General features: G+C 50.6%; 49 protein-coding genes and 2 tRNA genes (2 of these 51 cut by a window edge). 22 read left to right on the top strand and 29 right to left on the bottom strand.

Annotation, left to right across the window (positions count from 1 at the left end; genetic code table 11):
* Nucleotides 1–1866 carry the 3' portion of a M4 family metallopeptidase gene (locus H6624_03960; GenBank protein MCB9083469.1) on the top strand. 177 nt of this gene lie to the left of the window's left edge, so only the last 1866 of its 2043 coding nucleotides appear in the window; its start codon lies beyond the left edge, outside the window; it ends in the stop codon at nt 1864–1866.
* A 62-nt stretch (nt 1867–1928) separates the two neighbouring features.
* On the opposite strand, the gene H6624_03955 is transcribed toward H6624_03960, so the two are convergent.
* From H6624_03955 to H6624_03940, 4 genes are all read right to left on the bottom strand, one after another.
* Nucleotides 1929–2276 (bottom strand): hypothetical protein, encoded by a 348-nt coding sequence (locus tag H6624_03955; GenBank protein ID MCB9083468.1) that lies wholly within the window; start codon nt 2274–2276, stop codon nt 1929–1931.
* 126 nt (nt 2277–2402) lie between these two features.
* Entirely contained in the window at nt 2403–3218 is an 816-nt protein-coding gene (locus tag H6624_03950) for a hypothetical protein (protein MCB9083467.1), read from the bottom strand.
* A gap of 18 nt (nt 3219–3236) precedes the next feature.
* Nucleotides 3237–5630 (bottom strand): hypothetical protein, encoded by a 2394-nt coding sequence (locus H6624_03945; GenBank protein MCB9083466.1) that lies wholly within the window; start codon nt 5628–5630, stop codon nt 3237–3239.
* Between the two features lie 466 nt (nt 5631–6096).
* Nucleotides 6097–6768, bottom strand: coding sequence for a sensor histidine kinase (locus H6624_03940; protein MCB9083465.1), 672 nt, complete (start codon nt 6766–6768; stop codon nt 6097–6099).
* A 178-nt stretch (nt 6769–6946) separates the two neighbouring features.
* On the opposite strand from H6624_03940, the gene H6624_03935 reads away from it, so the two are divergent.
* The 5 genes from H6624_03935 to H6624_03915 all read left to right on the top strand — a co-directional run bounded on the left by H6624_03935 (nt 6947) and on the right by H6624_03915 (nt 12225).
* Nucleotides 6947–7531, top strand: a complete 585-nt coding sequence (locus tag H6624_03935; protein ID MCB9083464.1) for a hypothetical protein — start codon at nt 6947–6949, stop codon at nt 7529–7531.
* Nucleotides 7532–8267: 736 nt separating this feature from the next.
* On the top strand, nt 8268–8891 hold the full coding sequence (locus H6624_03930) for a hypothetical protein (GenBank protein MCB9083463.1): 624 nt from the start codon (nt 8268–8270) through the stop codon (nt 8889–8891).
* Complete coding sequence (locus H6624_03925; protein MCB9083462.1) at nt 8892–9563, top strand: hypothetical protein; 672 nt, start codon at nt 8892–8894, stop codon at nt 9561–9563.
* 575 nt (nt 9564–10138) lie between these two features.
* Entirely contained in the window at nt 10139–11089 is a 951-nt protein-coding gene (locus H6624_03920) for a hypothetical protein (protein MCB9083461.1), read from the top strand.
* Nucleotides 11090–11475: 386 nt separating this feature from the next.
* On the top strand, nt 11476–12225 hold the full coding sequence (locus tag H6624_03915) for a Crp/Fnr family transcriptional regulator (protein ID MCB9083460.1): 750 nt from the start codon (nt 11476–11478) through the stop codon (nt 12223–12225).
* A gap of 29 nt (nt 12226–12254) precedes the next feature.
* Here H6624_03915 and H6624_03910 read toward each other — a convergent pair whose 3' ends face one another.
* From H6624_03910 to H6624_03875, 8 genes are read right to left on the bottom strand one after another with little or no spacing between them, the layout of a single operon-like run.
* A complete protein-coding gene (locus H6624_03910; protein ID MCB9083459.1) occupies nt 12255–14024 on the bottom strand; it encodes a NarK family nitrate/nitrite MFS transporter in 1770 nt (589 codons plus the stop codon).
* 38 nt (nt 14025–14062) lie between these two features.
* On the bottom strand, nt 14063–14746 hold the full coding sequence (locus H6624_03905) for a hemerythrin domain-containing protein (protein ID MCB9083458.1): 684 nt from the start codon (nt 14744–14746) through the stop codon (nt 14063–14065).
* A 22-nt stretch (nt 14747–14768) separates the two neighbouring features.
* Entirely contained in the window at nt 14769–16376 is a 1608-nt protein-coding gene (locus tag H6624_03900; protein MCB9083457.1) for an MFS transporter, read from the bottom strand.
* Between the two features lie 56 nt (nt 16377–16432).
* Nucleotides 16433–17161 carry a respiratory nitrate reductase subunit gamma gene (gene narI, locus H6624_03895; protein ID MCB9083456.1) on the bottom strand — a complete coding sequence of 243 codons (729 nt, stop codon included), beginning with the start codon at nt 17159–17161 and terminating at the stop codon, nt 16433–16435.
* A 15-nt stretch (nt 17162–17176) separates the two neighbouring features.
* The gene (locus tag H6624_03890) at nt 17177–17845 is read right to left on the bottom strand and encodes a hypothetical protein (protein MCB9083455.1); all 669 of its coding nucleotides are present in this window, start codon (nt 17843–17845) and stop codon (nt 17177–17179) included.
* The gene (narH, locus tag H6624_03885; GenBank protein ID MCB9083454.1) at nt 17846–19402 is read right to left on the bottom strand and encodes a nitrate reductase subunit beta; all 1557 of its coding nucleotides are present in this window, start codon (nt 19400–19402) and stop codon (nt 17846–17848) included. It abuts the gene before it with no gap.
* 38 nt (nt 19403–19440) lie between these two features.
* Nucleotides 19441–23058, bottom strand: a complete 3618-nt coding sequence (locus H6624_03880) for a nitrate reductase subunit alpha (GenBank protein ID MCB9083453.1) — start codon at nt 23056–23058, stop codon at nt 19441–19443.
* A 41-nt stretch (nt 23059–23099) separates the two neighbouring features.
* Complete coding sequence (locus H6624_03875) at nt 23100–23966, bottom strand: c-type cytochrome (protein MCB9083452.1); 867 nt, start codon at nt 23964–23966, stop codon at nt 23100–23102.
* 400 nt (nt 23967–24366) lie between these two features.
* Between H6624_03875 and H6624_03870 the strand changes: the two genes are divergently transcribed.
* A complete protein-coding gene (locus tag H6624_03870) occupies nt 24367–27018 on the top strand; it encodes a nitrate- and nitrite sensing domain-containing protein (GenBank protein ID MCB9083451.1) in 2652 nt (883 codons plus the stop codon).
* Between the two features lie 44 nt (nt 27019–27062).
* Here H6624_03870 and H6624_03865 read toward each other — a convergent pair whose 3' ends face one another.
* Nucleotides 27063–27923 carry a hemolysin III family protein gene (locus H6624_03865; GenBank protein MCB9083450.1) on the bottom strand — a complete coding sequence of 287 codons (861 nt, stop codon included), beginning with the start codon at nt 27921–27923 and terminating at the stop codon, nt 27063–27065.
* A 72-nt stretch (nt 27924–27995) separates the two neighbouring features.
* Here H6624_03865 and H6624_03860 point away from each other — a divergent pair, with 72 nt between their 5' ends.
* On the top strand, nt 27996–29174 hold the full coding sequence (locus tag H6624_03860; GenBank protein MCB9083449.1) for a radical SAM protein: 1179 nt from the start codon (nt 27996–27998) through the stop codon (nt 29172–29174).
* Here H6624_03860 and H6624_03855 read toward each other — a convergent pair.
* Nucleotides 29171–29530 (bottom strand): Hpt domain-containing protein, encoded by a 360-nt coding sequence (locus H6624_03855; protein MCB9083448.1) that lies wholly within the window; start codon nt 29528–29530, stop codon nt 29171–29173. The genes H6624_03860 and H6624_03855 overlap by 4 nt on opposite strands.
* An 8-nt stretch (nt 29531–29538) precedes the next feature.
* Nucleotides 29539–31449: a response regulator gene (locus H6624_03850; GenBank protein MCB9083447.1), complete on the bottom strand. Its 1911-nt coding sequence runs from the start codon at nt 31447–31449 to the stop codon at nt 29539–29541.
* Nucleotides 31450–31639: 190 nt separating this feature from the next.
* On the opposite strand from H6624_03850, the gene H6624_03845 reads away from it, so the two are divergent.
* Entirely contained in the window at nt 31640–32065 is a 426-nt protein-coding gene (locus H6624_03845; protein MCB9083446.1) for a response regulator, read from the top strand.
* On the opposite strand, the gene H6624_03840 is transcribed toward H6624_03845, so the two are convergent.
* The 6 genes from H6624_03840 to H6624_03815 form a co-directional block, all read right to left on the bottom strand.
* Nucleotides 32052–32798, bottom strand: a complete 747-nt coding sequence (locus H6624_03840; GenBank protein ID MCB9083445.1) for a response regulator transcription factor — start codon at nt 32796–32798, stop codon at nt 32052–32054. The two genes, H6624_03845 and H6624_03840, sit on opposite strands and share 14 nt — an antisense overlap.
* Before the next feature lie 222 nt (nt 32799–33020).
* Nucleotides 33021–33380 carry a hypothetical protein gene (locus H6624_03835; GenBank protein ID MCB9083444.1) on the bottom strand — a complete coding sequence of 120 codons (360 nt, stop codon included), beginning with the start codon at nt 33378–33380 and terminating at the stop codon, nt 33021–33023.
* A gap of 87 nt (nt 33381–33467) precedes the next feature.
* Complete coding sequence (locus H6624_03830; protein ID MCB9083443.1) at nt 33468–34010, bottom strand: pentapeptide repeat-containing protein; 543 nt, start codon at nt 34008–34010, stop codon at nt 33468–33470.
* Nucleotides 34011–34449: 439 nt separating this feature from the next.
* Nucleotides 34450–34707 carry a hypothetical protein gene (locus H6624_03825; GenBank protein MCB9083442.1) on the bottom strand — a complete coding sequence of 86 codons (258 nt, stop codon included), beginning with the start codon at nt 34705–34707 and terminating at the stop codon, nt 34450–34452.
* 216 nt (nt 34708–34923) lie between these two features.
* Nucleotides 34924–35373 carry a hypothetical protein gene (locus tag H6624_03820; protein MCB9083441.1) on the bottom strand — a complete coding sequence of 150 codons (450 nt, stop codon included), beginning with the start codon at nt 35371–35373 and terminating at the stop codon, nt 34924–34926.
* Nucleotides 35374–35790: 417 nt separating this feature from the next.
* Nucleotides 35791–35877, bottom strand: a tRNA-Leu gene (locus H6624_03815).
* A 237-nt stretch (nt 35878–36114) separates the two neighbouring features.
* On the opposite strand from H6624_03815, the gene H6624_03810 reads away from it, so the two are divergent.
* Nucleotides 36115–38040, top strand: a complete 1926-nt coding sequence (locus tag H6624_03810; protein MCB9083440.1) for a serine/threonine-protein phosphatase — start codon at nt 36115–36117, stop codon at nt 38038–38040.
* An 8-nt stretch (nt 38041–38048) separates the two neighbouring features.
* Here H6624_03810 and H6624_03805 read toward each other — a convergent pair whose 3' ends face one another.
* Together H6624_03805 and H6624_03800 are read right to left on the bottom strand one after the other, a co-directional pair.
* Nucleotides 38049–39488, bottom strand: coding sequence for a hypothetical protein (locus H6624_03805; GenBank protein ID MCB9083439.1), 1440 nt, complete (start codon nt 39486–39488; stop codon nt 38049–38051).
* 3 nt (nt 39489–39491) lie between these two features.
* Entirely contained in the window at nt 39492–39863 is a 372-nt protein-coding gene (locus H6624_03800) for a fibronectin type III domain-containing protein (GenBank protein ID MCB9083438.1), read from the bottom strand.
* Between the two features lie 283 nt (nt 39864–40146).
* On the opposite strand from H6624_03800, the gene H6624_03795 reads away from it, so the two are divergent.
* The 3 genes from H6624_03795 to H6624_03785 all read left to right on the top strand — a co-directional run bounded on the left by H6624_03795 (nt 40147) and on the right by H6624_03785 (nt 44111).
* Complete coding sequence (locus H6624_03795; protein ID MCB9083437.1) at nt 40147–41532, top strand: DUF4185 domain-containing protein; 1386 nt, start codon at nt 40147–40149, stop codon at nt 41530–41532.
* 240 nt (nt 41533–41772) lie between these two features.
* Entirely contained in the window at nt 41773–42282 is a 510-nt protein-coding gene (locus H6624_03790) for a DUF2007 domain-containing protein (GenBank protein MCB9083436.1), read from the top strand.
* 125 nt (nt 42283–42407) lie between these two features.
* Complete coding sequence (locus tag H6624_03785; GenBank protein MCB9083435.1) at nt 42408–44111, top strand: hypothetical protein; 1704 nt, start codon at nt 42408–42410, stop codon at nt 44109–44111.
* Nucleotides 44112–44123: 12 nt separating this feature from the next.
* Here H6624_03785 and H6624_03780 read toward each other — a convergent pair whose 3' ends face one another.
* On the bottom strand, nt 44124–44726 hold the full coding sequence (locus H6624_03780; protein ID MCB9083434.1) for a DUF938 domain-containing protein: 603 nt from the start codon (nt 44724–44726) through the stop codon (nt 44124–44126).
* Between the two features lie 136 nt (nt 44727–44862).
* Here H6624_03780 and H6624_03775 point away from each other — a divergent pair, with 136 nt between their 5' ends.
* Together H6624_03775 and H6624_03770 are read left to right on the top strand one after the other, a co-directional pair.
* The gene (locus H6624_03775; GenBank protein MCB9083433.1) at nt 44863–45234 is read left to right on the top strand and encodes a DUF2089 domain-containing protein; all 372 of its coding nucleotides are present in this window, start codon (nt 44863–44865) and stop codon (nt 45232–45234) included.
* 25 nt (nt 45235–45259) lie between these two features.
* On the top strand, nt 45260–45697 hold the full coding sequence (locus H6624_03770; protein ID MCB9083432.1) for a hypothetical protein: 438 nt from the start codon (nt 45260–45262) through the stop codon (nt 45695–45697).
* A gap of 3 nt (nt 45698–45700) precedes the next feature.
* Here H6624_03770 and H6624_03765 read toward each other — a convergent pair whose 3' ends face one another.
* Nucleotides 45701–46219: a hypothetical protein gene (locus H6624_03765; GenBank protein ID MCB9083431.1), complete on the bottom strand. Its 519-nt coding sequence runs from the start codon at nt 46217–46219 to the stop codon at nt 45701–45703.
* A gap of 195 nt (nt 46220–46414) precedes the next feature.
* Between H6624_03765 and H6624_03760 the strand changes: the two genes are divergently transcribed.
* The 4 genes from H6624_03760 (at nt 46415) to H6624_03745 (ending at nt 52040) form a co-directional block, all read left to right on the top strand.
* Nucleotides 46415–47737 carry an HlyC/CorC family transporter gene (locus H6624_03760; protein ID MCB9083430.1) on the top strand — a complete coding sequence of 441 codons (1323 nt, stop codon included), beginning with the start codon at nt 46415–46417 and terminating at the stop codon, nt 47735–47737.
* Between the two features lie 212 nt (nt 47738–47949).
* Nucleotides 47950–49629 (top strand): DUF1592 domain-containing protein, encoded by a 1680-nt coding sequence (locus H6624_03755; protein ID MCB9083429.1) that lies wholly within the window; start codon nt 47950–47952, stop codon nt 49627–49629.
* Entirely contained in the window at nt 49626–50936 is a 1311-nt protein-coding gene (locus H6624_03750) for a DUF1552 domain-containing protein (GenBank protein MCB9083428.1), read from the top strand. The genes H6624_03755 and H6624_03750 overlap by 4 nt, the downstream gene beginning before the upstream one ends.
* Nucleotides 50937–51035: 99 nt before the next feature.
* Nucleotides 51036–52040: an immunoglobulin domain-containing protein gene (locus H6624_03745; protein MCB9083427.1), complete on the top strand. Its 1005-nt coding sequence runs from the start codon at nt 51036–51038 to the stop codon at nt 52038–52040.
* Nucleotides 52041–52217: 177 nt separating this feature from the next.
* On the opposite strand, the gene H6624_03740 is transcribed toward H6624_03745, so the two are convergent.
* Nucleotides 52218–52306: transfer RNA gene (locus tag H6624_03740), tRNA-Leu, on the bottom strand.
* Nucleotides 52307–52488: 182 nt separating this feature from the next.
* Here H6624_03740 and H6624_03735 point away from each other — a divergent pair.
* The 3 genes from H6624_03735 (at nt 52489) to H6624_03725 (ending at nt 55387) form a co-directional block, all read left to right on the top strand.
* The gene (locus H6624_03735; protein MCB9083426.1) at nt 52489–53178 is read left to right on the top strand and encodes a hypothetical protein; all 690 of its coding nucleotides are present in this window, start codon (nt 52489–52491) and stop codon (nt 53176–53178) included.
* A gap of 25 nt (nt 53179–53203) precedes the next feature.
* On the top strand, nt 53204–54244 hold the full coding sequence (locus H6624_03730) for a guanosine monophosphate reductase (GenBank protein ID MCB9083425.1): 1041 nt from the start codon (nt 53204–53206) through the stop codon (nt 54242–54244).
* A 336-nt stretch (nt 54245–54580) separates the two neighbouring features.
* The gene (locus H6624_03725) at nt 54581–55387 is read left to right on the top strand and encodes a glutamate racemase (protein ID MCB9083424.1); all 807 of its coding nucleotides are present in this window, start codon (nt 54581–54583) and stop codon (nt 55385–55387) included.
* Here the strand turns inward: H6624_03725 and H6624_03720 are convergent.
* The 3 genes in view from H6624_03720 to H6624_03710 are tightly spaced (at most 9 nt apart) and all read right to left on the bottom strand, a layout consistent with a single transcriptional unit that may run on beyond the window.
* Nucleotides 55384–56010 (bottom strand): DUF502 domain-containing protein, encoded by a 627-nt coding sequence (locus H6624_03720; protein MCB9083423.1) that lies wholly within the window; start codon nt 56008–56010, stop codon nt 55384–55386. The two genes, H6624_03725 and H6624_03720, sit on opposite strands and share 4 nt — an antisense overlap.
* Nucleotides 56007–57221: a diaminopimelate decarboxylase gene (gene lysA / locus H6624_03715; protein ID MCB9083422.1), complete on the bottom strand. Its 1215-nt coding sequence runs from the start codon at nt 57219–57221 to the stop codon at nt 56007–56009. The genes H6624_03720 and lysA overlap by 4 nt, the downstream gene beginning before the upstream one ends.
* A 9-nt stretch (nt 57222–57230) precedes the next feature.
* A protein-coding gene (locus H6624_03710; protein MCB9083421.1) for an aspartate kinase crosses the window boundary here: on the bottom strand, nt 57231–57671 show its end. 780 nt of this gene lie beyond the right edge of the window; only the last 441 of its 1221 coding nucleotides appear in the window; its start codon lies beyond the right edge, outside the window; its stop codon occupies nt 57231–57233.

The following is a 57671-nucleotide window of genomic DNA, read 5'->3' as shown; positions in this document are numbered from 1 at the left end:
CAAATCCACCAGTCAGACCCAGATGCCCAGATCCGCCAAACAGTCATTAAGGATTCTTCATTAGGTAAGGTCGTGGATTACATTCACCGCTATGCTGACCTATTGGGCACCCAAGCATCCAGCCATCTGGCCTTCCTCGTTGACCAGGCTTTTCCAGGAAGCGGAGCTGAAGAACCCCATTACATTCGCCTCAATCAGATTATCATGCGAAAGGACAAAAGCTTCTTCCCCATTGTTGGTGCCGAAATTCTAGTACGGATCAGTCCGACGGGCCAGCTCGAGTCCCTCAGCTCAAGCCTTGTTCCCACCCCTCAGCATTCTAAGGAGGAATTCCTCAACTTTGGCACTATTATAGCCAACTCCTCAGAGGATTTGCGCCGCCAAATTTTTGAAGCCCTGGTGGAGAATCCAACTGATGGGTTCAAATCCTGGGTCATCGAAGTCACAAGGCGTGCACCTCAGGACTCCAAACCTGTACCTCCAGAATTTTTAGCTGACCCGGTGTCGTTTGTTGTCGCCAGCAGAAGCAATATGAACCACTTTTTTAGTCAGCTAGGTTATCGCGCCTTGTTTCGCATGATTCGCGACCTGAAACAACATGGCCAAATCCAGTACTTGGTACAGAGAGACCTCCCATCCCATAACCGGCAAAACCCGAACCAAACCTATGCCTTCTATTGGCGTTTTGCTCACCCCTTTGGATCGACAGCCACCATTGACGTTGAAGACTCACCAAGTGGTTTTCGCATTGCCCGAGTCTTAAAGTCTCTCCCAGCGGATGCCGCAGAAGTGAATATCAATATGTATAAGGCCGGAGACAAATTCCCTGAGAGTGGCCTTTTTTCCCCTGCCGAAAGCCATAAATTCTCAATGAGGTCGAGTCAGCGCCGAAATGGCGATGACGATTTGGATGTCGCTGCCAATAACATTGCTGAGGCCGTTAACTACTTTTTTGATGTCTTCAAATGGCGTAGCTACGACAACCGTGGAGCTGAAATCAAAGTAACTGCAAAGGTGGGCCACAAAGATCTGGCACAAAATGCAGCCTGGGCCAAATCCCCATTTAATCAGTTTATTTTTGGCAAAGGCGGTGACGTACTCGCAAATTTCGTCTCAGCCAAAGACGTCATTGGTCACGAGTATTGCCACGCTATTATTTCTTCAACATCACGGCTCGCTCAGGACAATCAACCCGGCGCACTGGATGAGCATGCCTGTGACGTACTGGGCATGGGCTTTGAGGCCCACGGCACTCTCAAAGGCATGATCGACTACCAGGTCGGCGAAAGCGTCCTGACTGCTAAGGGTCGCTCAGGTGGCGTTACCGCTCTGCGCGATCTATTGAATCCCGATCGATCCTTGCGGGACAAGAGTGGCCGGACACCACCCAAATCCTTTGAAGAAGCGCAAAAACCCTACGGACGCTATTGCTACTCGTCTGACACCAATGATCACTGTGGACGCCACTATCAAATGGGTGTGCTTAACTATGCGGTAGCCCTTGCCCTGAGTGACACGGAGAACTCCCATCCTGATTTGGGTATCAATAGCTGGGATCGTATGAGCCATGTCTTCTTTAATGTCTACACCAAGCGACTCCGCTCGAATTCTGACTTTCAAGATTACCGTAAACAACTACTGGGCGAGTGTTTTGAGAGAGCCAAATCTCAAAGCTACCCCCGTCCCCACGAGTCCGATTGTCAGGCTTTCGAGAAGAGATTCTCCCAGGTCGGAATCAAGGACCCGCAAGACGTCGAGGCTTCTCCCGAACTGGATGACGCTCTGAAAAGCAGTTGTAAACTTTTGAAAGAACTGGCGGATAAGGGCACTGGTAGCGTTCCCGACTTCTGCAGTAAGTACTTATAGTCAATTCTCTGAGACGGATGAAGCGCTTCGTCGCCTTTGGCACGGATTGATGAGAAACCGGTTTATTTATTGGTCTTCAGACTTGCCATGTGTTTCCCCAAGCAAGAAAAACCGATCTTGCACTCGCGCCCCTTTTTATCCCTGACTTCGCCTTTGCGCGGATTCTGGGAGAAACTCTGACGGCACTCCTCGGGGCTGGAAAACAAATAGATGCCCTTCCAATAAGTTCCTAGGTAAATGACTTGCTCTTCGTTAAGGGCCGTCCTCAGTTCTTCGCAGCTACACTGCTCAGGACGGTACTGGTTGACTCCTGCCCAGGTCCAGGTTTGCTCAGCGGGCCCACAGGCAAAACTTGGGCTCGAGAAGCACAGAAAGAAGAGGAGAGTATTCGCAGACCACATTATTCGCATCAGTTGTCTTCTCAGGTTAGCCCTCGTAGTTTCCCAATCGCCAACAACAAACACAAGCCTTGAAGTGTTTTCTGGACACCTAAGTGGTCTCTATTCAAATTTACGGGGATCTCACCTGACGCAGACTCACTCGCCGACGTAGTCAGCAGCCCGGCGTACAATTTCTTGATTAGTGCCCGTTGACGAAGCCACCAATTGATTGCGGGTTTCTGGAAAATAGAGAATGAGCTGCATCGCCAGCTCGACTTTATCTCCCGCCAAAGAAACCTTGAGATCACGTGAAAACTCAGGGCGGATGTTGTCTGCCAATACCACCGTCTTGGCCGCCTCGACCGCGTCCATCCGACTCGGGTTTTCCTCAAAGCGAACTGCCTCATTAATAAAACTCACTGCTGTCAAGCGTAGAGCCTCGTCAGCCGCTGTGTAGGCCGCCCTATCCTTGCTTTTTAGAAATTCAGCCAAAGATTGAATTTGATTGGCATCACTTAGTTGAGCTTTTAGCGCCGCGTCCTCTTCTGGTGTACGCAGATGTTTGCGTTTGACGGCAAAAAAGTCCTTCAAGGTTCCTGCTAAGGGAGACTCGCTGTTTAGGAGAATCTCTGCCAGGTCTTCTGGAGACCAAACATGTCCGCGAAGAGACCCCGCGCCAATGGCCTCTTGCGAACTCTTTGACAAAATGGAAGAGCCGGCGGCAGCCGAGGCCTCTCCAGGATCCTTGCCTGCCACCTGATGCCCTCCCCGAACAAGTTGGTCAGCCGAATCACTCGTACCGACTGACTCAGTCTCCTGCCTCTTATTTTCCCTCCCAGGAGAGGCAACTTGGTTAGTTTCCGAAAGGCGGGGGCCATCTTCCTCGGTTCCGGGCCGATTGAGAAGCATCACTCCCGCCACACCCATTACAGTAAACATCAAAACAGCAAATATTATGTTTCTCTTCTGCATACGTCCTTATTTCCCGAATCATTTGTTTTCCGGGAACAGATCATCCACGAGGGCATGCCTGAGGATGATGCGTCCCATGTGCTCATTGCCTTCACTTTGGTAGTAGGCTGATCCCGTCAGGAAGCCTTCTGCCACAATCAGATTCTGCAACAAGTCCTTGGTTTCTGGATACAAGTTGTAAACTCGATCAAATATCTCAAATGAGCGCCTTTCCACAATTCGATCGGCCTGACCATTGTAGAGGACGAGGTTGTCTCCCGTCTTCAATTTGACCGCCTCAACCAATCGACCATCGGATGTCAGCATTGGATGGCCTTCAGTCACCTGTAGTTTGCCTCCACCAGCCGTGTGGAATTCAAGAATGGTTTGCTTGGCCGGAGCCACATCCACCACAAAGTTGCCAATCTTCTCAGCGATCAATTGAATGTCTTCAAAGAAACTTTCAGGGCTTACCGTCATCACTTCCTGAACGTCAGCCTCCCAAGCACTCTTGATGCCGATGTACTCATTTCCGGCAAAAAGCACTCTTTGGTCCTGGGTAAAGCAGCCTGCTGTACAGAGCCCCACCATTCGCACACCCTCCGGAATGCGACAGCTGGCCGAAGTTGAAGTCGGCGCAACCCAAGACCTGGTGACTTTGCCATTTTTGGTGTAACCAAATGTGGGGTAGTGGTTTTTGTTAGTGTATATCTTTTCCCCACCCAGCTTGTAAAAGAAGCTGATAGCAGGATGATCCTTGCACTTTCTTACCCATGCCCGGCGGCCATTAACCTGACTTGCCGAGACCTTATCTCCGCCGCAACGGCCCGAGGTGGTGAAAGGCTCACAGCGATTATCGTCCTTATGATTGATAATCGTAGTTCGCAGCGGCTCATCTTTGCCGTTCCTACAAACAAAGGACTCTTTGTAGTTGAACGTCCGCTTGATAAAGCCAATGAAATTCTTTGGACAATTCAGATACCTGGAGTCCTGGCGGTGTCTTTCCCAGGTCTCGCCTTCACTGTGACCACTGGGGCACAGGCGCACACAGCTGCGCTGCTTGTCCACCCACTCACCAATCGAAACAGTGATTTTGATTGTTCCATCGGGCATACACATATAGACCCGAGTGGTGGTGCGGGTTTGAACAACGTTACCTCTGTACCCGGCCCCGCACTCTATGGTGCGAGTCTCTGTATCGGATGACTGCCATGTTTCGCCTTCAATTCGCCCACCTTCGCACTGTCGCTTACAGGTGTTGCCCACCTCGGTCCAGCTGCCTTCAATGATCTTAGTAATGACGTTGCCATCATTACACTGGTAGTTGTTGGTGATTATCTTTCGGTATTGGATTTCACCGACGTACCCGGGGCGGCAGGCCTCTTTCTTCATTTCCTCACGGCTGGAGTTCCAGTTTTCACCATGCTTGCGGCCGTTGTCGCAGTCCCTCTTACAGCTATACTCCACCAAACTCCAGTTGCCGTTTTCGATTGTACGACTGACTTGCCCATCCGAGCAGAGCAAAGTGGTCGTCACCTTGCGCTCACTGGTGATCGAGCCGGAAAATCCGGTTTCACAAGCCTCCACCTGCTTTTCTGTACTCATGTTTACTTTTGTCTCACCGTGAATCAATCCCTCTTCCACGCAGCTCTTGCGGCAAAGATTATTTTTCACTTCCCAGTTGCCGATCGTGTAACCGGTGCGCGAAACCGTGCCATTGAGACAGACATACTGATGCTCAATGCCGCGGCCGTATTCGATTTTGCCAGTTTCATTTTCCTGGCACTGGCCCTCTTTTTTCTCGGTTTCGGTTTCAGTCCAGGTCTCATTGTGTTTGCGGTTGCCGCAATTTTGTCCCTGAGGAGGCTTCACCCGACACTGGCTATCATCGATGCGGAAGATGGTCCGGATCGGCGGCCCGTTGGACGCCCAAGAACCTTCAAGGCAAGTCTCACCTGCCCGAATCAAGTAAGTAATTTCAATCATGTTTTCAGAGTCTTCAGGACAGGGAACCTTTTGCGATTCGTAGTTAAAGTTCTCTCGCGTCTGACCCTCTTCATAGTCACCACATTTATTAGGAGGCCTTTGGCACTGCCCAACCTCAATCAAACGACCCGCATGCTGGCTGGTTTCAAACACTTGGCCCTCATCGCAAATGTAAACCTTGACTAGTTCATAAAGGTCTTCGGTCTGCGAACCATCTGCACATTGGGATGGGAGGCGTAGAAAGCCATCGACCACTGTCCAGGGAATTCCTTCAGGAACCCCTTTGCAGGTGTTTTGCTCAGGAGGCACATTCCCTCCGCCGTCTATGTCTTTAGCGGCATTGAGTGAAGATTGATTAGCAAACTTCACTTCAGAGCAGTTTTGGAAATTAACCACAAGAAACCCAAGGGCAAGAAATGCCCATAAGAACTTACCTGTTCTCTTCATATCCCGTTTTCCCCAATTCTTAATGAATTGTTTTTCATCCCTCTTGCGATCGCCCACACCAAAGTCGCACTGGTGGATAGATCACAACACACCTAACTACTCGCGCCCGAAGAATAACGGACACGTCTTAACTGACCCGAATTATTTTGGATGGCCAAAGAGAAAACGGACAACGCAGGCTTATTGGGGAAAAAGTGTCGCACACACACATCACCCAACACACACACCCAAGGCGTAATCAGAATGGCAAATATTCGCCCTAAAAAAAAGAGGCTTTCCCCGCAGAAAACCTCTATTCCATTTCAATTTGATTTGACTGTATCGCCTTCTCAAGCTGAGACAAAAGTGTCTCAAACTGAGCGTCTCATCGTCTCAAAATAGTGAAAACAACTTCGACAATTTATCCAATTCCCCCTCATTTCGATCTGACTCCCCCTGGTGTCTCATCCCTCTTTGAAACACTTTTTTACCCCAAGGATGCATACTCTTGGCTTTCAATGGGCAAGCGAACCTGGACGGTGGTTCCCTCCCCCCAAATGGAGTCGACGATCAGGGCGCCGCCGACACTCTTCGCCGCCTGCCAGGCCTGCCAAAGTCCAAGTCCGGTACCGCCATCTTTCCCATAGCTAAAACCACAATCAGTTACCCGAGATAGAACAGCCGGAGGAATGCCCCGGCCTGTATCTGCGATTTCAATATATAGGTCACCATGATCCCGCCACACCTTCACGCGAACCCATCCGTTCCCTTCAATTGCTTCCACCGAGTTATTAATTAGGTTGGAGATCATTCGCTGAAAGAGGGAGGGAGGCAAGGAGACCTTTACGGTCTCCGCCATGAGGTTAAGGAACTGGAAATCCACACCGGAACGCTGAGCGTACTCGGTGCGTTTTTCCAGAAAAAGGTTTTGCAGTGCCGTAGGGAGCGTGACTGAGGCATCACTGGCACCGAGTGGGTTCATATCTCCAGAGAGCGACTGGAGCCTTTGTAGGGCCGCCGCTAAAATTTCAGCTTCTTGAGCGCCTTGCTGCTGCAGTCGATCGGTGACCACGGCCAAAGCGCTGAGAGGCGAGCGCAAATCATGGATCCACTGCCTCAAAAAAAGTGACTGGCTATCTAAAAGTTCCCCTGCATTCATCGTCTACCTCCCAATTGAAGTACCCAAAACTTGAGCCCCCTTCCCTGGGTGCCCTTTGCTACGCTTGGAGCTGCTCGTCACTGAGATGAGTGTTTTTTATTTGATATATCCGGATTAACCAACCTAATCCTTTTTGCCGCTTGTCAAATTCGTTTCTTGTATATATATTAGATACATTATGAAGAGGCCCATCATCTATAATTACCGCCACTACCGCCCCCTGCTCGACGACCTACTTAAGGGAAATGACTTATCTTATCGGGCTTTCGCTGAACGCAGTGAACACTTGGTGAGCTTTCCCACTCTGGCTAAAGTGCTCATTAAAGATCCTAAGGGGCAGTATAAGCAGAACCAAAATCTGAGTCCCGAAAAGCTGGCCATGGTTTTAAAGTTCTTTGGCTACAACCGGGATGAGATTCGTTACGGACTTCTCTTGCGCTTTGAAAACGACACCCAGGCCCTCCCCCAGCAGGGCGGTTCTCTTTGTAAAGTGATACTCACTCAGACTCTTCAACAGTCCCGCAGCCAAAGTGGTGGCCCAAGTGCTTGGACCAAGAGTTCAAAAAAAGACTTCGCCTCGCCCGGTCAGCTCTCCCCAACCGCCCTGGCCCTGGCCCGACTCTATGATCAAATCCCCGATAACTTCCGTAAACGCCTTCTTGCTGCCACTCTCCGCGAAGCCTCGGTGGCATTGGAGCGGCAAAAGAGTTTACCGGGGTTGGCGCGGATACGGAGCTTGGTTAACGAGCTCAAGAAGTCTTAAATTTTTTGGCCCCATGTTGCTTGATCTCCGCTGTTCATTCACGGCTGTGTCGGCCTCCTGCGATCAACACGCTTAAAACCTCAAACATCCTTCCGGCAGCAGCGCTCTCGCTCAGAGCGCAGCACCAAGCCGAACTCGGTTTTAAGCATATTGATCCTCCGGAGCCCTCCCCAACCCCTAGTGTATTCGCTTCGATCAAGCCATCACTGGATGAACCCTCCAATTTAGACTGCTTTCGCTATCTAAGGACGCGGCAGAGGATTCGGATTCACAGTGAATGGCTCAACAATCGGACCTATCCCCAGATAAAGGCGAGCCAAGGTTCTGTGGCTCATCCATCAACAAGCCGATATCGCTGTCCATTGATCCTCCGGAGCCCGCCCCAATCCCTGGCGTATTCGCTTCGTTCAAGCCGTCGCTGGATGAACCCTCCAATTTTGCTGCTCTCGCAGACAATTTGGGTGGTTGCAAAGACTGATGGAGATCAAATATGGCCTGGAGGGGGCGGATAAATTGAACTAATTGACGATGTAAATTTTGCCAAAGCCTGCCCACTTTCGTCCCTACCAAATGCCCTAACTACCCAATATCACTCGGTCCCTTTTTGCCCGCCTCCACCCTCATCAACAAAAATTCCGGACCAAATAAATGCCATTGGTTTTATTCCCCCACCTTTGGTAAAACCGAGCCCTCTTAAGCGTATTAACCTTTTAGCAGGCATAGTTAGGACCCACTTATGTTGGATTCCAAACTCGAAAACCTAAAAGCAGATGGTTCCGCCTGCAATCGGGACTCTGAGGATACGCCTAGCAAAGAAAACATTGTCCTTCCCGGATTTTCTCCTCGCCGTGAGACTTTTAGCTTCGCCACCGACCCGGGTCGCTTTTTTATTTATCTCTTCTGCCTTTATTCTGGCTTTGAGTCTATTAAGGAAATGGAATCTTACATTGAGTTACACAATGACTCTTTGTTAAATGAGCTCAGTATCGTCTTGAGAGAGCTAGAGGAAAAAGGATTGCTTGAAATCCAGGATGATCAAGTGGTCCGCTCCGCTACCCCAGTTGAACTTGATTTACAGTTCGGCGAAGATATGGGAATCTTCGCGGATATGGCAGGCATCACAATTCAGAGAGCCTTTGATGAATGGGCTAAGATGCCTCGCCCTCAGAATACTACAGCTGGCTTTCGATACTTTGTACTTCCCAATAATAAACATCTGATCAAGAAATTCAACGCGATTTACAATCGGTTTTGCATGGAACTGCAGGAGCTCGCCAGCCAGAATGTCGACACCGTTGATAATCCAGAACCATATTATGTCAGCCTTTCTCGCTCGACTATTAAACCGGAGGATTTTTAAATGGAAATGATGGCTAAGATCTCTATCATTGCATTTGTCAGTCTTTCAGTAGGTATCAGCGCAATGGCGGGTGGAAATAATGTTGGTGGCGGCGGAACCGTTGGCGCTGGAAGGGTGCCAGAAATTCGCTGGAATCCAGGCATGGACGCGATCTTAACCTCACCCGATGCTGGTATTCAGAATGCTGGGGACAGCGCTTCGCGGACAAAAATGTACTCAGCAAGTATCAATTGGAGCAAGTTTGCTGGGTATGTTCTAGACGAGAAGGCCTTGGCTAATGGTGAGATTGCCTTTATGGGTGAAGTGAAGGTGAAGCCACAGAGTGGTGCTCGGGTCATCATGTGGCCGAATCCGGTTCTGGATCAGGCTTGGGATGAGATCTACTCTGGAAAAGTGGAAGTGCCCGCTCACTTTGGACCTAGTTTTAAGCACAGCAACTGGTGGAACAATGTGGTGGATACCACAGGTCAACTGAAGACAGCTAAAGATGGTGATGTGGTGATTGCCTTCCGCGAACAGGTTCTGGAAGCCATCCGCCGCAACGAGAAGCCCTCCGTATTCGTCATGCCCAAGGACGGAATCTCCACGGTAGACATTATAATGTTCTACAAGTCGGGCTCGGACCAGCTGATCAAATTCAACCAGCTCCACGGCATCGGCCAACAAAAGTAACCAACGACCAAAGCCATCAAATTGAATATTGGACCTCAAAAGGCCACTCCAAATCGAGTGGCCTTTTTTTCAATTGAATCTCAGGAGTTCAAGAGTTCAAGAGTTCAAGAGATCAAGAGATCAAGGATTCAGGATACCAGGATACCAGGATACCAAGATACCAAGGGGCAGGATATCAGGATGCGAAGAACTGGTAACACGTAGTGTACCTTTATATTCCTCCCTTCTTTTCTTGACTCAAAGCCTATCTTCCTAGCTTTACAAACTTGATCGCAAATCCTGGCCCATCTTTGCCAGTGGGATCGGTCCTGACGAGCATCCCCGTGAATCCGAATCCTCTGCCGTCGCGCACGGGCGTATCCGAGACGCAGCATCGAAGATGATGCGACCCGAAGACGCGCCTGCGACCGAAAGGCGCGTGAGGATTTACGGAGGATGGTCGGGAAAGGGGCGATCTCAATGGCAAAGCTTTTTGACGATCAGTCCTTTAGGTCTCAACACCGGCCCCATTCTTGCTCTTATCTTCGTCTGATTGGTCGTTTAGTACTCATATTGTGATTCACAACGGAGGAATCATGAAATCTGCACGTTTTCTCGCCCAAATTGGGCCTCGGTCTGCCTTTTTTTCAATTCTCTTGAGCCTTTGTTTCGCCCTTCCCGCCTCAGCCGGCAAACAGGCTTTTGATCTCTACAGCAATGAAAAAGGCGAGTTGTGCCTGCTGGAATACGAGGGGATGACGGCGAAGTCTGCTCCAACCTACTGTGCCCAGGCTCTGGAGGACTTCCCCAGTGAGATTCAAATCATCCCCGCTCTTAAGGAGTGGCAGCGCGTTCAGGCCACCCCAAATGGCAGTTTGGACCACCAAGGCCCTCTGGGGTTGACTCCTCTTTATGGTGCCGCCCTGTCGCCGGAAACCATCAGTGGGATCGTGACAAACTACGAAGAGCTCTCCATTCGCAAATTTTCCGTCCCTGTTGCTCAGATGCAGGATTGCGAAAAGCAAGAGGGTAACGTCTGCTCAATCCCCTTTGTCGCCAATGTTCGCTGGATTGGTTATCGCGGTGTCAACGGCACCATCCATGTCGAAGGTGAAATTCGCTTCCCGAAGGAATCTGTTGAAATCGACAACGCCTTAGATACCTCCGGCGTTCAGCAGCTGCACTCCACTCACAAGGCAACTTTTAAACGCTTTTCTGACTCCTCGACTTCTAGCCGCAGCCCCTATTTGCGCTGGATGGAGTCCACCGCAAGAAGTGTTCACTTTACTAAAATGACCCTTGGAACTGGAATTGATGCCGACGTGGAAACGCAAAAGCTTTTGGATGAAGTCATTGGTCCTGTGCTTGTCCAACAGATCTTCTATTTGCCCATGACCGAAATGATCATCCAGATGTTCTCTGATGGCGAATTCCTAGCCGACATTTTGATCAGTGCCTTTGAAAAGATCACCGAAGCCTTGTTCTCTGACCCAGCCGGAAACAAGGTAAAGGATCAAGCTGCTCCTCCAGTACAGGGTAAACCCTAAACAATCTAAGAGCGAAGATTCGAGAGTTCCGGAATTCAAGAGTTCCGGGACTCAAGATCCCAAGATAGCAAGACATCCCGTATCCGTGCTCTCCTGTCCTCTTGTCTCTTGTCTCCCTGATATCCTGACATCCTGATATCCCGATATCCTGATATCCCGGTATCCTGACGCCTTGATCTCCCAACCCCCTGCCCGTCCTGATCTTTTGCTTGTTTTTTGAGCAAAAATACCCCGAAGCCTGGACTTTTAACCTAATGAGTCATCCTCCTTGAAGCCGTCGGGCACCCAGCAGTTGACTTATTTTCCCAACGTAGGAAGATAGCGGAATCTGGCGCATTGTATCACCATCCGGGGTGACTCGAGACCAAAAAAGGGAATCAAAGGGCATGAACTGCGGGACCTGCAAAGAAATCTCCTGTGACAACATCTTCAAAGATGTTCCCACCGAAGAATTGATGCGCATTTCCCGTTCCAAGGTTTCCAACCGCTACCAAAAGGGCCAAAACGTCAATGTTCAGGGTAATCCTGTTTTTGGTGCCTATTGTATCTGCTCGGGAAAGCTGAAACTCTCAACCACTTGCCCTGAAACGGGAAAAGAAACCATTTTTCGTATCTGTGGCCCCGGAGACATCATTGGCTTTCGTGCCCTGTTCGCCGGAGAACTCCTGCAAGCGACTATTACCGCTCTCGAACCCTCCGAAGTCTGCTTTTTTAGCCGTGAAGAGATCCAACGCATCTTGACCCGTCACCCGGAAGTTCTTCTTCAGGTGGCGCGCAAGTTTGGCAAAATGCTCGGCAATGCGGAAAAAACGATCGCCTCGCTCACTCAACAATCAGTAAAACAGCGCTATGCTCTTCTTTTGGTTTCTTTGCATAATTCCCACGGTGATTCAGTGGAGAACAAAATCAATCTCAAACTCACCCGTGAAGAGGTGGCCTCGCTCATCGGCACCACTTCTGAAACCGTCACTCGCCTGACGACTGAGTTTAAGAAAGATCGCCTGATCGACATTCGTAACAAGTTCTATTTTATCTTAAACAAATCCAAGCTGGCCAGCCTGTCAGAAGGTGGCATGACCGTTGAATCGACCCCACCTGGTTTTTTCAGTGCCCGAACTCTGGAGTTCTTCCAGTAACTTTTCGCCCGGGCACCCGCTTACCAATACTACGCAGACGCCTTACTGCTCTCACCGTTAAACAAATAATGATCAACAGAGAACTTGCCTGAACCTCTCCAGAACAAGAGCAACAGTGCAAAAAGCACAAACAAGGAGAATTCAAAACCCTGGTTGGCGGCAAACAGTCCCTCTTGAGCATGAACAAACAATATCGCACCAAAGAGAACCACAGCATTAATGGCTGATGCCACCCGGGTGGCAAATCCGAGAGCCAGGGCCACACCACCTACCGTGTGGGCAAAGACCACAAACCATGCGGTTGCTTCTTCCATCATACCAATTCCAGCCGTTAGCGCTTCCATGGCCTTCATGTTGATAATGAAGTAGATTCCCTTAATCGCTAAGGCGACACCCAAGTAAACCCGCAAAAGATCCATGGGGCCAACCCGGGAGAAGTCCGGGATGGGAATCCAGCTCTCCTTGCCGGCGGCCAAAGACTTTCTTTCTTCCACTGCCTTGTCGAATTCAATTTTGGCGGCTTCTTCCTCAGCTGCTGAGAAGCGGACAAAGAAGGCGGCAAAGGCAAATAGGATTACCATAATACCCAATATGAAAAGTCCCTGGGGCCAGCTGATGTTTTCTGCACGAAACAAAAACCCCGCCGTCACCGCGCCCATGTTTCCACCAGCGCCGACGATTCCTGAGACAGACCCGATGGCCTTTTTATTAATGAATGGCACCACTGAATAGGTGGCTCCTTCAGACATTTGCACAAACAAACTAAAGACGATCATCGTCCCAATCGCCATGGGCAGAATGGTCATGCGCGAGAAAAGCAAAAGGGCAATACCTTCCACCAACAATGCGATGAACAGCCACTTCACCCGACCATGCAGGCCGCCGGCCTGACCAAATTTATCACCAATCACCCCACCCAAGGTGCGGGCAAAAATATTCATCAGTCCAAACAGGCCCGCGACCAGACCAGCCGTCTTAAGCCCCAATCCGAAATAGTCTTTAAAGTAAAGAGCGGCAATATTGTTGATGGTCAGCTCAATACCGAAACAAGCGGCATAAATCAAAAACAGAGCCCACACCCGGTAGTCTTTTGCGGCTAGCCAAAATAGTCCCTTTTGCTTATGCACCACCTCGGGGATTTCACCTGATGCAATCAGTTCTTTGCGATTACCGTTGGGATAATCTGTGGTCAAAAAGAAGTAGGCAATACCGGTTAAGAAACACACACCACCTGCCACGACCATCGACAGGCGCCAGCTCCAATAGTTGGCATAGCCTAGGCCAACGAATCCAGCAAAAATGAGTGGCATAATCATTTGGGTCACACCGCCGCCGAGGTTTCCCCAGCCGGCCGATGTTGCGTTGGCTGTTCCCACGCAGTTCGGAGCAAACATGACCGAGGTGTGGTACTGAGTGATCACGAATGAAGCGCCGATCGCGCCGATCGCTAGGCGAAAAAGGAGAAAACTCTCATAGTCGTGAGCAAAGCCAATGCCCATCACGGGAAGAGAGCCGAGGATCAAAAGCCATGTATAAGAGAGGCGAGGCCCGATCTTGTCACAAAGCCAGCCAATAATCAGGCGGGCAATAATGGTGATGGCCACTGAAGCGATAATGGTGTTACCAATTTGCTGTTTGGTGAGGCCCAATTCTTCCCGCACCACTGCCATCAGGGGCGCAATACCAAACCAGGCAAAGAAGCAGAGGAAAAAGGCAAACCAGGTGACGTGAAAGGCCCGCATAGGACGGGTCGAAAAACTAAATAGATTAATCGATGTGGCTTTATTCTTGATATCCACGACTTAACTCGCTTTGTTAGAGATCAGACAACAACTACTTAACAGAATCCGCTTTTCTCTTTCATTTCCATTGCTTCGAACTCGTCCCTCCTTATCAATTTATGGGCTAAAGGGAAGACTACGTTTTCTTCACGGAAGATGTGCAAGCGCAGCTCTTCCACCAATTCAAAACCTTGGCTCAAGGCCAGATCCAAAATCATCAGGCTAGAACTCTTGTCTGGCAACCGATGGAAAATAGACAACAGATTGAACACCACAGCACTCTTCTGAATGGCCGTGCGATGATCCCCTTCCAAAACATCAACGGCTGTTTGGGGGACCTCTCCTTTTGAATGCTCGCCGCTCTCCAAAAGACGATTGTGTAACAATGCAAAGAGGATCTTTTCTTCTTTGAGATTATGGCTAATGAACTCCTGATCGAAAAACTCGAAGAAATCCCGGACTAACTTGTCCTTTTCCCGAGTCATGGTGCCTTCTTTGATGTCTTTAAGGGCTGATTCCAGTCCGTCGATCACCTTCTTAAAGGGCTCATGCTCATCATAGAGGCGTTGCAAAAAGGGATGCATCTCATCATAGGCGATGGCCTCTTTGGCTGGCGGTTCAAAGGCCTCGGGAGGACTCATGGGCGAGATCCCATCGTCTTCCACTTCCTTTTCCCCCTGCCTTGCCATGGGGTCATTAGTCTTCAAATGCAATTTTTCTTCATGCGTCATATTGCTCATCAGTTTCACCTCAGGTCTTAAATTAGGGGTTCTTTATATACGCATTTGGTCGAAGATAGAACCACCAATTCAAGATCAAACAGAGAAAGTAAAAGACCGCAAACCCGTAAAGCGCCAGCTCCGGGGTTGTTGCCTTAATTTGCTCTCCAAAGACTTTAGGAATAATAAAGGCTCCATAGGCCGCCACGGCTGATGTCCACCCTAGCACCGGCCCCGCCTGCTCCTCATTGAAGACCATGGCGATGGTGCGGAAGGTAGAGCCATTCCCCACTCCCGTCGCTGTAAACAGCAACACAAACAACCCAAAGAAGGGCCAGAAGTACTCTTCCGGTGTGGCCGACTGGTAGGCCTTGGTCAGGTAATAGGCAACACCAATTGCCATTCCAATCATCGCCACCGACACCCAATGAGTGACTCGCGCGCCACCTAAACGGTCCGATATCCAGCCCCCGACAGGTCGAATCAAGGCTCCAATAAAGGGGCCCATCCAGGCATACATAAGGGCACTGGGACCATTTGGGTTAACCGTCGTGTGAGTCATCACTCCATCAGCACCCATGATGTGCTGAAAACCAAACACCACCTTGATACACAGAGGAAATGCCGCCGAGTAACCAATAAAAGAACCGAAAGTCATGGTGTAAATCACCGTCATCGCCCAAGTGTGCTTGCTCTCAAAGATCTTATACTGACGCTTGAGATTCTCCTGGAGTTTCCCAGTCGTTAGGTAGCGCATCATGAACACAGTCGCCGCAATCACCAAAGGCAACACAATCCACTTGTTCATCAATGCGATTCCAACGGGAGGAGGCATCATTAGGTAAATGCCCAAAGCTGCGGCCACCAACCCGATACCCAAGAGCCCTGAGATCTTAACAAAGGACCCAAATGGTGAACCCAACGATGGGGTCACACTGTTGGTGACAATATTGTTCATACCGAACCAACCAGCGAAGGCCAGGGGAACCAGTAGTACCAGCCAAATATAGCCCGCATTGTGAATATAGGTTTCCGATCCCGCTGGGATTTTTCCAATCAAGGTGCCAGAGGTGTTCACCAAGGTCATGGAATCACCACCAAAAATCCCCATGGTCATCACCAGAGGAACGAGGATCTGCATGGTGGTTACACCAAAGTTGCCAAGGCCAGCGTTCAATCCCAAAGAGGTTCCTTGCACCTTTTTGGGGAAGAAAAAGCTAATATTCGACATGGACGAGGCAAAGTTTCCGCCGCCAAATCCACAGAGCAATGCCAGGATCTGAAATACCCACAAAGGCGTGTTTTTATCCTGAAGAGCGATCCCCGTCCCAAGGGCCGGAATCATGAGCAGGGCCGTGGTGAAGAAAATGGTATTTCTTCCGCCGGCAATGCGGATAAAAAAGGTACTGGGAATTCTTAAGGTTGCTCCCGAAAGACCGGCAATTGCCGTGAGCGAGAACAGCTGCTCCTGGGTGAACGGAAAGCCAAGGTTAAGCATTTGTACAGTAATAATTCCCCAATAAAGCCATACGGCAAACCCGCACAGCAGGCTGGGAATGGAGATCCACAGATTGCGGTTGGCAATCTTCTTTCCTTCTTTCTCCCAAAAGGCTTCATCTTCCACTTTCCAATTGGTCAAATTCACAGACATAATCTCAACCTCAGTTCAGTAAAATCATTCAACAATCAACAAAATCGACGCTAATTCTAGTTGTTCCGCGGACGAAATTTGCTCCAAGCCGTCCTTGGGTCGCGAATCTCCTTACGGTTCCAGTACCAAATCACCTGCTGATAGGGGCGCCCGATGTAGTGCAGTGGCGCCACCAAAAAGTGAACCAAGCGGGTAAAGGGCACCATAAACAGAATGAAGAAGGCCAGGAACACATGGGTCTTGATTACTGTGGGCATGGCCACAACGGCTGTCGCATCTGGACTGAGTTTTACTAGAGACCACAAATATGGACTCAGAGTCGAGGCAAACCAGGCCGATCCCCAACGGTGCCCAACGGCAATGTAGATCCCGAGGCCTACCTGCACCAACAACAGCACTTCCAAAAAGAAGTCCATACGGTTGGAGACGGCCCGAAGGCGACTATTAGTGACCCGCCGAGTGTAAAGTACGATCAAACCGAAGAAAACCGCGATGCCAAAGGTGATCCCTGTGGCCTCCAGCAAAAAGAGCCTTGCTGAAGATGCGTTCCAGGCCAAAATGGTATCGGGAATCAAAAACGCGGCCAGATGGAGCAAAAACACCGCCAAAATCCCCCAGTGAAAAGAGATGGAGCCCCAAAAGAGCTTCTTTCCCTCAAGAAACTGAGAGGATAGGGACGAATATTTAAAGGAGGTCACCTTGTAGCGGTAGATACAACCGACTACGAACACTCCAAATGCAAGATAAGGAAAGGCTGTAAATAAAAAACTGTTTAATGGGCTCATGACATATTCCTTTAATTAAGCTTTGGCGGTTTCCTCAATGGTCATTTCACTGGTTACATTGCGCAAGAAGTCACTGCTCGTCGCTGGAGGCTCGACTTCCTGCAATTCAAAATCCCGTTGTAATAATACATCCAGAGCCTGGAGAGTGAGCACATAGGCCGTCTCGCCATTCTCAGAAACATCGATCAGGGTTTTGTAGTGTTTTTGATAAGACTTCTTCTTTTTCTCAATCCGCTCTGGATTGAACTCACTGATCATGCGCACCAGAGCCGGGTAGATAACGACCGACGCCATTTCATTGCGCAGGTCCTCATCTTCCAGCATGGGCAACAGCCGCAAAACATTCGGCAAGTGATCACTCAGCTCGTTCCTGCAGGGGTTCCCATACTTGGCGTGCTCTTTGTTCAAGTGGGAGAGCATCTCTCCCCTTTTGTAATCATCACCAAAGAGGACATAGCCCAAATCCAAGGTGGTGATCGCCTGAACATCGAAGGTGCGGGTGTAAAGTTCTTGCATGGCATGAACATCCTCCACAGGGAGGTAACCTAGGAACCTTTCCACCAGCACTGACGCCTCAGGATACCTGTGGTTGAGGTACTCCCCCACGGCTCTCACCTTTTGGGGGAAGTCCTCTGCCGGAAAATCGAAGAGGTCTGCAATCACGCGGTAAGGCTGTAAATCCACTTACAACCCCCTGCTGGCTGACTCTTCTTTGAAGCCGAAACCGGTGCTTCCTTTTTTGTCGCCAGTGAACTCCAGCATTTCGATGGCGTGTTCACGGTGGGCGGCAGGAATCACAAAGCGGTCGTCAAACTTGGCCAGAGACGTCAGGTAGTAGATGTCATCTGCCGATTGAGGATCAAGATCCACCTCGCGGAGCATCTCCATCGCCTTGGCCTCGGGCACATCGCCCACGGTCTTCCAACGGCGGTACACACGAACAGCCATCAGCTTCTTCAAGCGGTCCTTAACCATACCCTCGTCGCCGGCACTAAAGAGACTTGCCAAATACTTGAGCGGCATCCGAGCTTCGTCGATGGTACCAAAGAGCTCTTTGGTCGTGGTGTTATAAAGCCATGCATCGTCCCACACTTTGGAGACAGGATTCATTTTTGAAGTCTGCTCCGCATTGTTCACCTGCTTCAGCGAGGCCATCACGGGAAGAAGAGGTGGTACGTAAAAGAGCATCGGCAGAGTACGGAACTCAGGATGCAGAGGCAGAGCCAATCCCCACGTCTTGACGAACTTGTAGGTGGGCGATGACTGGGCCGCCCAAATGGTGGAGTCGGCAATACCGTTTTTCTTGGCTTCAGCAATCACCGTCGGATCAAAAGGATCCAGGATGACGTTCATCTGCTGATTGACCAAATCTTTGTCGTCGGCACTGGCTGCTTTGTGGATTTGGTCTGCATCGTAGAGAACCACACCCAAGTAGCGAATACGTCCAACACAGGAGTGCATACAAGCGGGAGCGTAGCCAGACTCGATACGTGGATAGCAGAGAATACACTTCTCAGACTTTCCAGAAGACCAGTTGTAGTAGGACTTCTTGTAAGGACAAGCCGTCACGCACATCCGCCAGGCGCGACAGACGCTCTGGTTGATCAGCACCACACCATCTTCACCGCGCTTGTAAATCGCACCTGAGGGGCAAGAAGCCACGCAGGCAGGGTTCAAACAGTGGTTACAAATTCGCGGTAGGTAGTAAAAAGACAAGCGCTCCAGCTGGAACATAGCTTCCTGCTCGGCCGGACTCAGGTCTTTCATGTTGGGGTCCTGACGACCGTGATCGGGAGTTCCGCTCAAGTCATCATCCCAGTTGGGACCCATCTTAATGTCAATGGGCTCACCCGTAATCATAGAAACCGGACGGGCTGTGGGCTGAATATCCATGGCCGGGGACTCAATGAGGTCCAAATACTTGTAAGTAAAGGGCTCATAGTAGTCATCAATGACCGGCATATGGGGGTTGTGGAAGATGTTCACCAGGGACTTGCGGTGGCCAGCTCCTTTGAGCTCAATGCCTCCCCCGCTTTGTTTTTCCCAGCCACCTTTATAGATGTTCTGGTCTTCCCATTTAGTGGGGTATCCGGTTCCCGGTTTTGTTTCCACATTGTTCCACCACATGTACTCAGCGCCCTTGCGGTCTGTCCAAATATTCTTACAGGCAATGGAGCAAGTGTGACAGCCAATGCATTTGTCGAGGTGAAATACCATCGAGATCTGTGATCTAATATCCATTTTTATTTCCTCTCATTAACCAAGTTCGCCAAGTTGCCTTAAAAAATGACTTGATCCATTTTCTTAATCGTCACGTGAGTATCGCGGTTAGGTGCAATCGGGCCCCAATAGTTAAAGTGGTAGCTAAACTGCCCATAACCTCCGGCCAGGAAGCTCGGCTTCAAGTGAATGCGGGTGAAACTATTGTGTCCTCCGCCTCGCTTGCCGCCGCGAACCTGGGTGCGCGGGATACCTGTCGTTCTCTCAGGCACGTGATAGACAATACAAACACCTTTGGGGATCCGCGCACTGACACAAGCTCGTGTACAGTACACACCGTGGTCGTTATAGACCTCCACCCAGTCGTTGTCGTTAATGCCCATCTCTTTGGCGTCAATCTCACTCATCCAGCAGGGCTCACAACCGCGAGACAAGGTCAACATGCGGTGGTTTTCCATGTAGGTGGAGTGGATGTGCCACTTACCATGAGGAGTCAAACAGTTAAGAATTCGCGCCGCTCCCTCTTTTACAGTTTCCTTGAGGTCACCATAAAGCTCTGGTTTAGGAGATGGCTTGTAAGTGGGCAGGTGCTCACCGTAAGCAAGATACATCTCGTGGTCCAGATAGAAGTGCTGACGACCGGTCAAGGTCCGCCACGGCACCATCTTCTCCGTGTTATAGGTGTAAGGAGCATAAGCTCTGCCATCCGTCATCACACCTGACCACAGGGGGGATGTGTTGTAACGGCGGGGCTGAGCTTGAAGATCCTTATAAGTGACGCGGAAATCCTCACTGCCCTTTGCCAGATCAATCAGCGGCATCCCCGTGCGGGTTTCAGCTTCTTGGTAGGCGCGGACGTTGAGTTTTCCGTTGGTCAAACTCGACAGATGAAGAACCGCGTTGGCCGCAGACTCATCTTCCTTCAATGAGGGATAGACCTTGCCGTCCATGCGCTCAACGGGGAAGTGGTTAGAGACCACCATTTCATCGTAGGCATCTTCACACATATAGTGGTTACCGTGTGCGCCCAAGCCTTTGGTTTTGATATTTTCACCTAGGGCGATAAACTTATCGTAGAGCTTGGTGTAATCCCTGGGGACCACGGCAATGTTGTGCATGGTCTTACCCGGAATGGCCTCACACTCACCCAGGTACCAATCTTTGATATCCTTTTGGCTGATCTCACCAGCCGTGTCGTGCTGGATGGGCACACAAACGATGTCCTTATAGGTACCGGTCATGTACTTCTCGGCCATTTCGCTGGTGGCCTTTGCCAAACACTTAAAGATATCCCAGTCATTCTTGGCTTCCCACACCGGCGCAATCGCACGCGACAGCGGGTGGATGAAGGAGTGCAGATCCGTACTGTTCAAGTCGGCCTTTTCGTACCAGCTGGCAGCTGGAAGAACGATGTCCGAGTACAGGGCTGAAGAATCCATACGGAAGTTCAGATCCACAACTAGGTCCATCTTACCAGTAGGTGCCTGCTCATGCCACTTCACTTCTTTGGTGTGCTCTTCTGCATCCACGGCGATGGAGTTGTGATGAGTGCCCAGGTAGTGCTTCAAGCAGTATTCCTGACCCTTCATACTTCCAATAATGGCATTACCACGCCAGATGTACCATACGCGAGGGAAGCTCTCTTCGGCTTCGGGATCGCCCACGCAGTACTCAAGCTTTTTCGACTTCAGTTTATCAAGAACGTACTTCTTGATGGCCTCATCATCCTTGGCGCCATTGCTTTCGGCCTCTTTACTCAGTTCAAGAGTGTTTTGCTTAAACTGAGGATAAAAAGGCATCCAGCCCATGCGCACCGACTTAAAAATGGTGTCGGCGGTGTGCATGGCGGTCAGATCATTCTTAGGTACAGTGTTGTACTTAGAGAACTGTCCATCATAGCGGTACTGAGAAGTGTTGATATAGTGCCAGAGAGGAGCTTGCTGAAGGCGAATCGCCCCCTGCCAGTCCTTACCGAAGGCAATTGTTCCCCAAGAGTCCTGGGGCGCCAGCTTTTCCTGACCCACGTAGTGGTTAAGACCACCACCATTGACACCCACACAACCAGTCAGCATCAGAGCCATGGCTCCTGCGCGGTACATGAGGTTCCCATGATACCAGTGATTGATCGCCGCACCGACGATGATCATACACTTACCTTTGGTGATCTCAGCTGTGTCAGCCCACTCACGAGCGAACTGCAACACGGTTTCTGAATCAATACCGGTGAAGATCTCCTGCCAGGCGGGAGTGTAAGCGGCGTTCTTGTCGGTGTAGTCTTTGGGATAAGTACCGGCAAGGCCACGGCTCACACCATACTGACCCATACACAGGTCGAACACGGTGGTCACAGGCACTTTACCGTTAACGGTGTCGATGTAACGAACCGGAACGCCACGCTTGTCCTGACGATCCAAACCGTACTCAATAAACTCCGTCTGAAGGACGTCGTCGTGCTTATCAATAAATGTCAGCACCGGGTTATAAGGCTTGTCGTCGGCCGAGTTCTCGAACTTCATGTTCCAGTTGCCCTTTTTGGAGGCCCAGCGGTCTCCGCCAGAGCCTTTAGGGATCACGAAGTTACCGGTGGCCTCGTCTATGTTGAGGAATTTCCAGTCTCCGTTTTCCACATCCTTATATTGGGCAATTTCATTGGCGCGAATCATGCGGCCAGGAACATAGTGCTCGCCTTGCTTTTCAAGTTTCACCAGGAAGGGGCTGTCTGTGTACTTCTTCACATATTCAGTGAAGTACTCGGATTTCTTCTCGTGGTGGTACTCTTTCAAAATCACATGGGTGACGGCCATCCAGAAGGCACCATCACTACCGGCATGAAGAGGAACCCACTGATCTGCGTACTTACACACCTGACTGAAGTCAGGAGAGAAGACCACAGCCTTGGTCCCATTGTGACGGCTTTCGGCAAAGAAGTGACAATCAGGAGTTCTTGTCATGTTCAAACAAGCGCCCATGTCGGCAATCATCTTGGCGTTGTACCAGTCGGCACTTTCACACACGTCAGTCTGCTCGCCCCAGATTTCAGGGAAAGCGGTGGGCAAATCGCAGTACCAGTCGTAGAAGCTCAGGTTGATTCCACCAAACAACTGGAGGAAGCGGCCACCAGCTGCGTAGCTGAGCATGGACATGGCAGGAATGGGAGAAAATCCCGTTACCCGGTCAGGACCGTACTTTTGCGCGGTGTAGATGTTGGCCACAGCCATCAGTTCCAGAACTTCGTCCCAATGGGCGCGGCGGAATCCACCCTTACCACGGGCGTTCTGGTACTTTTTGCGCTTTTCTTTGTTGGCCTGCAGGGATTCCCATGCCTTGAGGGGGTCACCGCCGCACTTGCTCTTCTCTTCGCGGAAAGCATCGATGAGGGCGCCACGAATCAAGGGGTACTTAATTCGCAGAGGACTGTAGAGGTACCAGGAGAATGAAATTCCCCGCTGACATCCACGAGGCTCATAGGGAGGCAAATCACCCTCAAGCAGAGGGTAGTCCAACTGCTGAGTTTCCCACACCACAATTCCGTCTTTTACGTGGATCTGCCAGGAACAACCGCCTGTGCAGTTCACACCATGAGTACTACGCACAATCCGATCATGTTGGAATCGGTTACGGTAAAACTCTTCCCACTTACGCGTCTCTGGTGAAATGATATCTTTAATCCAGCTCATACTGCTTTCCCTTACTTAGTTGTTAATTCCAAAACCAATCATTAACGGGACCGAATTTGACGGTCGAAAAGTTCCTTGTTCACTGACTCCTTCTTGCGTCCGGCCCAGATCAAAGAGAAGAAGATCGCAAAAACGATGAAACCCACAACGCCGAATCCGAAGAGCTTCGGTCCGTAATTGATGGTGGCTTCGCTCTGGCCTTTGGAACTTACGTCTTTGAGGAAGGCCATAATCGCTGTGACCTCTTCATCCGAGAACCCACGACCTTGATAGGCGGCCTTCATCGCCGGAAAAGGAATGCTTCCCAATATCCCTTTAACTCCAGCTTCACTCAATCGGTCGTAAGCGCCTGTGAGATCGACAGCCAAGGATCCGCCAGTAAAGCTCTCTCCGTCGGTGACATTGTGGCAAGACAAGCAAGCGGCTCCGCCTTGCTCAAAGCGTTTAACGCCCGTGAACAGCTCACGCCCGTGGGCAATTTGCTCCTCAGTGAACTCGCTAGGCGCAGCCTGGGTCTCTTCAGTAGCGGCGGTGTCACCTCCACCCGCTGAACCTTCGCTTGCGACATAGGCCAAAATCGCTTTTATCTGAGCGTCCGTCACATCCTGGTTGGGCATGACCATTTGGAATTCTGCCACCAGAGCCTTGGCATCCGCATCACCCTTGTTGACCATGGATTGTGGCGACTTAATAAATCCAAGTAACCAGGCCTCGCTGCGTTTTTCGCCAACACCGGCCAAATCCGGGCCTACCAAGCGGCCTTTACCAATGTTGTGGCACATGGCACATTTTGCTTTAAAGAGTTCACCCCCTTCGGGATTGGCATGACTCACTTGAGAAAGTAAAAGCAGCGAAGAGGCTGCCACCAATATCTTCATCACTGTTGTTTGTTTAAAAAGACCCTGCATAGTTTGCTTACCTTTCAATATTAGGTAGTGATCACAATAGAGTGAGGGTACGGCGGTTCTCAATTGGCTTCCATTAAGTGCATCAGGTGAAAACCTGATCTAAATCAGGTTTATGCCAAACATAATGAACACAAATGAAGCGCTTGCTTTCATTGCTATGCGTTACTCATCGGGAAACCAAAGACTACAAAGGCTTAGCGAGAATGGGTGATTTCGGTCAGAGTCTGTCAATGGCTAGCCAGACTTTTGGGAAGGGGATGAATTCCGTAGGCAAAACCCTGTGAATTGATTACGCAAAGCGTTCTTTTGGGAAATTGTGACCCGATAACTCAGCCAAAAGCCAAAAAACTCCGAATAATTCCTGGCAGATGCCCCATTTTTAGGAAGGTTTTCAGCGCCGATGATCAAAGCCTTTCAGGACAAGCTTTACAGCGCTCCTTTGCTCTGGCGGCTAATGGCTGCCATGGCCTTGCCTGTCTTAGCCATGACCTACTTGGCCACGGAAAAGGTGGCGGTCAACATTTCCACGGCATTGGAGATGGACGCCCTAAATCAAGACATTGAATTCACCATTGGCTTTAGCTCCATCATCCATGAACTGCAAAAAGAACGGGGTTACTCTTCGGCCTATGTCGGCTCTCAAGGCGAGCTGTTTGGCTCGGAACTCAAAGATCAGCGGAAACAGACGGACAAACTCATCGAAGATCTCAAACGCGTCGCCAAGAAGTCCAAAATGACCAGCTCTCACCTGCAGGAAGAAACCCGGGCGGTGATGGCCCTATTCGATACCCTGGCCGGGGTGCGGGCAAGAATTGACCTGAACGAATTGTCCTTTGACGAAGTTTATGCGTTTTATTCGAGCTGCAACACCCTCCTCCTTCATGTCATCGGCGAGGCGGCCAGTCACTCAACCAATTCCAAGATCAATCATTTGCTTCACACTTACTCCCTCTTGCTCAATCTCAAGGAAGTGGCTGGTAAAGAGCGAGCCTTGGTCAATCAACTCCTCACCTCCCGCTCTCCTCAGACACGACACGTCCGCCAGTGGACTGAGCTTGTGGGAGCACAAAGGACTTACGAGGATTCCATCAAAGATTCCTCTCAGTTTATGAGCTGGGACCTTCAAGGGCAATACACCAAAGTGGTGGTCGCACCTGAAACACAGACCTTTCTAGCCTTGCGCGACCGAATGATCCATGACAACTTTTCCTCCCAATCACAAATCTCCGCTCGCAAGTGGATCCTGTTGAGCACCACCAGAATCAACGGTATCCGCAGCATTGAAGCCAGGCTCGCTGACCATATCCGCCGTGAGTTGTCCTGGGCCACTTGGCGGGCCTACCGAAATCTTTTGCTCTCATTGCTGTTTGTCATCGCTGGCGGCATTATCATCCTCTACCTGAGTCACCAAGTTGTGTTGAGTATTCTTTCACCTACCCGGGCTGCCCTGGTGACGTTAAGAAAGCTCGTGAACACTGATGAAGAGAACTCCTCCCAGGAGGAGCAGGCGAATTCCAACGACTCTCACCAGGAGGAGCTCAATGAGCTTTTGCTTGGCATCGTTCAACTCTCTGCCAGAATCGAGCAGAGCCAAATTGATCTCCATCGGCAAAACGAATACATCCGGGCCACCATCAACTCCCTTGGGGAAACTCTTTTAGTGTTTGACAGTGCCTCCCGCCTGGGGCGAGTCAACGACCCCGCCTTGGAGATCTTGGGCTATGACCGCAAGGAGTTATTGGGCGAAAAGGCCAGTCGCCTATTTCGCGACAACAAGACCCTACCCGACTGCGATGACTTCAAGCAAATGCAGAGCTTAATTGCGTCAGGCAAACTGCGCGACCATGAAACCTATCTAACTACCAAAAGCGGCGCCCACATCCCCGTCTTCTTGACTGGTACTCTTTTAAAAGGCGAAGGCCAATCCATCCTCGGCTATGTGCTGTCCGCTCGCGATGCGCGACAATCAAAAATCATTGCTGATCTCATGGATGCACAACGGGAGCTGGACGAAATGGCGAAATTCCCTCGCCTCAACCCATCTCCCGTCTTGCGGCTCGATAGGAATGGCAAAATTGAAGTATTTAACCCAGCCGCGTCCCGGTTTTTTGACGAGTCTGATCTCAACGGGAGGTACTGGACAGAGGTATGCTCGGGCATAACACCCAATCAGCTGGTTCAAGTCGCTTTGCTTGGAAATTCCTTCGAGTGCGAGGTCACTCAAAATAGACGAACCCAAAGGTTTCTACACACCTATTTGGCTGAAACCGGTCATATTAATATCTATGGATTTGATGTGACCGAACTCAAGAGGGCGGAACAAGAACTCCACACCTCGGCTCGCTTTTCCTCTGTCGCCGAACTCGCCGGTCAAATTGCCCATGAGATCAACTCACCCTTAGGAGCTATAATTCTTGGGGCAGACCTGATCAAGCGTGCCTTCGAAAAAGGGAAGCTGGACGAGACTTTGCTATTTAAACACCTAGACACCATCATCAACGTGGCCGAGCGGATCTCACGGATTACAACCAATATGAGGCGCCTGGCCCTTGGCATCAACAACACGGAGTTTACCCCCTTTACCATTAATCAACTTCTCGCTGAAACCGGCTCCCTGATTGAAGAAAAGGCCAAAGCCCAGTGCGTGGAATTACGCATTTTACCCGACCCACAGGAACTGGTGGCCTTTGGCAACGAAATGGGTCTCAGCCATGCACTTTACACTCTTATCAACGATAGCTTCAAAAGGATCGCTGATGAAAGGGAGAAGTGGGTCGAAATCTCAGCCAGCGAGACCGCCGACAAGATCCTCATCCACATCCGCAGCAGCGGTCCAGGCCTCTCGCCCAAAGACGCGTCCACAACCAATGAAAACCCTGACCTTCACGGCCTCGAAGAAGGCGAGGGCTACGGCGGCCTCTCCGTGGCCAGAGAAATCCTCCTCCGCAACAAGGGCTCTTTGTCCGTCGACAGTGACGACCCACATCACCATTTTGTTATGATGATTGCCAAAGAAACTGGGCAGGGCCAAACATCATCTTCCGCTGCCTAAAGGAGAAACCTTTCTTCGGATCTCCCAGGTTAAGATTTTCGCAGCTACAGAATCTCTTCGTGAAAATACTTGAGGTGGATCTGTGGCTGTAAACTCTGGTGAAAACTCTCCTGGACCAGACTTTTGATTTTCTCGTGTAAGCCATCGAGAGACAAGGCCTCAAGGCTCAAACTCTCGCCCACTGCGCGGGCAAAATAACGTTCACCAGGGAAGACCTTCACATGAAAGGTGATGGTGTTACGAATGGGGTGGGCCGCCCACTTAAAGACAAAATACCAGTGGGTGGCCGCGCCCGCCACGACAAAGATGTGAAAGACTTCATGAGGCCCCATCACCCCGGAAATGAGCACCGGCCAACGCAAAAACTCTAAAACGGCACCGAAAGAATAAAGCAAGCCCCCCCAAAGGAGATATCGCGAGCTGGAGTCGCCAAAGCTGCGGCGAAACTTCCAGCCGCTAAACACGCCAATCCAGCCCAATCCCAAATAAAAGCTCAAGGTGAGCCATTCTGGAATCTCAGAGAAGAACACCACTTCAAGAACCAATCCAGTAATGGCAATGACCCAGACCAAAAGCAAGATCCCCCAACGCCAAAGGCCACGGAACAAAATCGCATGAATGGGCGTGAAAGTCCCCGCAATGAGAACCCAGATGGCAGCATGGTCAAGGCGCTGAAAAACGGCCCGAGGCACACCTCCTGGCTCAAGCAGGTGATACACCCCGCTCATGGAAAAAAGAAAGATTAGGGAAAAGGAAAAGACACCTAGCGAGAACAACCTCCCTTTACTCCCTTTGCCTCGACGACTGAGAAAATAAATGCCAACGGCCGCGACTGTGGCTGCCAACAAGTGGGACCAACAACTAAATGGCTCGCTAAAACCAGGAATGGGAATGATATTCATCAGCCGGCAACCTCCTGAAAATTTCTTGCCCGCCTTTGCGCGTCAACCTAGACAAAAACTCACCAAGAGCTTTTCATGGCCTTCAACTTTAGTACCCTTGTAGGAATGAAAAACCCCGGTCTTCGTACATTATCAGGCTCTCTCAATAAGGCAAAAGATTTAAGCAGCCGATTTTGTCGAAGGCCCTTTGAACGCCTGGAGATCCATCAGTACCTCCATGGTTTTTGCTGCTGCCCCAGCTGGCTCCCCACCTATGGCGGCTGCCTAGAGGATATGGAACTGATGGAGCTGTGGAATAGCCCCACCATGCAGGATATTCGACGGTCGATTCACGATGGTTCATTTGACTATTGTGATCACCAACAGTGCCCCTTCATTCAAAACAACTCTCTGCCTTTAAAGTCTGAGATCGATGATTATTTAGAGTCCATCATCAAAAACCAGCAGACAGTCCTTCCAACTCCACCCAATGAAATGGCCTTGTGCTATGACTACAGCTGCAATCTTTCATGCCCGAGCTGTCGCACAGAAAAGACAGGTCTGAAGAAAGGTCCGGAGTACGATAAGAGGATGAAAATCACCAAGGACCTGATTGCTTTACTGCAACAGTATTCCCCGGACTTTTATATTCGCCTTTTGTTTTCTGGAGGGGGGGACCCATTCGCCTCGCCCATCTTTATGTACCTCCTTAAGAACCTCGATCCACAATGGTGCCCGCAGATCCGTATCACTCTTCTCACCAATGGAACTCTTCTCAGCAGATCCACATGGGAACGGCTGGGTCCAGTGACTGAGCTCATTGATTCTGTGTCTGTCTCAGTTGATGCAGCAACACCTGAGGTTTATTCACAAGTCAGAAAAGGAGGGTCCTGGCAACACCTTCTTAGAAACCTGAGCTTTTTGGCCTCACTTCGTAAGATGAAAAAGCTCCGCACGTTGAGCTTGAACTTTGTGGTGCAACAGATGAACTACAGGGATATCCCTGATTTTATTCAAATGGCCCAGGACTTAAAATATGTGGATGAGGTGTTTTTCTCCCTGGTAACCAATTGGGGGACCTGGTCCGATGAGGAGTTTGCTCAGCAGTCGATTTGGAACGAAAATCACCCCGAGTTCACTCAGTTTTTAGAGGTTCTGAAATCGCCCCTTCTAGAGTCGCCCAAGGTATTCTTAGGAAATCTCAAATCCTATCGAGAGCGGGCCCTAGCCTCCCGTGACCATCGCCCGGGCGAGGCCTCACCTCCAACAACCTAGGAGCGGCTGGAGATGATGTCTCGAAGTTCATTCTGGATCTGCACGGACGAGCACTCCAGCCCATTCAATCGGCTGAGGATTTCTCCCGTGGACAGGCGCCCCACCTGGTTTTCCAGCTCCTGGCAGTCGTCCGCAGCGTCAAGAGCTCCCACGTTCAGAAAGGCGTTTTTTAGAGCATGGAGATGATCGCCCACACTTTCCCTCTGTCCTTCGATCAAAAGGGAGCGCGCTAAGACCAATCTCTCTTGGACCCGGGCGGAAAAATACACCGCCAACTGATGAACAAACCCTGCACTCGCCTTCTTTTCGTGTAGGAAGTAAGAGTCTAAGATCTCAATGTGAACAGCTCCCATCATCCACCTCCTTAGTTAGCAAAATACCTTTTAAGACGGCCCATCGTAATAGGTTTGGCGATAAACTCGTCGCAGCCTACTTCCATGCATCTGGAGCGGTACTCTTCCGTATTGCTGGCCGTAACAGCAACAATGTGACTGGGCGGACACTCGCGCCCTTGCTCCAGTCCACGAAGCCGCTCCACCGCACTAAAACCATCGATTTTTGGCATTCTCATGTCCATAAAAATATCCGAGTAGCAATTCGTCTGACAGAGCATCTCGGCCTCTTCCGCCCCTTCGGCAGCATCACAATCAATGCCAAAAAAACGCACCATCTCACTTAGAATAAAGCGGTTTTCCTCCAAATCGTCGACCACCAATACTCTTCGCGGACATTCGTGAGTCGAAGAGCTTATAATCCCATTCAAAATGTTTGTCCGCTCCCGTGGAAGCCGACAAGCCAAGACTTCCACGGGATAGGAGAATGTGAAGCAAGAACCTTTGCCCAGCTGACTTTCCACATGAATCTGTCCGCCTAGGTTGTCAAGAATCCGCTTGCAAATGACCAATCCCAATCCTGTTCCACTTCTCTCGGCCGAAATTGGGTTACCCGCATGGTGGGCACTAAACAGAACTTGCTTCATCCCTTCAGGGATCCCAATCCCCGTATCCTCCACACATCCCCTTAATTCAAAGTTCCCATCGTGGATTTCCTCCACCGACAAAGTCACCCTGACCTCTCCCTTGTCGGTGTATTTGACCGCGTTCCCCAACAGATTGACCAACACCCTTCTCAGAGCCTTTTCAGATGAGCGGACCATCCATCCACGAGTATCGGCATCTAGAACCGAATGAAGAGCAACTCCCTTGTCCCTCGCCAATGGCTCGATGGTGTTAATGCAGGACTCAAGAACCTGGTCGACATTGAAATCTTTGTCGCTATCTTCAAAGCCACCATTGCCGACAAACTTCAATTCGAGAACGTCGTCAATCAGGGCCAGAAGGTTCTCCGAACAGGCGAGGACATTTTGCACCAAGGACTCATGGGTAGAGTCGTCCTTCCTATACCTCAATAACTGAGCAGCTCCGATAATGCCATTGAGCGGAGTCCTAAGATCATGACTCACGGACTCAAGAAATTCCAACTTGGATTTATGGACCCTCTCCATTTCCCGCTTAGCCTGCCGAAACTTAATCTCCGACTCCTTCAAGGGAGTCACATCAGTGACCAGCCCATGGAGAACCACTTGCCCGGACTCACGAACTCCAACGATATAGGACTCCAACCACTTTCCTTCATAAAAGAACACCTGCCTGCTCGACCGCCCAAGATTTGCCTTTTCAATACAGTCTTCCAGTTTTGCTTCAGCTTCGCCATTTAGCCCCTCAAACAGATCCAGGATCTTTCGGCCTGCCCAAAGATCTCCCGCGTCGCCCAAAAACCGTTCTGCGTTGCCTATTACATTATAGACAGTCGCCCCATCGCGACTGATCCACATACAGATCGGCAAAACACTTGTCGCCAGTCTTAGACGCCCCTGCAACTCGAAACACTTAGCATAATAGGAGCGCTTGAGTGCCGCACACCGGAACAGTCGCTCCAACCTCGGCCGGCCGAAATCACCTTTGACCAAAAAGTCCTCGGCACCACTCCGCAAGGCTTCGTCCACCAAGCCCGGATCACCCCTATCTGCCACAACACTTACAGATAACTCAGGAAACTCCATCTTAATCTGATTTACCGCTGCCAGCCCTGAGCCATGGGGCTGCTTCAAATCCAAAATCGCCAAATCATAGGTGTTCTGGCGACATGCCCTAAGACCCGCCTGAATGCCGGTCACTGAATCGCAGGCGATTTCCAATTCATCAATGTAGGACAGGAGAATCGACTGCGTGTCTTCATCCTCCCCTCCAATAATAAGGCCCCTCAGTCTCTTCATGATCCCTACCCCCCCGATCAAGAACCCCTATCCAAACTTGTTCTTCTGGGCAATTCATAAAATGTGGAGTTTTCCCCACATTCTCTGTTCCGTTTTTCACTTATTGTTGACCACTCAAAGATGAACTCTCACTTATGTTGAGCTAGGCTGAACTGACAAAGTGCCTCTATAACTACAACTAGGATGGTGGATGATGTGTGCACCTACTTGTTCGATGAGCCCAGCCCTCCAATTCGGCTCTTCAGTTTTGGTCATCGACGATGATCCCTTTTCGCAGCGGCTCTTTTCCAACTTGCTCACGAGTATTCTTGGAGCTCCACTATTACGCGTGGCGGGAACCTACAATGAAGGCCTCGATACTCTTTTCTCTGAGTTGCCACCTGATCTGCTGATTGTTGACCTGTTTTTAGATGGAGCCTATCGCGGGTCTGACCTTCTGCTTGAAGCAATGAAAGTTATCACCTTGCCCTGCACGTTAATCGTCTCAGTGATCTCGCAAAGGGAATTTATCCAGAACTATCCTCCCAGCTTGGCGCAAATCCCATTTTTAACAAAGCCATTGTCCCTTTCGGCACTCAAGGCCCAGCTCAATCAAATGCGCGTCATTCCTCAGTAACACTCATCTCCAATTGTGTCTCAGAACCAGGGGCTTCATCACTCTTGTCGTTGGGTACTTCAACAATTCGGTAGCCCACACCATGAACAGACCTGATCATTTCACCCTTGCAACCTAACTTCTTTCTTAACTTGCTCACATGAGTGTCGACACTTCTGGGGTAGATGTACAAATCATCACCCCAAACTCGACTGAGCATCTCATCCCGTGAGAAAACTTTATTGGGTTCAGAGGCCAGCAGACCCAGGATCTTAAATTCAATGGGAGTCAAATCCAGTGGTTCCCCAGAACTTTCATTACCCACCTGGACTTCCATGGTTTTAAAGTCAATTTGAATACCGCCGAGTTCCACGCTTGCACTATTGGCATGGTTTGAGCTTCGTAACTTTGCATCGATGCGAGCCTTTAACTCCACCGAGTTAAAGGGTCTTTGGATGTAGTCGTCGCCACCAATTGAATAACCCAAGATGCGGCTTTCGACTGAACTCCGCGCAGTAATAAAGATCATAGGGGTACATTGATCCTTTTTCTCCGTCCTCACCCAATCGCAAAACTGAAATCCATCGCCGTCTGGAAGGCCAATGTCGAGTAAAATCAGATCTACATCTGAGTTGTATAATGACATCGCCTTTTTCACTGAATCAGCCCACACGAGCTTGTGGGACTTTTCGAGCAGACTCCGGAGAACAAAATAGTTCTCTTCCAGATCCTCAACCACCAGGATATTAGCCATCACATCTCTCCAAAATTGTGCATCTAGGTCTCAATAGAGCAGGACTTCGGTCTGCGCAATTGATTTTGGATTAAGTCTTGATCAAGTAACCAAATCCTGACAAACATCCCTCTTTTATGTAGATTATTTTTGTTTATTGCACAGCGAATAAGGGAGATCTCAGTCAATATCCACCCCTTTTCGCGAATTGTTTTCACTTTTCGACGTTACTTGCGCCAGCAACTATTTCCAGGTCACCGGAACTAACTTCCCCGTTGCGCCGTCAATAAAGGTGTTGTCGCCCGCCAATCTATGACCAATGCTGAAGCGAATCGTTTTCGGTTGAAGAGCCAAAATACAGGTGAGACTTTCCCTCTCAGCATAGTGATAAAGATGAATCTTACCGACTCGGTATTGAATCTCGATCGACTGGGCCACGGGACGGTAACAGCCGTCTCTATATATGACCAAGGCCTCAATAACGGATGTTTGCGAGAACTCGTCAAAGTTCAAAGATTGAACCTGCTCGATGGGAATGGCCACTGGGCCTGCCTGGCTTGCCAAACATAATAACACCGTTGTCACCGCTACTAGATATTTCATTGCACTCTCCTTTTGTTGTCCCGGCACTCCCTCTAATCCAGGGAGTGCCCCAAGTTGCTCTACCCTTTGTAGGTTAATCTCTATCGTTTAGCCGGCATTGAGCAGATCCGGGGTGTACACCATCCCCAGTTCCAGGGCCCGATCATTGTCAAAGGGCAAAATAGTGTCGTCATCAAATAGTGCCCCCCTAAATCCACACCTTTCGATGATACAATCCGACAAGTTAGCCCCGCGAAGATCGGAATAGCTGAAATTACTCCTCCGCAAACGAGCTCCCTGAAGGTTGATCCTATTCAAATCTACAGACGAGAAGTCACACTTCTCCACCTCACAGTATTCCAGGTCCGCATTCCGAAAACTGGCACCGTAGAAGTCGGTGGACTTGATCAAGCTGCCAATCAGGTTCACGCCCTCGAAACTGGAAAAGCGAAACTCAGACGAGACGATGTTAACAAACGACATATACCGTCTGCGAAAATCGGCATTATTATAGGTAACCCATTCATAGTCCCGCCTGGGACCAGAGCCTTCGAGATCCTCAAGAGAATCGGCCTCTTCAACGAACAAATCAGTCATCAAATACACATCCTCATCATCCAACAAATCCCTTTTATCCTCCAGATAGTCCATTGGTCCCCCTTTGTTTATTTTTACATGAGGTCTTATATACAGAGGAGACACCTCAGTCTTGTTGGCTTTGTGTTCAATTTTGTAGATTTCGCAACCGTGCACCGGCGATTGATTAGAAATCTCCCCATTATTCAAGCCACTAAGTCATGCTTTCATTGAGAATTAGCTGTAGGTTTGAATTGCAATAAAGGGGGGAAATATTATGTTGAACTTACTTATATACCTACCAGCAACTCTAATTGTTTTGTTTTTGGCCGCGTTGCTTTTTTTTGCTCTGATGGTCGGCCTATCCATGAAAGCCCTTGTTAATGAGGATTTTGATCAGATTCCTTAATCCGCCAGGCAACTGGCTTGTAACATACCCCATATCCCCATAACAAAAAAAAGGAGGCCATCGGAAGGCCTCCTTTTTTGATGTTAGAACCATCAGTGGGGTGATTTAAGCTGCAAGATCACGAATCCATTCGTCCACACGTTGGACAAAGGTTTCTTCAGCCTCATCATGAACATTATCCACAGCTATGACTTCGCCATGTGAGTGCCCATTAAGAGCCACAGAGAGGGAGACAATCTCATATTCAACCTGAGAAACTCCACCATAGTAACAAGGAACACAACCCAGTTGCTGGAGCTCGTCCATCACTGCAAGCAACTCGCGGATTTTGTCGCAGACCTTTGTCTCTTTACCATTGCTCATTGCAGACCTCCCTGTCAGTAGAGTTGAAATCAGTTTTTTGATGACAACTGTTATAGACGATTGATCAGCGATGATCCTCACCACTTGGTGAGAAAACTGTTATGATATTTTGACAAAAGGCCTTAACCTCAAGATCAGCCAAAGATTTGATTGCCTGACCTTTAAGATCGGGGAAGCGAAAGCCTCCATCATATGACAATTTAACTCATGTCCCTTCTACTTGTGCCCCAGACGAGAACAGTCCTTCAGCTTTGCGATTGCAGCGAGCATTGCCGAGTAAAATGAGGCGCAAGTGTTTCGCGGCACCATCTCATAGCGCAGAGTCGCATCTTTGACTTCATAGTCAGCTGCCGAAGCTGAGTCATAGACGACGTTTTGGGTTAAATTCTGATTGTCGATGATCCCCACATACATAGTGGCTTTGGCAAAGCTGAATTCGTCGGTACTGCATGGCTCAGAAGAAATCACCTGGCCTAAGCTGAGGTGAAGCCTTGCTTCAGGGACATCCCCATCGGCGGGGATGGGATCGTAGCCCTTTTCCTTCAAAAGGCTCATCACCGCAGTGTCCTTATATGTGTCGATAACGGAAATGGTGCAGTTGGGTTGAACTGTGGCTTGGGCAGCCATAGCTATGAAAACGGCGAGAAATGTCATGATACCCCTCATGATCAAACTCCTTATTTTTAGTTTGTTTGTTAACTAGTTTCCTTGGGACCTGCCTACCACTGGATTTTAACAAATTGTTACTATCGTTTTTACTATTGCAATTTGGTGACGATTATTAATCAGGCTAATGTGAACTTTTCAGCCAGAGTGGGCTGTAAAACGAGAATTAGCAGGTACGCTTCATCTGCCGGCACCAAATAAAAAAACCATCCGGTTGGATGGTTGATGCCCTTCCTGAGTATGAGGACTTGGCCAAGCGCTCGGTTTCGCATCACGCTCACCCTCCGCCTGGCCACCCTCGTGCCCCTAGATCTCGCATCCTGCTCGATCTGCAGCCACTGGCTGCCGGGTCACTCGCTTCAAGTCCTCTTGCCCGCACCAAATAAAAAAACCATCCGGTTGGATGGTTTTTCTATTTGGTGCGGGCAAGAGGACTTGAACCTCCACAGGGTTGCCCCCACTAGAACCTGAATCTAGCGCGTCTACCAATTCCGCCATGCCCGCAGACCTTGGTCTGTAAAAGAGCGCTCTTCATAGCACAAGGCTTGAGAAAGATTCAAGAATCATCCGGCAGCGGGCAAATAATTCTGCCCATTGGAGGCGATCCAGGCTCGCCATAGGTCGCGCCCATTAACCGAGAATTCACCGTTTTTTAACCTCGACGTGGATTTTCTGGCCTCGCGCTAAGCCTTTAATATTCCGAAAGAAACTTGAGATCGTAGTACACAAAGAGGTTCGTGAATGGGAGCTGCTCCCGCCGAAAAACAAGCCCCAGCCCTTGAGGCTGTGGCCCTATTTATTGCCAAAGATGACCAATTCAACCGGGCCATCCTCAAGTACCTTTGGCAAAATGGGGTTGAGGCCATGCTGACTCACGATTTGGCCGAAGCGCAGAAGATGGTGATTCAACACCTGCCTGACTTTGTTTTTGTTCCTTACGATCATCCCAAGTACACAGAAGTCGCCGCCTTCGCCCGCAAGTTTGGCCGCCTTAAAAGCACCCAGTTTATTGCCTATGCGGAAATGGAAATCGCCAATGCGGTGGCCCGCATTTCTCATTTTCCCACCAAGCGGGCGATTCACCCTCCCGTGACGGGAGAGAGCTTTCTCAAACACATCAAGGCCGTACTGGCTCACCTGCCCGACTACGCAATCTTGCGCCAGCAAAAGCAATCCCTCATCAACAACATGAAGTCCCAAGTGACCTTTGATCCTTCGACTCTGGGGCATGCCATACAACGGGCCTTGGCAAAGGTTTCCAAACCCGATCTCAATACCACACCGGAAAGAATTGGCATCACCACCCGGGTGTGTTGTGCCACCTTTGATGCTGACTTTTACAAGGGATATCTGGTCGGCGTACAAGGCGGCGACATGGAATCGGAGTTTCAGTTCTTTGAACAATTCCGAGATTCATTTGGGGAATTTCTGCGCGAAAAGGGCATTCAGCTGCCCAATTTGAAATTCAAGCAGATCCGGGTGCGCAAAACACCATTCAGCGACTGGGCACAGTCCAAGGCTTCGATCTTTAAGATGTCCTTCCATGAAAACCGCGAAACCGCTTTGGCATTCTTCGAAGCTCCGAGCTCTGTCGTCAGCCCCTTGGGCAAAGTGGAAAAGAACATGGCTCCTCTCGCCATCAAGGACATTGAGATCAACTCCCCCTTACCCGTACACCTCTATCTCTACTCAGCAACTGCCTTTAAATACAATATCTATCTCAAACGAGGAAGGGCCTTCAAAAAGACCGACCTGGAAAAGCTCCAGAGCATGGGCGTGACCAACCTCTATGTCCATCAAGACGACATCAAACCATTCAGAGAGTTTATGTTGCAGAACTTTCTTGAGGATTCGGTCGAGGCCTTTAGCGCTGAAGTTAGCGCCAGAGAGTTGGCCGAAAGAACTCGCATGTCGGGTGAGCTGGAAATGGCCAAGGTTGTCCAAGACGCTCTTTTCCCGAAAAACACTTATGAGGACGAATTCATTAAAATCAAGGGCCACTACCGCACATCCAGTGAGTGTGGCGGAGACTGGTGGTACTACAATATCACCGAAACCAAAGCTTACTTTTGGATTGGCGATGCCACCGGACATGGTGTCCCCGCTGCTCTAGTGGTGAGTGCGGCCCGAGCCTCCTCAAGCCTTCTTCGCCACTTTCCCGATCTGTCGATTAGTAATCTCATGTCGATTCTCAACCATGCCATCTATGGGGCTTCAAATGGCAAAATTCTCATGACCTTCTTTCTAGCGAGTCTCGACCTTAACACCGGAGAACTGTGCTTTTGCAATGCCAGCCATGAGCCCCCCATGGTCTTCCCCGTCAAAACCAATCTGAAGAAGAAGGATATTGTGCCTCTGATGGGGCACACAGGTCCACGACTGGGAGAGGATTTGAACACGGTTTACAAAGAGGAATCTCTAACTATTCAACTCCGAGATCGCATCTTCTTTTACACGGACGGCATTCCTGAGTTGGTCAATAAAACCGGCGAACAGTGGTCCGAACAAGAAATGGTTCGCTCACTCCTCAAGAGTTTCCAAAAGGGGCCTGGAGTTGAAGCCGCAGTGACCGATTTAGAGTCGAATGTGGAAACCTTCCGCAAAGGCACGCCGCTGGCCGACGACATCACCTACTTCTTTATGGAATTCAAAAAGAAGCTGACCTAAACTCAATCTTATTCTACCTGCAGGTTCGTCGGCACACCAGGCGGTGTATGGTCTTCGCCCATACCCTCTTTATACACGTGAAGGACCCAGTCGTTATTATCCGGCGTGGTCAATGTAATATTCTGTCCGCCACTCACCTGTGACAGCTTCGTCACGGCCCCCGTACGCGGGTTGTACCACTCACGGACAAATGTGCCCTCAGCCTGAGTGAGGTTGAGGCTGATGGTACCGCCCGACTTGGCCCACACCACATATTCGGTGCCGGGATTGGCCAAACACCTGCCTCCCGTTGCCAGGGAGTCATTGGGTGCCATTTTGTCCAGCAGTTTGATCCTCTGGTTCACAAAGCGACTGGCGTGGCCAATCCAACTAGCCCGTTCAAGAACGGCTGCCTTGTTGCCGTTCTTGACTTTGGGATCATAGACCATCACCCCGGTTTGCGGCGTTTCCTGATCTTCGTCGTTGTGATGCATATAGTGACCGCCACTGATCAAGGCCTTCCACAAATTGTCCCTCATACCCTTGCCTCGGTAAGGGCTCTCTTCTAACCCCAGATGGGGGCGGAAAGGCTTGCGGAAAAACTCGGCCTTAGGGTCGGCTCCCTTTTCGTTGACAATGTCCACCTTAGAGCGGCGAGCATTGTGATCACACCACAGGACTCCCCGCTTGCGAAAGAAGTTGGCAAAGTGATCGCCGCCATTGCCCTCGCTATAACTATGCTCGTCCATGAAAACAAAGTAGACGTTGCCAAAGGGCTTAGTTTCATTAATCAGTTTTTCGCTAAACTTCTCCCAAATCCACTGAGTCTTCTTGCCACTTGACCAGCTGCCCGACCAAGGCTGATTGAGAACCTCCGTTCCGGGACTGCCCAGCACCTGTACCTTTTCATTGTCCGTGAGGTGCCCACCATTGACAGAGTTAAAAGGGTGATAGGCCCAATCGGGACGGCTGCTGGTATCATGCTTGGGCCAACCGAAAAACACGGTAATACCGACAATCATGTTTTTGCTGGCGGCCAGGGCCACCATTTCTTTCAATCTCCGCCAGTAGCCGTCTTCATCGAACTGTCGAAGATTCCAGTCATAGAGCTGGTCCGTGGCCCGGGAGCCACTCGTGTTCCGCGCCCAAGGAGTTACGCCTGGATAGACATAGTTATATCGGGTCTCGACCCGGCTGCCATCCTGTTTCTGACGGGGAGCCACAAAGGACCACACGTGGATAGAATTGACGCCGCGATTGGCATTGTCGTTAATCCAGGCCTTATGGTCCACATTGGCATTTTGCATGACCACCTGGGTGCCACTGTCGCCAATCAAAGCCACGGTTTTCCCCTTATAGGTGAAGTAGTGGCCACTGGGACTGATCTTGAGATCTTGGGCCATCGCCTCCGGAAAATAGGACAACGAGAGACTGGGAATTACTAAAGCCAAGAACACGATGGCCTTCACGACTTACCTCACTTCCTTGGGGACTGCGGGGGACTGTTTACCCTCGTTGCCTGATAGATCATAGGCCGAGACCGCGAAATAATAGGTCCCGGGAGACAAGCCGCTTAAATTGTATTGAGTTTCCATCCCCACATTGACTCTTATGATGTCTGCAGCCACAGACAGAGGAGCATCGGCGTAATAAAGAGTGAACCCAGCCAGGTCGTTGAGTGGATTGCCGTCTTCATCTTCAAGAGGTGCTTGCCAGCTCAAGTGAGCCTGGCCAGAAAACGGCATGTTGTCGTTTTTGGAATTAAACTGGTGAACTTCAAAGCCCTCTCCACAGGAGAACAGGCTACATGTTAGAAATATCAACCCGCAAAGAGAGGCCTTCATGGAATCCCTTTCTCGAAGGCGCCTCCCATTCCCAACCTTATCCATTATTATAATGGAGACGCTCTCCATTATCCCAGCAAATTCTGCTGTTCACTTTTTTGACATTCGTAAGCAATTCGATTGAATCAATCACCTATGTAGACAAATTCCATTCCCTAGCCGGCTTGTGCACTTTGATTGAAAACCACGCGCTGCTCGTTGTACTTCACGGGGCACCATCCTTGCTATAACCATTGGTATGATGAAGAGACGGATCTCTTTTTTCTGCTTAATGACTGGGATTGTGACTTCTGGCCTCGGCTGTGAGGGGGAGTTTGACCCAAACGCTTTCACTTCCCACTCCAGCAGCAGTGAGCCTCGGCTACCCCCGCCGCCAAACCCCAACAATCCACCACCGACGCAACAAAATGGACAGTTAGCCGTAAGTATCACCTCACCCCCTCCGATGAGTCGGGCCACAGACTCCGTAGAAATAATGATCGACGCCAAGGAATCAAAAGGGGCCACACCAGTCGTTGAACTGCTGGTGGATGGCAAAACCATAGGCGAATTACCCTCTCCCCCTTATGAGTTCCATTGGGATTCCAACCAATCGAGCGAAGGACGTCACCAAATCACCGCCCGAGCCAAAGCCAATGGCCAGCATCTCGATGTGAGCATGGAAGTGGTGGCCATCCCCCGTTCCCGCTACAAAGGACCTTACCCACCCAGTACTCTGGTCAAAGCGATGAGCCTTGATTGGAGTTCACACAAGCGAAAGGCCGATGGTGCCGACAACTTTCCGGTGACCTGGTGTGAAGACGATCATCAATACACGGCCTGGGGTGATGGCTATGGATTCGCCCGAACGGGGCCTAAATATAGCTTGGGTTTCTCGCGCATCGAAGGCGGGGCTGACAGTTACTACGCCCAGGATATTGTCGGCGGCAATGCCGGTGGCACCGACTTAGTTGGCAAGTCCTATGGAATCCTTTGTCTGAACGGCATACTTTATATGTGGTACAACCCGGGAAGTGGTGCCGATGGCTACAAAGAACAACGTCTCTACACTAGCACCAATAAAGCAAGATCCTGGTCCCGTCGTTCAGTGAACTTCCCGCGCAGTGACAACTTGGTCAACCTCACCTTTGTCCAATTTGGCCGCAACTATGGCGGTGCCAGAGACAACTTTGTCTACATCTACGCCAATCACATCAAGGACAGCAGTGGTTTGAAAGTACAAAAGCCGGGAGAGATTGCCCTCATCCGCGTGCCTAAAGACAAACTGGAAGATAGAAGCGCCTACCAGTTCTTTTCAGGGCTTGATGGCAAGGGTGCGCCCCAGTGGGCTTCTCAGGCTAATAGCCGCCAGCCTGTTTTTCGCGATCCAAACGGGGTGGGCTGGAACACCAGTGTGACATTCAATGCTGGCATTAAGCGCTACATCCTGATGACGGAACACAACACCACCTTTAAAGGTTACCTGGGGGTCTTTGAATCTCCAGAACCTTGGGGACCCTGGTCGATGATTGAATACAAACAATATGGGGGCATCCCAAATACAGCCTTCTTCTGGAATATATCGAACAAGTGGACGAGCTCTGATGGGTCGAGCTTCACCATGATTTTTACCGGAATTGGTGCCAATGACTCATGGAACACTGTTAACGGCGTCTTCACTCTGTATTGAGGCCGGCAAAAAAGATGGCCGCACATCACATACGGCCATCGCACCACCAACAATCAACAACGAGGTCGCCCGTTGTTAGCTTGTACAAACAGGGGGAGCCTAGCAGCTATTCACCTCCATTGAACTAAGGACCGGGCACTTGAAATAATTTCAGCCACTCCGGAGGCCCCAGGCTCCAACCCGCTGTAAGAGATGCCGATTTCCCTGGAACTCCACCCTCCAAACTCATAGACTGGACCAATGAAAGAGAAATTCGAGGTTATTGCCCGATTTACCGATGAACCCGAGGCCCAGCTGGCCAAATCCTTTTTAGAAAGCCAGGGCCTCACTTGCCACCTGAGAGACCGGTTTACCATTGGCGTAAATCCTTTTTACTCCAATGCCCTCGGAGGACTGCGCCTAACTGTCCTCAAGGAAGACGCACCCCGGGCTCGGCAGCTACTTCTTCAGGCCACCAACCGGCAGTTCGAGCTGAGCGAGGACCAGGATCCTCCCCCCGGACTGGCCTGCCCCAATTGTGGCAGCGAGGAGACTGAATACAGCCCTGATCATCGCAAAGGCTGGGCGATTGTTATTCTCTGGCTGATCTCCATCCCCTTGCCTTTTTTGGCTCGCGATCGCTGGCTGTGTCGCAAGTGTCAGAACGAATGGCATGTCAGCCACTCCCAGCACCCACTCAATTACATTATTCCCATCCTGCTCATGACGGGGCTCATCTTGTTTTTTCACCGCTATCTCTCGGGAGATTGATCATTTTCCTGACACTCCCATTTTCGTTTTTATAGGGTCTCCCTGGCGTTCTACCGACCGCCTCAGATCGATGGTATCTCCTCTGCTTTGGGTGAGGGGAAAATCAGGTTATTGAGGTTGGACGCATGAGATTGAAATTTTCCCCTGCACGACTATTGAGTCAGCTTCTGATTCTTTGTCTTGTCATCGGTGTCGCCCACCAGGGTGGAGCCGTTGATTGTCGGGACCTTTCTCGCTCCCCAGATCGCCTTGAGCGCCTCAGTGATTTTCCAGTTTTATCACCGTCAGCCCGCCAGTCTCTTGCCTCGGGCCCCAAGGCCGTTACCACGTGGGAATCCAGACGCCGCCAAGGCAAGCCGGTGCTTGCCCTCGCGATCAGCTCCTTCAATCTGGCCATGAAGGAAGTCGAAACCATTGAGAACTATCTGCACTACGAACACCGGGCTCTGTGGAACATTCTCCGCGCCCGTGATCCCAACGTCAGAGTTCTCTTTGTGAGCTCAGATCCTGTTCCCAAAGAGGCTATTGACCATATGCTTGAGAGCCTTCCCCCCGAAGAAGGGCGCGCTGTACGTTCACGGATTGATTTTGTCCATGTTGGTGATCGTCGCCACGTTTACCTGACGGACAAAATCCTTGATAGCCCATTTCTTCAGGCCCAGATTCTCCTGCGCGGCTCAAAGTTATTGGGTGAAGCAGTGAGTGGCGACAATAGCCTTCTGTTTCCTTACAACGTCACCCCTGAAGTGGTGCAAATGGCAAAAAAACTGGGCGTGGAGTTTGTTGGCTTAAGTCCCGTCCTGACCCAGCTTAACTCCAAGAGCCTCAATCACGATGTATTTGCTTCGACTCAAGTCCCCCACCCAAAAACATTTGCTCATATTAAGAGCCAAACTATTCTCGCTGGTTCAGTGTGGCGCCTTTTTAAGGAAGATCCTGAACTGCAAAGTGTCTTTACCAAGACCAACAACGGAACCAGTGGCCAAGGGATCTTTGATGTCACCCGGAAGGAACTCAAAGCTGAAGGCTATCGGGATGACATGAATCGTGCCGAGGCCATTCCAATCATTATTCGCGTTCTCCGCCGCAAAGAACAAAATGATGAGACGTGGGATGAGGTCATGGTGCGCTCGCAAGTTGACGGAGCCGTGGTTCAGGAGGGTATTCCTCACAAGCGAGTCCCATCGGCTCAGCTCTATGTTCATGCCGATGGCCGAGTGGAGCTCTTGAGCACTCATATGCAAAAGATTGAAGACAAGGCCTATGTGGGCAGTAGCTATCCGGCCTACCCTAAAGATCCACAGCTGCAACAAAAGCTCGAGAGCTACGCCATTGAGTTGGCCCGCACTCTCGCCGACTATGGGGTTCGCGGACGCATTGCCTTTGACTTCTTTGAGGTCAGCCTCAAAGGTCGAGGCAAAAGCACTCCCCGATCAGACTTTGTCGTCGGCGAGGCCAACATCCGCGAGGGCGGCACCACCCACTCATGGGAAATTCTCAACCGCCTGCTGGAGACTCACCACGACCCTAACCTGGGAGTGATGGTGAGTGAGGTAACGGGAAAACCCGTTTATTATGAAATGACTGATGGATACAAAACGCCCTGGCTGGAGACCAAATCCACTGCGGACGTATTTGCTCTCATCAATACCCACCCAGTTTGGCGGCGTTTGAAGTTCAACCGAGAGACCGGCGAGGGCATTCAATTACATATGACTGAGGCCATTGGTGAGTTTGGCAAAGTGGCCTACACCGCATCGGCCAGCACTCCTGAAAAGGCCGCAGCTCTGTTTAAGAGCATGGAAGCCTTCCTCCGCTCACTCAAATAGGGTACCCGGTACCTATTTGTCAAAAACCAGAAGCTGGTTGTTAGCAGGCATACTCACATCTTCGCTCAAAACCAAGCCCGCCTCGGCAGCCATTTCGCAAACCCACTCAATGTCGCGAACGCCGCTTTTGGGATCCCGGTTCTTCAACCACTGATCAAACTCCTCGTTGCTCTTAGTGGTAAATTCACCGTCATATTTGAAAGGACCGTAGATGATCAGCTTTTGAAAGCCGTCACCAAGAATATCCAGGTGAAAGAACAACTGATCCACATCATTCTCGCCCATGATGTGAAGGCTATTGGCCGTAAAGAGAGTGTCAAAGCCCTGATCTCCCAGAGCCTGCCAATGGCTCTCTTGATTCACATCCAACTCAAGAGGACCCAGAAGGTTTTTGAGTCCTGCCTCCTGCACCCACAGCTGAATGCCTGCCAACTCCCCCGCCAAGTCCGTCGGTTGCCACACCAAGTGGGGAAGGTCCGTCGCAAAGTAGACCCCATGCTGACCTGTACCCGAGGAGATTTCCAACACCCGCTGACTCGAAGCCATCAGACGCCTGAGCTCCTTGAGGATGGGTTCACGATTACGCTCACAGGATGGGACAAAGGGCTTTTCCATTCAGCCAATTTTAACCAGGCTTCGTGGGCAATCAAGAAGCATCCTGCACGCCCTTTGACGCATTTGGACTTAAGTTTTTTAATTTTAATACTTAATTTTATTGATTTTACGACCAGATAGGTTAATTTTCTTAAGCATGAAGACGGAACTCAGTGATATTCTCAATCTCAGTGATGGCACCCCAGTCCTCGTGGAGAAGGTCCACCTCCCCGACAAGGGCATCCACGTGGAAGGCGAATTTGAACTCCCCCCACTGGCTCGCCTCGCGATGGAAGACCAAATCTTTGTCGCCGCCTTTGTCCGCTGCCATGGCTCCATCAAAGAAATGGAAAAGTATTTTGGCGTCAGCTACCCAACCATCAAGGGCAAACTGCGCCGACTCGCCGAGATTTTGGACTTTGTGAATGTGGAGATATCCTCTGGCGGCAGCGACCACCGACAGGACATTTTGGATCGCCTGGAAAAGGGGGAAATCTCCGCTGACCAGGCGCTCAAGGAACTCAAATAGATGTTGAACCTCAAGGAGAAGACTAATGGATGAACAACGCCGAATTCTTAACATGGTTTCCGAAGGAAAGATCACTGTCGAGGAGGCGGAGAAACTCCTGGCAGCTCTCGCCTCATCTGAACCAACAAAATCCCCGTCACCATCCTCGACCGGCACCGAGCAAAAGAAGATCATCCCCAATTATTTGTGTGTCACCGTCGAGCCCAAAGAAGGGGGTGAAAGCGGAGACCGGGTGAACGTTCGCATACCCCTTAAGATCATCAAAGCAGGACTGAAGCTCTCTGCCTTTATGCCGGACGCAGTGAAAGAAAAGACCCAAGCCGCCATGAACGAAAAGGGCCTCAACTTCGATCTGAACGACCTAAACAAAGAGAATATTGACGAATTTCTCGCCTCAATGGCTGATTTTCGCGTCGATGTCGATAGCGCGAATGAGAGAGTTCTGGTCTATTGCTGCGAATAGAGCTTAAAACTCCTGTCCGTTGAATAGCAAGCGGGTGCGCTGAGCATTGATCTGCTGTAGATCGATGTTCCAATCAAAATGCAAATCACGTGACGGAGTGAACCGGTAGTCAAAATGACGGGTCTTGCGCTCTTTGAATCCCAAAGCCTTGTCAAAGATCAGACTCACGTGAAGGAAATTGGAACTTTCATCGTAGTCCAACTCCTCAACAAACGGCGATGGTGTCCATGGCCAGTTGATGCCCTCCACCCAAAAGGTTAATGGTTGCCGGTTGAGAATTTCCTCACGTACGGCTCGCCCCTGCTTGCAATGGGCATAGTAATAAGTGGTGAACTGGATTTCCAACTGGGCCTCATCCTCAGAGACGTGAACACCGAAGATGCCATTGATGTGACTCGCCCTGCGAAAATCACAATGCTCGATCGGGTACTCGGGGGTGATTTTCACGCCACGACTCTCAAGTGCTGTCGCCGTCGTCACGCCCGCCATCAATAGAATAAAAAATACCGCCTTTTGAATCATCTGCCGCCCCTTTTATTGAATTTCAATTGAAGAAGCTTCGGCCTACAGGAGAAACCTCTGGGATTCAAGTTATTTAGACACTCACCGAAAGCGCCACCCCAATGAACTCCAGCTTGAAAAGCCCTGCTCTCACTGATAGGATCGGCCCTAAGTGTTAGGCACGAATCCAACCATCCGGAGACCATGGCCAAATAGATGGGCAATTTGATCGTTATTCTTCTGCTTCTTGCAGCCAATGGTTATTTTGTTGCCGCCGAATTTGCACTGGTTAAGCTCAAGGGGTTTCGCCTTGAGGCCATGACCGAACGAGGAAGTCGTGTAGCCCTGCTCACACAGAAGATTCATGACAATCTGGAAGTCTATCTCGCCGCCTGCCAGCTGGGAATTACCATGGCCTCGCTTGGATTGGGCTGGGTGGGTGAACCCTTTGTTGCAACCCTACTCACGCCCCTGCTGGAGTCCTTCCATCTCTCCCCTGAAGTGATTCACAAGGTAGCCTTCCTCCTTGGCTTCATTCTGTTTTCGAGCCTTCACATCGTCGTGGGCGAGCAGGTACCTAAGACTTTTGCCATTCGAAAACCTGAAGCTGTCTCTCTGTGGGTGTCTTACCCTCTCCACTGGTTCTATTTGCTTGTTTATCCTCTTAACTGGCTTCTGAATTCGGCTAGCCGATCCTTTTTGTCAATGTTTGGGGTGGAAGAAGCTACTCATCAGGACATCTTCACCGATGAAGACATTAAGAGCATCATTGAGACCAGCGAGGAAACCGGGAACATTGAATCTGAGAAAGCGGCCATGCTGCAGAATTTGTTTGAGTTCGAAGACCGCACAGCAGAAGAAGTCATGGTTCCACGAGCAAAGGTCAGCTCGATTGATCTACAAGACACATGGGAGGATAACCTAGAGGTCTTGCGCAACACCCAACACTCCCGGTTCCCCGTCACCGATGGGGGCGACAACAAGATTGTGGGCGTCCTACTTGTGAAGGATCTCTACAATCTTTTGATGATCAATAGAGAGGAAAACATCGCTTCTCACCTACGCAACTTGATTCGCAACCCAATGGTGATTCCAGAAACCCAAAAATTGGGAAAACTGTTCGAACAAATGCGTAACAGCCGCCAACACATGTCGATTGTCATCGATGAGTACGGTACCTTTGCCGGCATCGTCACCATGGAAGACCTGCTTGAGGAAATCGTCGGCGAAATCGAAGATGAATTGGACATGGATGGGGCCACACTTTCTCTTGTTCACAAAGGCGGTGGCTGGGAAGCTGACGGTTGGACCCAAATTAGCGACATAGAAAGGACCTTGGATATTCAGTTTGAGGAATCCCTGGATGCGAACACTCTTTCAGGTTTGTTCATGTACCGTCTACAGCGCGTGCCGGAAGTAGGAGACTCTATCACTGAGCAGGGATATAAATTCAAAATTGTCTCCATGAATGGCCGCCGGGTGAATCTCACCCGCATTGAGAAGGTCGCACTCGACGATTCTGATCCTGGCCTTCCCTGATCACTGAGAGTGTCAGCCCGATTGACACCCGTCATTTCTCTATCACCTCCACCCAGGGGATTGACAACTTGTTGAATACTGGCGCCAGCATGCCTCTAGATTTGCACTGAGCTGGCAGAGCCTTTGTATCTTCTATTTCCTATACTGACCCGATGGTTGGGTGAGATCTGATTTTATCGCGGCTCATGAGGAGCCGCGTTGGGTGAATCGACATGAAAACCGTTAGCACAACTGGCTGGGGTATTCTCCAAGTAGGCCTCCCCTTGTCCATGCTTCTCCTTACAGGGTGCATGAACCCCTTTATGGCCGGCTCAAAAAATGACCCCCGCGACACCCGGCCCTGGAGCCAATCCAGCATTGGCGAAGTGGTCAGCAAGACTTTTGCGGCCCCGGACCCCGAGCTTCGTTTGCTGACCTCCTATGAGTACCATAACACCATAGAAGACCTCCTCGGCCTCTCATCCTCCATCGACGAAAACAGCGGGACGGTCATGGGCTCCTCTGTTCACGAAAACTTGCTAGCAACTTTGATTACAGAAGCCAAAAATCTCGCTGATCAGTACATCGCGCAAAAGGCGTCCTCCGAATTTCCTTGTTATACCAGTCAGAATCTCATGGAAGAATGCGCCCAGGCCATCATTGGCCGACTGAGCCAAAGAGCATTCCGGCGGATACCCACACCGGTCCAGCTGAGCAAGCTCAATGACGGTTACCACTCAGTCAGTTCTGGTACGGGCAGCACTAATGAGGGCCTCAAATACGCGATTAGCCGAATTTTGATTTCTCCTGATTTTCTCTACCGCCAGGAACTGGGCCGTGTGAGTGCCCAGGGCGGCATTTCTGTCCTGGATGATTTTGAGCGGGCATCTCTACTCTCCTACGCGGTGACCGGGAGCATGCCCGATTCGGCCCTTTTCGCCGACGCCCAGAGCGGGTCACTGGACAGCTCACAAATTCGCCATCATGTGCGTCGACTCCTCAAGACTGCCAAGGGGCGCAATCACACAGTTCGCTTTTATAAGACCTGGCTGCGCATGGAAGAACTGGATCGCATGGCCGCAGAACCCGACAAGTATCCCAAGTTTACCGATCCACAGGTTGTCGACGGACTTCAACAGGAGTTCAGCACCTATATTACCTCCACAGTTCTCGACAATCAGGCCAATTTAAGGGATCTGCTGACCTTGCCGGTCACCTTCGCCAACCAGCATACTGCCCCACTTTATGGCGTATCCGTCTCTGGATCATCAATGGTTGAAATCAGGATGAGCAGCTCCCGCAAGGGAGTTCTGGGTCTTGCCAGTTTTATGGCCGTCCATTCTTCAGTCGCCGAAGAATACAAGGATCGCCCCGTTGGTCGCGGCCTTGTTATCAAGAATCAATTCCTGTGCGAACGAGTGGGAATTCCCTCCGGCATCAGCCTTGAAGATGCCACGAACAATGCCATTAACAATGAACCCAACTTCAACAACCTCACCGTCCGCGAACAATTCGAAGTCATCATGGATCAGGATCAAGGCTGTGTTTCTTGCCACAGTCAGTTCATGCCCTATGGGTATGTTTTCTCCAACTTCGATGCTCTTGGGCGGGAGACGACCTCTTATAAAGGGAGACCCATTAACAGCACGGCAGATGTAACCATTGATCGACAGGTCAAAACCTACTCTGATTCTCAAGGCATGATTGAGGACCTTGTCCACTCCCCTTCGGTCCACAACTGTCTGACAAGAAACCTCGTACAATTTTCTTCAGGGGCCGCGAGGGACGATTCCCGCACCGAGGAAATTGCCGCGCAAGTCGCCCCTTACGTTCAGCACCACGACTACGCTCTCCAGTACCTGGTCGAGGATGTTTTAGCCTCTCCTGAGCTTTACGTGAAAGGGACAAAGTGAAACGCCGCGAGTTTATCTTTAGATCATTAAAGGCCAGTTTGCTTTTGAGTCCGGTTCTATCCATACGGCGGGCTGAAGCCCAGTCTCTGCCGCCCCTCAGGGCTTTTTTTGCCGTCAACTCCTGCGGCTACCCCACCGGCGCTGATTTTTTCCCCACAGGTTCGGAGACCAATTTTAACCTGCCCTACATCATCGGCGGTTACGCCAACTTGAAGTCTGACATTGTGGTCATCGATGGAATCAATTCACGGGCTTCAGGCCCAGCGCCTAGAGGCAACAACCATGTGCGCAGCATGGGTAAGGTATTAACTGCAAAAGACATTATCCAGAAGGGCCGAGAGGAAGACGGCGTGCCCGGCGGAGTCTCCATTGACCAATTTCTTGTCCAACAGTTGAAATACAAATCTCTGGAGGTTGTGGTCGACAACCGCTACCGAGACCATATGAGGTGGCAACCCTTTGCCACAGGCCGAAGCGTGGTCAAGCACCCCATTCAGGACCCATCACAGGCGTTCACCAAAATTTTTTCTGGCTTTAAACCGCCTGCTCAAGAAACGCCGGCCGAGAAACAACGACGAATTGCGGCTTTGATACAAAATAGGTCTCTTCTCGATGATCTCATGGAAGATTTGACCCGCTTTCGCGCTGAACTGGTAGGAGTTGAAAAACTCAAACTTGATATTCATGAAGATGCCATCCGCAAAGCCGAGCAAAGCGTTGCCGCCGACATCAAAGAAGCTCAAGGCACGAGTGCGATGGCCGCCTGTAGAGTGCCGGGAAATCCAGGAAGACCTGGGAACTTCCCGACACAAAGCCAGGCCCATTTTGATCTTCTCTACGCGGCCTTCACCTGCCAGCGCATCGGTATTGGTGCCTTGTTGATGGGCTTCTCCGGTTATCACTGGCGCTATGAGTGGGTTCCCGGAATCAAAACAGATACGATTCATAACTCCGTTCACCACCGCGCCTCGCAGGAGCGGGAACAATACCGACGGGCGGCCCGCTGGGACTGGGACCAGGTGGCCAAGTTTGCTGAGCGCCTGAAGGCCACGCCTGACGGCTCAGGCACTCTACTAGACAATGTTCTGATATTATCAACAAGTAATTTTGGCAATCATCACTCTCAGGCACGTCTGCCAACCATGCTGATTGGCAACGCCCAGGGGAAATTGCGCACTGGCCGGTTTCTAAAACTCAGTGGTACCCAGGACAACAGCAAACTCCTGACCTCGGTGGCACGACTGATGAATGTTAATGCCAATGGTTTTGGAGACTTCCCCGGTAGCGGCCCGCTGGGTGGCCTGTGATTGGAAATTGACCCGGCCTTTTAATATGTTCCCCTGAGGTGGTGGGTGCCCCAACACTCAACTACCTATTACAAATCTGATGAGACAAAGGGTACTGATATGGACATCAAAAACTGGGCTATCAGTGGATTGACAATTTTGCCCCTCCTGTTACTGGGCTGCACGGCTGACCCTCTGATCCTACAGGATGAAGTTTCCTCAAGCAGCATCGGGACTGGACCTAAAATAACCCGGCAGCCCACTGATATCTACTGCTACTCAGGAAACACGGTGACTGTGAGCATCAGTGTCGAGGGCGATGTGAGCGAGTACATCTGGTACAAGGACAATATGGTGCTGGCCAGCCAAAATACGGACAAGTTGATGATCACCGCCGCGGCCCAATCAGACGTGGGTGACTACCATGTCGTGGTCACTAATGACCAGGGAAGTACCAAGAGCAGCAGTTTTCGCATCTCTGTTGTGGAACAATGGAATCCTATTGCCCCAGAAATTCAGCAACAACCGGAATCCGAAATCAACCTTAACGAAGGAGAGAGCTTTGAACTCACGGCCAGTGCCTCGGGAGTGCCCACTCCGACCTATCAGTGGTACAAGAACGGCACTGCCATTCAAGATGCCACCAATCCGGTACTAAACATTGAGAATCCGCCGGCCAATGACAACCCGGACACTTACTCTGTGACTGTGACTAATGAGGCTGGCTCGGTCTCCAGCAACAATAGTGCTGTTCGCATTTATCCCCGTCTGATGATGACCCGTTACTACTCGCCTGCCATGAAGGATCATCAGAGCACGACTTCTGAGCCTGGCACTGGATACACCCGGGAAGGCCCGCAAGGGTACTTTCTGCAATTACCACGCACGGGCACAGTGGCCGTCTATGAGTGCCTGGTGAACCAAAGAGATCACATGCTTTCCAAAGACTCTAACTGCGAAGGCCACCTTCGCCTCAGAACTGCCGGACAGCTGTGGCGGGAACAGGGCCAGAGTTCGACCCGCCACGCTCTTTACCGTTGTCGACTTGGCACGAACCACTTCGCCAGTCGCCGCAGCGACTGCGAAGGCCAGACCGTGGAGCACCTCATCGGCTACGTTGAATAAATCCGAGCCAGACTTGAACTTTTCGAGAATGCGGCAAAACGCTAAATGCGTTTTGAAGCGGCTCGTGGACGAGAGGGCCGAGCGAGACTTGCGAGTGAGGTTCTCGGAGTCCAGAGGCGTCGAGCTTGCTCGGCGCCTTCGTGAGGGAAACTGCCTTCTGGCAGTTTTACTCGCGACTGGTGCCCCGAGCCAGACTTGAACTGGCACGACCTGTGAGGGTCCCAGGATTTTAAGTCCTGTGCGTCTACCTATTTCGCCACCGGGGCACTGGGCTGATTAGAGCCTGATAACCTCGCCCGAGGGAGCCGGACTGTCAATGGATTTTGAAAAACCGCCTGCTCTTCAGGCAGTTACCGGCCTTGCCTGAGATTGTGCTTTTGACAAGTCGGGGTGAAAGTGGGGAAATAAACTGCTCTTCACAGAGATTCTCTCACCGGACGAGGACTTCATGATTAAATCAGCAGCACGGCAATCCGCCCACTATTACAAACCATTTGTGGTTTCGTCTCTCGGCGTCCTGATCCCATTGTGGATTCTCTCAGAGCTGGCTGACCAGTATTTTGCTCTTGGGGCCAAACTGGCCGAGAGAGGAAGTCCAGAGCAATGGATGGCACAACTCGGGCAGCTGTGCACGGCCGTGGTGGTGAGTTTTGTCCTGATCCTGCTTCTCCCGGTGCGCATGGACGACTTAATCAAAGGCCGTAAACCCCTCCGCTCCTGGGTGAAGGTGGCCAACCAACAGGGCTGGCCACTTTTTGTTGAAGGCCTTAGGATGACAGCTTATGTCATTTTATGGAGTCTCCTTTTAATCCTTCCTGGAATCTACAAACAGATTCGCTATCTTTTTGTCCCCTTTGTTGTCCTATTAGACCCCCAGTATCAACAAGGAAAGGTCGATGCTCTGGAGCGATCGAGCCTTCTGACCGTCGGCGTCTTTTGGTGGTTGGTTTTGCTATTTGCCATGAGCTTTGGCTTGGAGCTGGGCTTTGAAATGCTTGGCCAGCTTCATCCGGCATTGACTCATCCCACAGCCCGCGTTTTAACAGGAGGGTTGTCGATGCTGGCCTCGATCTACTTTTACATCTGGTTTTTCTTCATTTACGAAGCCCGAAGCAAACAACTTCAATCAAGCTGCTAAAGCCGGGGAGGAATCAATGGAATTGATGTTTAATTGGGAAGCTTTAACGACAAGGGGCAAGGCCTACACCTTTGATGATGTTTTGCTGGTACCAAACAAATCAGAAGTCCGTTCCCGTCGTGACCCTGATCTCTCCACACACCTCACCCGAGAAATGACTATTGATCGCCCTTTCATTAGCGCCAATATGGATACCGTGACTGAAGCAGAAATGGCCATCGGCATGGGCAAGCTTGGGGCCATTGGCATCCTTCACCGTTTTATGTCCATTGCAGATCAGGTCAAACAAGTGACCAGGGTCAAGGAGTCAGGCGCTGCCCACATTGGCGCATCAATTGGGGTCAATGAAGATTACCAAGATCGTGCCAAGGCCTTGGTGGAAAGTGGCGTGGATGTTCTCACCATCGATATCGCCCACGGGCATTCGGTCGCCATGCTCGAAGTGATGAGCTGGCTCAAGTCCGAGTTCAAGGGGCTGCAGATCATTGCGGGCAATATTGCAACCCCTAAAGGTGCTGAGGATTTAATTGAAGCAGGAGCCGACGCCATCAAGGTGGGCATTGGTCCTGGTTCCATGTGTACCACGCGCATTATCACCGGCTGTGGAGTCCCTCAGCTCACAGCGATCTCCCTTTGCGCTCACGTTGCCCGCGCCAAGGGAGTCCCAGTGATTGCTGATGGTGGCGTCAAAAGCTCGGGAGACATTGTTAAGGCACTTGCCGCCGGAGCGGACTCCGTGATGTTGGGTTCTCTGTTGGCGGGCACTATTGAGACCCCTGGCCCTATCCGCAACGGCATGAAGCAATATCGGGGAATGGCCTCTAAGGCCGCCCAAGTCTCCTGGCGAGGAGGAGTCCCCGAGGGTATGGCCCCTGAAGGAGAGTCCACCCAACTGCCGGTTAAGGGCCATATCTATGATGTGATTAACGAGCTTTCGGGCGGCCTTCGCAGTGGCATGAGTTACCTTAATGCCACGCGGATTGAGGATATTCGCAGCAACGCCCTATTCATGGAAATGACACCCATGGGAATTCTTGAGTCTCGGGCTCACGGACTAAAGAACTGATTTTTTATCCCCATCACAAAGCGCCATGAGTCTTCTCAACGGCTTAACCCTCTGCAAGCAGAGGGTGCCGCACCCGGGCTCGGATTCCCTCTTTGACGGAATTGGGGGAGGCCCTTAGCCTATGACAACGATGTTTTCACGTTGTGTTTCCTAGGCTGCTTTCGTCCTTTGTTGAACACGGTCGTCACGGAAGATGAGGGCCTTCGGGCCTTACGAAGAAGTCGTGCCTGATGAAGTTTCTGTTGTGTGAGCCTCCCTTTTTGCTGGGGAGGCTTTTTTTATGATTCCGCCTGGTCTGGACTGCTCACTCACCCCCCTTATTGATAAATTAGAGGCATGACTGAAAAATCACCTTCCATGCCAATCGCTGTCTTTGATTCCGGAGTCGGTGGCCTAACGGTATTAAGGTCCCTGGCCCAGGCTTTCCCGAAGGAAGATTTTATTTATCTTGGAGACACAGCCCGCCTTCCCTATGGAACCAAATCCCCAGTGACCATTCGCCAATATGTCGAACAAAACATCCGCTTTCTTCTCGGCCGTCGCGTGAAGGCCATTGTCGTCGCCTGCAACTCGGCTTCCAGCGTTCTGGACCCCTCCGTTAAAGCCCCCGTCCCCATTTACAATGTGATCGACCCCGGAGCCATTGCCGCCGTGTCCGCTAGCCAGAGCGGGAAAATTGGTGTTATCGCCACCCGCACCACGGTCGCCCAACAGGCTTACGTCAAAGCGATTCATGTCCTCGACCCCACAGCTGAAGTCTACCAACAAGCCTGCCCCTTACTCGTGCCATTAGTTGAAGAGGGCTGGGTGGATGATCCACTCGCCAACCTGGTGGTCCATCGCTATCTAAGCCCGATTAAGAACTCTGGAGTGGACACCCTAATCATGGGCTGCACCCACTACCCCGTTCTCCGCGAGGCCATGGGTAAGGTGATGGGACAAGATGTGACTTTGGTTGACTCGGGAGAAGCCATCGCTCAATTGATGGATCAAGACATCAAGAATAAAAGGCTTCTCCCCAACCCAATTGGCCAGGGCCGGCTAGATCTCCTCAGCACCGATATGGCTGAAAACTTCCGCTTGATGGCGGAGAGAATTCTTCACCCTCTGGCACCAGCTAGTTTCACCCATGTCGACCTTTAAGGCCGAGGGGCTTTTGCCGGCTCATTCTTGTTGTTGTCCTTTTTCATCCAGGCCGTCAATGCTGAGCGCATGGCTTTCTCCACCGACATATCCAGGGGCGTCAGACGGTCTTTAGGCAAAAACACCGTAAACCCTCCCATCTGATAACTCATCGGAAAGAACACAGCCACCCGATCCTTCTTATTGATTCCATCCGGGAATTCGCGCAGATCGGTTCGAGTCACAAGGCCAATTGTCTGCACATCAGAATCCGGCCAGGTCACAGCCACCACCTGACTTTCGTTTTGACCCTGACTCTTTGGCGAAAAATAGTCGGTTAAATCCTGAATGGCGGTGTAGAGACTTTTAACCAGAGGGACCTTGCGGAACAAGCGATCAATCAGCAGGTGGAGTTTGTTGCCAAAATAATTGGAAAGCGCCAAACCTAAAAAAAAGATAAACAGGATTCCTGCTAAAAATCCCATACCTGGCCAATAATACTCGGGCGGAATCAGGTTATGGAAGACGCTGTAAACGGTGTCGTCTACCCAACGAAAAAATCTAATCAAGATGTAGATCGACAAAAAGGTAGGCAAAAGAGCAAATAACCCCCGCCCAAAAATACGCAAAAATGAACGCATCATAGGATTTCACCCTTATAATAGGCCACCTCGTCGGGTGCTGGGTGAGCATTATATCCACTGGCCATCACCGCTCCGTATGCACCCGCATCCATGATTGCCAGCCAATCCCCTTCCTGAAGGTCCGGCAAAGTTCTCTCATGCCCAATCACATCAGAGGATTCACAAATGGGGCCAACCACGTCATAGGTTTTCAATTCACGATCTGCACTCTCGTCGATGGGCAATATCCGATGGTAAGCCTCATACAGGGCTGGCCTCATCAAGTGGTGCATCCCAGAATTCACAATGGCAAAACGTTTATAGGGTGTTTCTTTGACGTATTGAACTTCGGTTAAAAGCACACCTGCTCGCGCCACCAGGATGCGCCCTGGCTCACAGAGGATTTCACAATCAAGAGGTGTCAATAACTCCACCATCTGTCGAGCGTAGTCTCCAAGGCCAGCCAGTTCCTGGCTGGTGTCTGCCGAATGATAGTCAATGCCAACCCCGCCGCCGATATCAAAGGTGCGCATCTGATGCCCCTGGGATTTCAAACTTTCAAAAAGAGGGATGGACTTCTTCACCGCCTCAACAAGCGGCACCATATCCCTGATTTGAGATCCGATATGAAGAGTCACTCCAACAAGACTGAGAGAGCCAGAGAATTCCTTAAGAATGCGGTCCAACTCGAACAAGAAGCTCACATCCATGCCAAACTTATTTTCGCGAAACCCCGTGCGGATGTATGGGTGAGTATCAGGGTTCACATCAGGGTTCAGGCGAAAAGCCACGGGAGCCACCAAGTTCATGGCACGGGCCACTTGACCAATGCGCCTGAGCTCTGCTGGGCTTTCAACGTTGATTTGCCGAATGCCACACTTTAAAGCGAGCTCAATTTCCCATTTTTCCTTGCCCACACCGGAAAAAACCAGCTTGGATGGAGAAAACCCATGGGCCAGAGCCAGCTCAATTTCACCACCGGACACCACATCAGCTCCAGCACCTTTCTTGGCTAAGATCCTAAGCAAAGCGGGATGACTATTAGCCTTCATTGCATAGTGAATGGATGCCTTTTGTGCAAATGCCTGGCTAAAGCGATCAAAACGGTTGATCACATCATCAAGGCAATAAAGGTAAGATGGCCGCTTCATGTTTTGACTAAGAGCGTGCAATGAAAAGAATTTATCACCACTGCTGAATCCTAGCTTTCCGCCTTGGTAGTGAAAGGGCATTTTCCTGACCTACTCCCGATCCAGGCCAAACTCTGAATGCAGAGCTTTAGCGGCCTCCGAAAGATTACTCCGATCGATCACCGCGCTAATTTTAATGTCAGAGGTCGTGACCAGATGAATGGGGATCTCGAGCTTATCCAAAACCCTGAAAAAACGCGCCGCCACACCGGGATGATTGGCCATTCCCACACCCACCGCTGAAATCTTGGCCATGGCTTCCATTCTTGTCACCACCGTCTTTTGATCCACGAGCCCCTTGACGACTTCAATCGCGGGATTGAGATCCTCTTCTCGTACAGAGAAGGCAACCCTCTGGCCTTCTTCGTTGTGGCTCTGGGTGATAATATCCACCACCACGCCTTTTTCAGCCAAAGTCTCGAACAGTTGGGCCATAAAGCCAGCCCCAAACGGAACCGGAAACAACTTCAAAACCACGGTAGCTGCATCGTG

The organism is Pseudobdellovibrionaceae bacterium, assembly GCA_020635075.1.
GTDB lineage: Bacteria > Bdellovibrionota > Bdellovibrionia > Bdellovibrionales > UBA1609 > JADZEO01.
This window is presented reverse-complemented; position numbering and strand designations above follow the sequence as displayed.

What these genes read in the sequence shown, in the direction of transcription:
- H6624_03920 (MCB9083461.1), top strand. Translation starts at nt 10,139, where the DNA reads ATGAAATCTGCACGTTTTCTCGCCCAAATTGGGCCTCGGTCTGCCTTT.
- H6624_03765 (MCB9083431.1), bottom strand. Translation starts at nt 46,219, where the DNA reads ATGATTCAAAAGGCGGTATTTTTTATTCTATTGATGGCGGGCGTGACG.
- H6624_03900 (MCB9083457.1), bottom strand. Translation starts at nt 16,376, where the DNA reads ATGTCTGTGAATTTGACCAATTGGAAAGTGGAAGATGAAGCCTTTTGG.
- H6624_03875 (MCB9083452.1), bottom strand. Translation starts at nt 23,966, where the DNA reads ATGCAGGGTCTTTTTAAACAAACAACAGTGATGAAGATATTGGTGGCA.
- narI (MCB9083456.1), bottom strand. Translation starts at nt 17,161, where the DNA reads ATGAGCCCATTAAACAGTTTTTTATTTACAGCCTTTCCTTATCTTGCA.
- H6624_03725 (MCB9083424.1), top strand. Translation starts at nt 54,581, where the DNA reads ATGACTGAAAAATCACCTTCCATGCCAATCGCTGTCTTTGATTCCGGA.
- H6624_03860 (MCB9083449.1), top strand. Translation starts at nt 27,996, where the DNA reads ATGGCCTTCAACTTTAGTACCCTTGTAGGAATGAAAAACCCCGGTCTT.
- H6624_03755 (MCB9083429.1), top strand. Translation starts at nt 47,950, where the DNA reads ATGAAAACCGTTAGCACAACTGGCTGGGGTATTCTCCAAGTAGGCCTC.
- H6624_03950 (MCB9083467.1), bottom strand. Translation starts at nt 3,218, where the DNA reads ATGCAGAAGAGAAACATAATATTTGCTGTTTTGATGTTTACTGTAATG.
- H6624_03825 (MCB9083442.1), bottom strand. Translation starts at nt 34,707, where the DNA reads ATGAGCAATGGTAAAGAGACAAAGGTCTGCGACAAAATCCGCGAGTTG.
- H6624_03830 (MCB9083443.1), bottom strand. Translation starts at nt 34,010, where the DNA reads ATGGACTATCTGGAGGATAAAAGGGATTTGTTGGATGATGAGGATGTG.
- H6624_03870 (MCB9083451.1), top strand. Translation starts at nt 24,367, where the DNA reads ATGATCAAAGCCTTTCAGGACAAGCTTTACAGCGCTCCTTTGCTCTGG.
- narH (MCB9083454.1), bottom strand. Translation starts at nt 19,402, where the DNA reads ATGGATATTAGATCACAGATCTCGATGGTATTTCACCTCGACAAATGC.
- H6624_03930 (MCB9083463.1), top strand. Translation starts at nt 8,268, where the DNA reads ATGTTGGATTCCAAACTCGAAAACCTAAAAGCAGATGGTTCCGCCTGC.
- H6624_03915 (MCB9083460.1), top strand. Translation starts at nt 11,476, where the DNA reads ATGAACTGCGGGACCTGCAAAGAAATCTCCTGTGACAACATCTTCAAA.
- H6624_03905 (MCB9083458.1), bottom strand. Translation starts at nt 14,746, where the DNA reads ATGAGCAATATGACGCATGAAGAAAAATTGCATTTGAAGACTAATGAC.
- H6624_03770 (MCB9083432.1), top strand. Translation starts at nt 45,260, where the DNA reads ATGGATGAACAACGCCGAATTCTTAACATGGTTTCCGAAGGAAAGATC.
- H6624_03855 (MCB9083448.1), bottom strand. Translation starts at nt 29,530, where the DNA reads ATGATGGGAGCTGTTCACATTGAGATCTTAGACTCTTACTTCCTACAC.
- H6624_03775 (MCB9083433.1), top strand. Translation starts at nt 44,863, where the DNA reads ATGAAGACGGAACTCAGTGATATTCTCAATCTCAGTGATGGCACCCCA.
- H6624_03925 (MCB9083462.1), top strand. Translation starts at nt 8,892, where the DNA reads ATGGAAATGATGGCTAAGATCTCTATCATTGCATTTGTCAGTCTTTCA.
- H6624_03835 (MCB9083444.1), bottom strand. Translation starts at nt 33,380, where the DNA reads ATGAAATATCTAGTAGCGGTGACAACGGTGTTATTATGTTTGGCAAGC.
- H6624_03940 (MCB9083465.1), bottom strand. Translation starts at nt 6,768, where the DNA reads ATGAATGCAGGGGAACTTTTAGATAGCCAGTCACTTTTTTTGAGGCAG.
- H6624_03785 (MCB9083435.1), top strand. Translation starts at nt 42,408, where the DNA reads ATGAGATTGAAATTTTCCCCTGCACGACTATTGAGTCAGCTTCTGATT.
- H6624_03840 (MCB9083445.1), bottom strand. Translation starts at nt 32,798, where the DNA reads ATGGCTAATATCCTGGTGGTTGAGGATCTGGAAGAGAACTATTTTGTT.
- H6624_03845 (MCB9083446.1), top strand. Translation starts at nt 31,640, where the DNA reads ATGATGTGTGCACCTACTTGTTCGATGAGCCCAGCCCTCCAATTCGGC.
- H6624_03780 (MCB9083434.1), bottom strand. Translation starts at nt 44,726, where the DNA reads ATGGAAAAGCCCTTTGTCCCATCCTGTGAGCGTAATCGTGAACCCATC.
- H6624_03735 (MCB9083426.1), top strand. Translation starts at nt 52,489, where the DNA reads ATGATTAAATCAGCAGCACGGCAATCCGCCCACTATTACAAACCATTT.
- H6624_03945 (MCB9083466.1), bottom strand. Translation starts at nt 5,630, where the DNA reads ATGAAGAGAACAGGTAAGTTCTTATGGGCATTTCTTGCCCTTGGGTTT.
- H6624_03935 (MCB9083464.1), top strand. Translation starts at nt 6,947, where the DNA reads ATGAAGAGGCCCATCATCTATAATTACCGCCACTACCGCCCCCTGCTC.
- lysA (MCB9083422.1), bottom strand. Translation starts at nt 57,221, where the DNA reads ATGCCCTTTCACTACCAAGGCGGAAAGCTAGGATTCAGCAGTGGTGAT.
- H6624_03720 (MCB9083423.1), bottom strand. Translation starts at nt 56,010, where the DNA reads ATGATGCGTTCATTTTTGCGTATTTTTGGGCGGGGGTTATTTGCTCTT.
- H6624_03745 (MCB9083427.1), top strand. Translation starts at nt 51,036, where the DNA reads ATGGACATCAAAAACTGGGCTATCAGTGGATTGACAATTTTGCCCCTC.
- H6624_03955 (MCB9083468.1), bottom strand. Translation starts at nt 2,276, where the DNA reads ATGCGAATAATGTGGTCTGCGAATACTCTCCTCTTCTTTCTGTGCTTC.
- H6624_03730 (MCB9083425.1), top strand. Translation starts at nt 53,204, where the DNA reads ATGTTTAATTGGGAAGCTTTAACGACAAGGGGCAAGGCCTACACCTTT.
- H6624_03800 (MCB9083438.1), bottom strand. Translation starts at nt 39,863, where the DNA reads ATGAAGGCCTCTCTTTGCGGGTTGATATTTCTAACATGTAGCCTGTTC.
- H6624_03790 (MCB9083436.1), top strand. Translation starts at nt 41,773, where the DNA reads ATGAAAGAGAAATTCGAGGTTATTGCCCGATTTACCGATGAACCCGAG.
- H6624_03880 (MCB9083453.1), bottom strand. Translation starts at nt 23,058, where the DNA reads ATGAGCTGGATTAAAGATATCATTTCACCAGAGACGCGTAAGTGGGAA.
- H6624_03820 (MCB9083441.1), bottom strand. Translation starts at nt 35,373, where the DNA reads ATGAGGGGTATCATGACATTTCTCGCCGTTTTCATAGCTATGGCTGCC.
- H6624_03850 (MCB9083447.1), bottom strand. Translation starts at nt 31,449, where the DNA reads ATGAAGAGACTGAGGGGCCTTATTATTGGAGGGGAGGATGAAGACACG.
- H6624_03760 (MCB9083430.1), top strand. Translation starts at nt 46,415, where the DNA reads ATGGGCAATTTGATCGTTATTCTTCTGCTTCTTGCAGCCAATGGTTAT.
- H6624_03810 (MCB9083440.1), top strand. Translation starts at nt 36,115, where the DNA reads ATGGGAGCTGCTCCCGCCGAAAAACAAGCCCCAGCCCTTGAGGCTGTG.